General features: G+C 62.1%; 43 protein-coding genes and 6 pseudogenes (2 of these 49 cut by a window edge). 21 read left to right on the top strand and 28 right to left on the bottom strand.

Annotated elements, in window-relative coordinates:
* From JN403_RS16645 to JN403_RS16680, 8 genes are all read right to left on the bottom strand, one after another.
* Positions 1–1,121, bottom strand: the 5' portion of a protein-coding gene (locus JN403_RS16645; protein WP_205483300.1) for a zinc-dependent alcohol dehydrogenase. It extends 121 nt beyond the left edge of the window; the window shows 1,121 of its 1,242 coding nt (coding positions 1–1,121); it begins with the start codon at positions 1,119–1,121; its stop codon lies beyond the left edge, outside the window.
* A gap of 209 nt (positions 1,122–1,330) precedes the next feature.
* Positions 1,331–1,555 (bottom strand): DUF2188 domain-containing protein, encoded by a 225-nt coding sequence (locus tag JN403_RS16650; protein ID WP_172612280.1) that lies wholly within the window; start codon positions 1,553–1,555, stop codon positions 1,331–1,333.
* Positions 1,556–1,575: 20 nt separating this feature from the next.
* Positions 1,576–4,272 (bottom strand): DNA ligase D, encoded by a 2,697-nt coding sequence (ligD, locus tag JN403_RS16655; protein ID WP_205483301.1) that lies wholly within the window; start codon positions 4,270–4,272, stop codon positions 1,576–1,578.
* A 75-nt stretch (positions 4,273–4,347) separates the two neighbouring features.
* Positions 4,348–4,590 carry a hypothetical protein gene (locus JN403_RS16660; RefSeq protein ID WP_205483302.1) on the bottom strand — a complete coding sequence of 81 codons (243 nt, stop codon included), beginning with the start codon at positions 4,588–4,590 and terminating at the stop codon, positions 4,348–4,350.
* A gap of 143 nt (positions 4,591–4,733) precedes the next feature.
* Positions 4,734–5,249, bottom strand: coding sequence for a DUF4142 domain-containing protein (locus JN403_RS16665; protein ID WP_205483303.1), 516 nt, complete (start codon positions 5,247–5,249; stop codon positions 4,734–4,736).
* A 126-nt stretch (positions 5,250–5,375) separates the two neighbouring features.
* Positions 5,376–5,699: a hypothetical protein gene (locus tag JN403_RS16670; protein WP_205487430.1), complete on the bottom strand. Its 324-nt coding sequence runs from the start codon at positions 5,697–5,699 to the stop codon at positions 5,376–5,378.
* The gene (locus JN403_RS16675; protein ID WP_205483305.1) at positions 5,699–6,685 is read right to left on the bottom strand and encodes a class I SAM-dependent methyltransferase; all 987 of its coding nucleotides are present in this window, start codon (positions 6,683–6,685) and stop codon (positions 5,699–5,701) included. The genes JN403_RS16670 and JN403_RS16675 overlap by 1 nt, the downstream gene beginning before the upstream one ends.
* Positions 6,682–8,037 carry an iron-containing redox enzyme family protein gene (locus JN403_RS16680; protein WP_205483306.1) on the bottom strand — a complete coding sequence of 452 codons (1,356 nt, stop codon included), beginning with the start codon at positions 8,035–8,037 and terminating at the stop codon, positions 6,682–6,684. The genes JN403_RS16675 and JN403_RS16680 overlap by 4 nt, the downstream gene beginning before the upstream one ends.
* Positions 8,038–8,405: 368 nt before the next feature.
* Here JN403_RS16680 and JN403_RS16685 point away from each other — a divergent pair.
* From JN403_RS16685 to JN403_RS16715, 7 genes and pseudogenes are all read left to right on the top strand, one after another.
* Positions 8,406–10,333: pseudogene (locus tag JN403_RS16685) on the top strand (TIM barrel protein).
* A gap of 88 nt (positions 10,334–10,421) precedes the next feature.
* Positions 10,422–11,093, top strand: coding sequence for a TetR/AcrR family transcriptional regulator (locus JN403_RS16690; protein ID WP_205483307.1), 672 nt, complete (start codon positions 10,422–10,424; stop codon positions 11,091–11,093).
* A 49-nt stretch (positions 11,094–11,142) separates the two neighbouring features.
* Positions 11,143–12,537, top strand: a complete 1,395-nt coding sequence (locus tag JN403_RS16695) for a DHA2 family efflux MFS transporter permease subunit (protein WP_205483308.1) — start codon at positions 11,143–11,145, stop codon at positions 12,535–12,537.
* 139 nt (positions 12,538–12,676) lie between these two features.
* The gene (locus tag JN403_RS16700) at positions 12,677–13,444 is read left to right on the top strand and encodes a 3-hydroxyacyl-CoA dehydrogenase (protein ID WP_205483309.1); all 768 of its coding nucleotides are present in this window, start codon (positions 12,677–12,679) and stop codon (positions 13,442–13,444) included.
* 14 nt (positions 13,445–13,458) lie between these two features.
* Positions 13,459–14,669, top strand: a pseudogene (locus tag JN403_RS16705) (acetyl-CoA C-acyltransferase).
* A gap of 85 nt (positions 14,670–14,754) precedes the next feature.
* Positions 14,755–15,528 (top strand): enoyl-CoA hydratase, encoded by a 774-nt coding sequence (locus JN403_RS16710; protein WP_205483310.1) that lies wholly within the window; start codon positions 14,755–14,757, stop codon positions 15,526–15,528.
* Positions 15,529–15,720: 192 nt separating this feature from the next.
* The gene (locus JN403_RS16715; RefSeq protein WP_205483312.1) at positions 15,721–16,425 is read left to right on the top strand and encodes a YebC/PmpR family DNA-binding transcriptional regulator; all 705 of its coding nucleotides are present in this window, start codon (positions 15,721–15,723) and stop codon (positions 16,423–16,425) included.
* 176 nt (positions 16,426–16,601) lie between these two features.
* Here JN403_RS16715 and JN403_RS16720 read toward each other — a convergent pair whose 3' ends face one another.
* Positions 16,602–17,891 carry a leucine-rich repeat-containing protein kinase family protein gene (locus JN403_RS16720; protein WP_205483314.1) on the bottom strand — a complete coding sequence of 430 codons (1,290 nt, stop codon included), beginning with the start codon at positions 17,889–17,891 and terminating at the stop codon, positions 16,602–16,604.
* Between the two features lie 88 nt (positions 17,892–17,979).
* Positions 17,980–18,528: a TetR/AcrR family transcriptional regulator gene (locus tag JN403_RS16725; RefSeq protein ID WP_122624928.1), complete on the bottom strand. Its 549-nt coding sequence runs from the start codon at positions 18,526–18,528 to the stop codon at positions 17,980–17,982.
* Positions 18,529–18,633: 105 nt separating this feature from the next.
* Between JN403_RS16725 and JN403_RS16730 the strand changes: the two genes are divergently transcribed.
* The gene (locus JN403_RS16730; RefSeq protein WP_205483315.1) at positions 18,634–19,839 is read left to right on the top strand and encodes an MFS transporter; all 1,206 of its coding nucleotides are present in this window, start codon (positions 18,634–18,636) and stop codon (positions 19,837–19,839) included.
* A gap of 6 nt (positions 19,840–19,845) precedes the next feature.
* On the opposite strand, the gene JN403_RS16735 is transcribed toward JN403_RS16730, so the two are convergent.
* Both JN403_RS16735 and JN403_RS16740 read right to left on the bottom strand, forming a co-directional pair.
* A complete protein-coding gene (locus JN403_RS16735; protein ID WP_172612262.1) occupies positions 19,846–20,286 on the bottom strand; it encodes a TspO/MBR family protein in 441 nt (146 codons plus the stop codon).
* 110 nt (positions 20,287–20,396) lie between these two features.
* Positions 20,397–21,332: an aromatic alcohol reductase gene (locus JN403_RS16740; protein WP_205483317.1), complete on the bottom strand. Its 936-nt coding sequence runs from the start codon at positions 21,330–21,332 to the stop codon at positions 20,397–20,399.
* 47 nt (positions 21,333–21,379) lie between these two features.
* Here JN403_RS16740 and JN403_RS16745 point away from each other — a divergent pair.
* Positions 21,380–21,820: pseudogene (locus JN403_RS16745) on the top strand (helix-turn-helix domain-containing protein); the annotation flags it as partial.
* Positions 21,821–21,844: 24 nt separating this feature from the next.
* Here JN403_RS16745 and JN403_RS25565 read toward each other — a convergent pair.
* Both JN403_RS25565 and JN403_RS16750 read right to left on the bottom strand, forming a co-directional pair.
* On the bottom strand, positions 21,845–22,093 hold the full coding sequence (locus tag JN403_RS25565) for a hypothetical protein (RefSeq protein ID WP_122535199.1): 249 nt from the start codon (positions 22,091–22,093) through the stop codon (positions 21,845–21,847).
* A 209-nt stretch (positions 22,094–22,302) separates the two neighbouring features.
* Positions 22,303–23,367: an aldo/keto reductase gene (locus tag JN403_RS16750; protein ID WP_205483319.1), complete on the bottom strand. Its 1,065-nt coding sequence runs from the start codon at positions 23,365–23,367 to the stop codon at positions 22,303–22,305.
* A 156-nt stretch (positions 23,368–23,523) separates the two neighbouring features.
* On the opposite strand from JN403_RS16750, the gene JN403_RS16755 reads away from it, so the two are divergent.
* Together JN403_RS16755 and JN403_RS16760 are read left to right on the top strand one after the other, a co-directional pair.
* Positions 23,524–24,423, top strand: coding sequence for an AraC family transcriptional regulator (locus JN403_RS16755; protein WP_205483321.1), 900 nt, complete (start codon positions 23,524–23,526; stop codon positions 24,421–24,423).
* A 146-nt stretch (positions 24,424–24,569) separates the two neighbouring features.
* Entirely contained in the window at positions 24,570–26,165 is a 1,596-nt protein-coding gene (locus tag JN403_RS16760; protein WP_205483323.1) for a lactate dehydrogenase, read from the top strand.
* Positions 26,166–26,223: 58 nt separating this feature from the next.
* On the opposite strand, the gene JN403_RS16765 is transcribed toward JN403_RS16760, so the two are convergent.
* Both JN403_RS16765 and JN403_RS16770 read right to left on the bottom strand, forming a co-directional pair.
* Positions 26,224–26,970, bottom strand: a complete 747-nt coding sequence (locus JN403_RS16765) for an anti-sigma factor (protein ID WP_205483325.1) — start codon at positions 26,968–26,970, stop codon at positions 26,224–26,226.
* Positions 26,967–27,479: a sigma-70 family RNA polymerase sigma factor gene (locus tag JN403_RS16770; protein ID WP_122624937.1), complete on the bottom strand. Its 513-nt coding sequence runs from the start codon at positions 27,477–27,479 to the stop codon at positions 26,967–26,969. The genes JN403_RS16765 and JN403_RS16770 overlap by 4 nt, the downstream gene beginning before the upstream one ends.
* A 187-nt stretch (positions 27,480–27,666) precedes the next feature.
* Here JN403_RS16770 and JN403_RS16775 point away from each other — a divergent pair.
* Together JN403_RS16775 and JN403_RS16780 are read left to right on the top strand one after the other, a co-directional pair.
* Positions 27,667–28,751, top strand: a pseudogene (locus tag JN403_RS16775) (catalase family peroxidase).
* The gene (locus tag JN403_RS16780; protein ID WP_205483326.1) at positions 28,748–29,293 is read left to right on the top strand and encodes a cytochrome b; all 546 of its coding nucleotides are present in this window, start codon (positions 28,748–28,750) and stop codon (positions 29,291–29,293) included. The pseudogene JN403_RS16775 and the gene JN403_RS16780 overlap by 4 nt, the downstream one beginning before the upstream one ends.
* Before the next feature lie 92 nt (positions 29,294–29,385).
* Here JN403_RS16780 and JN403_RS16785 read toward each other — a convergent pair whose 3' ends face one another.
* The 3 genes from JN403_RS16785 to JN403_RS16795 form a co-directional block, all read right to left on the bottom strand.
* Positions 29,386–30,528, bottom strand: a complete 1,143-nt coding sequence (locus JN403_RS16785; RefSeq protein WP_275900163.1) for a M14-type cytosolic carboxypeptidase — start codon at positions 30,526–30,528, stop codon at positions 29,386–29,388.
* 167 nt (positions 30,529–30,695) lie between these two features.
* Complete coding sequence (locus JN403_RS16790) at positions 30,696–31,235, bottom strand: sigma factor-like helix-turn-helix DNA-binding protein (protein ID WP_205483327.1); 540 nt, start codon at positions 31,233–31,235, stop codon at positions 30,696–30,698.
* A gap of 432 nt (positions 31,236–31,667) precedes the next feature.
* Positions 31,668–32,135 (bottom strand): Lrp/AsnC family transcriptional regulator, encoded by a 468-nt coding sequence (locus tag JN403_RS16795; RefSeq protein WP_065990584.1) that lies wholly within the window; start codon positions 32,133–32,135, stop codon positions 31,668–31,670.
* Between the two features lie 211 nt (positions 32,136–32,346).
* Between JN403_RS16795 and JN403_RS16800 the strand changes: the two are divergent.
* Positions 32,347–35,831, top strand: a pseudogene (locus JN403_RS16800) (indolepyruvate ferredoxin oxidoreductase family protein).
* A gap of 292 nt (positions 35,832–36,123) precedes the next feature.
* Here JN403_RS16800 and JN403_RS16805 read toward each other — a convergent pair.
* The 7 genes from JN403_RS16805 to JN403_RS16835 form a co-directional block, all read right to left on the bottom strand.
* Positions 36,124–38,088: an acetyl/propionyl/methylcrotonyl-CoA carboxylase subunit alpha gene (locus tag JN403_RS16805; protein WP_275900164.1), complete on the bottom strand. Its 1,965-nt coding sequence runs from the start codon at positions 38,086–38,088 to the stop codon at positions 36,124–36,126.
* Positions 38,088–38,927 carry a gamma-carboxygeranoyl-CoA hydratase gene (locus tag JN403_RS16810; RefSeq protein WP_205483328.1) on the bottom strand — a complete coding sequence of 280 codons (840 nt, stop codon included), beginning with the start codon at positions 38,925–38,927 and terminating at the stop codon, positions 38,088–38,090. Before JN403_RS16810 ends, JN403_RS16805 begins: the two co-directional genes overlap by 1 nt.
* A gap of 17 nt (positions 38,928–38,944) precedes the next feature.
* The gene (locus JN403_RS16815) at positions 38,945–40,552 is read right to left on the bottom strand and encodes a carboxyl transferase domain-containing protein (protein WP_205483329.1); all 1,608 of its coding nucleotides are present in this window, start codon (positions 40,550–40,552) and stop codon (positions 38,945–38,947) included.
* A gap of 16 nt (positions 40,553–40,568) precedes the next feature.
* Entirely contained in the window at positions 40,569–41,732 is a 1,164-nt protein-coding gene (locus JN403_RS16820) for an isovaleryl-CoA dehydrogenase (protein ID WP_205483330.1), read from the bottom strand.
* A 686-nt stretch (positions 41,733–42,418) separates the two neighbouring features.
* Positions 42,419–43,318 carry a hydroxymethylglutaryl-CoA lyase gene (locus JN403_RS16825; RefSeq protein ID WP_205483331.1) on the bottom strand — a complete coding sequence of 300 codons (900 nt, stop codon included), beginning with the start codon at positions 43,316–43,318 and terminating at the stop codon, positions 42,419–42,421.
* 54 nt (positions 43,319–43,372) lie between these two features.
* Positions 43,373–43,753, bottom strand: a complete 381-nt coding sequence (locus JN403_RS16830) for a MerR family DNA-binding transcriptional regulator (RefSeq protein ID WP_205483333.1) — start codon at positions 43,751–43,753, stop codon at positions 43,373–43,375.
* A gap of 325 nt (positions 43,754–44,078) precedes the next feature.
* On the bottom strand, positions 44,079–45,026 hold the full coding sequence (locus tag JN403_RS16835) for a LysR family transcriptional regulator (protein WP_205483335.1): 948 nt from the start codon (positions 45,024–45,026) through the stop codon (positions 44,079–44,081).
* A 157-nt stretch (positions 45,027–45,183) separates the two neighbouring features.
* Between JN403_RS16835 and JN403_RS16840 the strand changes: the two genes are divergently transcribed.
* On the top strand, positions 45,184–46,416 hold the full coding sequence (locus tag JN403_RS16840; RefSeq protein ID WP_205483338.1) for an acyl-CoA dehydrogenase: 1,233 nt from the start codon (positions 45,184–45,186) through the stop codon (positions 46,414–46,416).
* Between the two features lie 62 nt (positions 46,417–46,478).
* On the opposite strand, the gene JN403_RS16845 is transcribed toward JN403_RS16840, so the two are convergent.
* Both JN403_RS16845 and xthA read right to left on the bottom strand, forming a co-directional pair.
* Positions 46,479–47,819, bottom strand: coding sequence for a phosphate ABC transporter substrate-binding/OmpA family protein (locus tag JN403_RS16845; protein WP_205483341.1), 1,341 nt, complete (start codon positions 47,817–47,819; stop codon positions 46,479–46,481).
* A 140-nt stretch (positions 47,820–47,959) separates the two neighbouring features.
* Positions 47,960–48,772 (bottom strand): exodeoxyribonuclease III, encoded by an 813-nt coding sequence (xthA, locus tag JN403_RS16850; RefSeq protein WP_205483344.1) that lies wholly within the window; start codon positions 48,770–48,772, stop codon positions 47,960–47,962.
* A gap of 221 nt (positions 48,773–48,993) precedes the next feature.
* On the opposite strand from xthA, the gene JN403_RS16855 reads away from it, so the two are divergent.
* From JN403_RS16855 to JN403_RS16880, 6 genes and pseudogenes are all read left to right on the top strand, one after another.
* A complete protein-coding gene (locus JN403_RS16855; RefSeq protein WP_205483346.1) occupies positions 48,994–49,644 on the top strand; it encodes a GNAT family N-acetyltransferase in 651 nt (216 codons plus the stop codon).
* Positions 49,645–49,710: 66 nt separating this feature from the next.
* Positions 49,711–51,441, top strand: coding sequence for an autotransporter assembly complex family protein (locus JN403_RS16860; RefSeq protein WP_205483347.1), 1,731 nt, complete (start codon positions 49,711–49,713; stop codon positions 51,439–51,441).
* Between the two features lie 35 nt (positions 51,442–51,476).
* Entirely contained in the window at positions 51,477–55,130 is a 3,654-nt protein-coding gene (locus JN403_RS16865) for a translocation/assembly module TamB domain-containing protein (protein WP_205487436.1), read from the top strand.
* Positions 55,131–55,233: 103 nt separating this feature from the next.
* Positions 55,234–55,734, top strand: coding sequence for a thiol peroxidase (tpx, locus tag JN403_RS16870; protein ID WP_122624952.1), 501 nt, complete (start codon positions 55,234–55,236; stop codon positions 55,732–55,734).
* Between the two features lie 197 nt (positions 55,735–55,931).
* Positions 55,932–57,272 carry an MdtA/MuxA family multidrug efflux RND transporter periplasmic adaptor subunit gene (locus JN403_RS16875; protein WP_205487444.1) on the top strand — a complete coding sequence of 447 codons (1,341 nt, stop codon included), beginning with the start codon at positions 55,932–55,934 and terminating at the stop codon, positions 57,270–57,272.
* A pseudogene (locus JN403_RS16880) lies at positions 57,269–57,671 on the top strand (MdtB/MuxB family multidrug efflux RND transporter permease subunit) (it continues 2,694 nt past the right edge of the window). The gene JN403_RS16875 and the pseudogene JN403_RS16880 overlap by 4 nt, the downstream one beginning before the upstream one ends.

The raw sequence follows: 57,671 nt of genomic DNA on the forward strand, positions 1-57,671 counted from the left end.
AAAATCTTGTAGCCCTCGGCGGCCTGCTCCAGCGACATTCGGTGGCTGATGATTGCCTCGGGGGCAAGGCGGCCAGCTTCGATGTGTTCGAGCAGTTCCGGCAGATACCGCTGGACATGGGTCTGGCCCATTTTGAAGGTCAGGCCTTTGTCGAACGCATCGCCGAACAGGAAGCCGTGAATGAAGCCGGCGTATACACCCGGCACGCTGACCACGCCGCCACGGCGAACTGCGGCGATGCACTGACGCAACGCCTTGCCGCTGCTGCCTTCCATCTTCAGGTTGGTCAGGATGGTTTCCGTGGTGCTGCCTTTGGCTTCGAAACCTACCGCATCCACCACGCCGTCGACGCCGCGCATGCCCTTGGTCTGACGAATGATGGTGTCGGCCGGATCGTCATCTTCATCGAAGTTGATCGGGATCACGCCATAGGTCGCCTGGGCGTATGCCAGGCGGTAGGCGTGGTGGTCGACCATGAAAATCTGATCGGCGCCCAGCATCCGGGCCACGGCCGCTGCCATCAAACCAACAGGTCCGGCGCCGTAGATGGCGATACTCGAACCCTGGCCGATGCCGGTATTGAGGACCGCCTGATAACCGGTGGGCAGGATGTCGGAGAGGAACAGCACTTTCTCGTCCGACAGCGTGCCGGGGACCTTGAATGGGCCGGTGTTGGCCTTGGGCACGCGCACGTACTCGGCCTGGCCGCCGGGAATGCCGCCGTAGAGGTGGCTGAAGCCAAACAGCGCAGCCCCTGGCGGTATGGCCTTCTTGTTCATGATCGCGCCGCGACCGGTGTTGGTGGTCTCGCAGGCGGCGTACAGGTCCATGTTGCAGAAGAAGCATTCGCCGCAGGCAATGACGAAGGGAATCACGACCCGGTCGCCGCGCTGCACGGCCGTCACGGAAGAACCGGTGTCTTCGACGATGCCCATGAATTCGTGACCAAAAATATCGCCGTGTTCAACGGTGGGGATCTTGCCGCGGTACAGGTGCAGGTCAGAGCCGCAGATCGCCGTGGCGGTCACGCGCAGGATGATGTCGTCAGGTTGCTCGATGACCGGGTCCGGAACCGTGTCGACTTTCACATCATGGGCGCCGTGGTAGGTAAGTGCTCTCATTGTGGTTTTCTCCGCGATTAGGAATGAACATCTAAATAGCGGAGCGGGCTACGAGGGGTTTAGTTCAGGTCATTGCAGAAGCGGGGGGATTAGCGGTAAGTAAATGCCCCGTCAGCCCTGCCACGGGCCTTTCCGGCCAAAGCCGGTCCTGCCGAATGGCGTGTCCGGAGGAACGACTTTGCCCGGGAAGAGGCGAGCTGGACGCGATCTCAGCCCTTGGTTTTGGTAGGGTCGGCGCTGCGTGGGTAGGTGCGCTCTTCCTGAATGGTGCCGTCCTCCTTGTGAATCTTCAGCGAGGCTGTCTTGCCGTCAAGGAATTCACTTGCCGCGCTGATGATTTCAGCCTTGGTGTCGGCGGTCTTCGACGCGCGGGCGGCGCCTTCCCGGGTCAGCGCCCAGCCATTCTCGGATTTTGTGATGTGATAGTTATCCATAGCATTCTCCAGTTGATGAATCATTTAAGGCCAACCCGCTTGCGCATGTCTGCCGTGATGGTCTGTCGGGTTTTGCCGAGGTCCGCCCAAGGGTCGCTGTCGAGTTCGGCGAGGCGTTCGTGGACGGTGTGGATGTCCCAGGCGTTGGCACCTTTGATTTCCAGCAATTCCTCGCGGTAGATCGGCACTGACACCGGCAGACCCTCCCGTGTGCGCACCGAGTACGCGCAAATGGTCGTAGCGCCGAGGCCGTTGCGCAGGTAATCGATGAAGATCTTGCCAATGCGGTTCTTCGGCCCCGACACCGCCGAAAACCGCTCAGGCAGCAGCCTGGCGATGTGCTTGACGATGGCGTGGCTGAAGTCCTTCACGGCGTCCCAGTCGGCCTTCGGCGTCAGCGGTACGACCACATGAATGCCCTTGCCGCCGCTGGTTTTCAGGAACGATTTGAGCCCCAGTTCATCCAGCACGGCGAGGGTCAGCTGCGTGGCTTCCACCATGGTTTTCCAGGGTAGCGCCGGATCAGGGTCGAGGTCGAGAATGAAACGGTCCGGCCGCTCAAGGTTCTTGGCGACCGCGTTCCAGGTGTGCAGCTCCATGGCGCTCATCTGCACGGCGCCGATCAGCGCCTCAATGTTATTGATCAGCATGACCGGGTGGCCGGTGTATTCCTTGCCCATGGTCTCGATGCCGGGGATGGCGAGGCGGTCGGCGTTTTTCTGGAAGAACAGTTCGCCGCCGATGCCCTCCGGCGCCCGCACCAGCGCGACGGGGCGTTGGGCCAGTTGCGGCAGGAGCCAGTCGGATATGCGGACGTAGTAATCGGCCAGGTCACGCTTGGTCGCGCCGCTGGTGGGGTCGATCACTCGCTCGGGGTGGGTCAGGCGGATCTTGCCGGTTCTGGTATCGGCGGCGTCGGATTCACGCGGACTCTCTTGCGCTTTGACAGGTTTGGATGCCTTCGCGCGCTTGCGTGGGGGCGCAGGTGTTGGCGTGTCGTCCAGCTGCTCTTCTGGCACGTCTGACGCCTGCGCGGGCTCCGACGATTGATCGTCAGAAGGCGCCGACGCCGGAAGCTCTTCGGTGATCGATTCCGCAGGTTTGTCGGTGCGCAGGCCATGGAACACCGCGTGGCGCACCGATCCCTCTTTGGTGATCTCGGCGAAGGCGACTTCCGCCAGCAACGCCGGTTTAAGCCAATGGACGCCTTTGGCCTCAAAACCGGTGGGCGGATTGACCACCGCGGCCTTCTTCGCGTGGAGCGGTATCAGCTGGTCGTAAATCGTGCCCAATGTCGCTTCATTGAAACCGGTGCCGACCTTGCCGGCGTACCGCAGCTCGCCACTGTCGGCGTCGTGCAAACCCAACAGCAACGCGCCGAATTTGCTGCGTGCGCCCTTCGGATCGGTGTAGCCCACGACAACGAATTCCTGGCGACGTTTGCACTTGAGCTTGATCCAGTCACCGCTGCGGCGCGACACATAAGGGCTGCCGGCGCGTTTGCCGATCAGGCCTTCCATCTTCATCTGGCAGGCGCTGTTGAGCAGGACTTCCGGCACTTCGGCGAAGTCTTCGGAGTACCTGAGCACCTCGTCGTCCGTTCGTTCGAGCACCTTGGACAGCGCGGCGCGGCGCTGTTCCACCGGCACTTCACGCAGGTCCATGCCGTTCAGAAAGGGCATGTCGAACAGGTAATAAATGATGTTGCCGCTGCGGCCGGCTTCGAAGGCGTTCTGCAGGGCCTGGAAGTCAGGCACGCCGTCATCGTTGGCGACGACCATCTCGCCGTCGAGCCAGGCCGACTCAAGACCCAGACCGGCGATGGCCTCGGCCTGGCGCGGCAGCTTGTGGGTCCAGTCATGGCCATTGCGGGTGAACAGCTGCACCTTGCCGTCGGCGACCCGAGCCATGACCCGGTAGCCGTCGAATTTGATCTCGTAGCGCCATTCGCCTTCAGGGGCAGATTCCACCAAAGTGGCCAGCTCCGGCTTGATGAGATCCGGCAGCTCGGCGGGCTCGGCGCCCACCAGCTGCGCCTTGGCGGATTTTTTCCGAGGGGCGGGGACTTTCTCCACGGGCTTTGGCTTCTCAGCCGTGGACTTCGCCGACTTGGCAGACGCTGGCTTTGCGCCGCGCTTTCTGGGAATCAAAGTGCGCTCGCTGAGCACGCTGTCGGGCAGCGCCTTGACCACATCGTAGTCAGCTTCCGGGCGGGCGAATTCGTCCTGATGCTTGATCAGAAACCACTGCTCCTGCTTGCCGGGGATATGGGTCTTGACCAAGTTCCACACGCCGCCAAGCTTCTCACCCTGCAATTCAAATTTGAGCTTGCCCTTGGCATAGGCGTCGGCAGGGTCGGAGAGGGGTGTCCACACACCGCGGTCCCAGACGATGACGTCGCCCGCACCGTAATGCCCCTCGGGAATGTTGCCCTCGAAGGTGGCGTACTCAACGGGGTGATCCTCGACGTGCACCGCCAGGCGTTTCGCCTTGGGGTCCAGCGACGGCCCCTTGGGCACGGCCCAGCTTTTCAGCGTGCCATCGATTTCGAGGCGGAAGTCGTAATGCAGGCGAGATGCGTCATGTTTCTGGATACAGAACTGCAGGGCGTGCGCGGCCTTCCTGGACGAGGCGCGTTTTTTCTTCGTGTTGCCTGACGGCTCAGATGTCGCGTTGAAATCGCGCTTGCGGTTGTATTCGTCCAGTCCGGCGCTCATGGAAATCCCTCACACTGCAGCATGTGTCTATTAAACGCAGAGTGCGGGGCACTCGCAGAGTTCCGGTCATGCCGCTCAGACAACTCCACGCTGCTCGGTCGCTTCCGCCAACATGGCCAAGGTCTGTTCCATATCCAGAATGGAGGCTTCCAGGGTCGCGAAACACTGGTTGATGCTCTGTTTATCGTCCACGGTCTGGTGCCCGGTTAATTCCGTGACTTCAGATAGCTCCAACCTGAACAATTCGTTCACGCTGCCTCGAAGTTCGTTTAATTGATTGAGGACAACAGCCATTTGATTGCGGGTGGCATTGCTCATGTCGGGCCTCACATTAGAGTGGCGCGTAGTAGGTCGGGCGTGTAGTGCAATGCCCCTATGACAGAAATGAAAAAGGCAGGGTCTCTGGACCCTGCCTTTCTCAACTAAAACATTCGAGTCGCCCGTGACAGGCGTGATCCGAATTACTTGGCAGCGTCACCACCGTGCGCCTTGGCCAGAGCTTTAGCATGGGTCAGATGCTCTTCCAGCTTCGGCAGGGTTGCAGTCGCAAACGCTTTCAGATCGGCATCTTTGCCTTCAGCCGCTTCTTTCTTGAACAGCGCGATGGTTTGTTCGTGAGCAACAACCTGGTTGTTCGCGTAAGCCTGATCAAACGACTTGGAGCTGCGCAGTTCGAGGATCATCGCCTTGGCTTTGTCCATCAGCATGGCGTTGTCGGACACTTCCAGCTTTTTGGTGTCAGCAATGCCTTTCAGTTTGGCATTCGCCGCAGTGTGATCTTTGACCATCATTTCTGCGAAGGTTTTAACGTCGGCGGAAGTGCCTTTTTCCAGCGCAAGCTTACCGGCTTCGACTTCTGCCACACCTTTGGCGGATGCATCTTCAACAAAGTCATCATTGTCCTGCGCCGCGAAAGCGCCTTGGCTGCCAACAGCCATCAACAATGCGAATGCAGAAGTCTTGAATAGATTTGTCATCGTGAAGTTCCTCTTCTTTTAAAGTGACGCGGGGTAAGTGCCCGTGTTGTTTCCGACTGGAAGCAACGGCCAATCGTTCAGAGAATTTTTAAAAAACACCGCGGATGGGCAAGTTGCAGCGTCCGGTCAGGCATCTTGCTCTTCCAGTCCCTCAAACCAGTCCCGGTAGGGCGTATTGACCGCCTTGTAACGGTTGAAGTCGGGTGTGCCATCCGACCACCAGACCGGACCGCGTTCACCCAATGCAATCTTCGCAGCGTTGACCGAACCCCGCGCCGCCTTGAGTGCAGCGTCGTCCTCCGCGCGTTTCGCGGCTTTGACAGCCTGCCGAGCCTTCATCAGGTCGTTAACCCGCGATTGGCGCGCTTCCTCGTCAAGTGCCGGATTGCTACAGCGCCACAGCTGGCCCTTGACGACAAAATAGCGACCGTCCGGCGTGGTCGGATAAATCACTGGATTCGCGTGACCGTCAGCACCACCGCAGCAATGCGGTCAGCCTCGTGATAGGTCTCGGTTTCCAGCTCCTCACCAAACACATCGGGGTCCATCTCGCGGTAAGACCAGGCGAGGTCAGCCCGGTCGATGAGCTTGCGCGCCTGTTCAAGGAAGAGGTCAACGCCATCCACCGAAGGCGCACCGGTGTACAGCAACACACTGCCGCCCGGCGCCAGTCGTTCGATGGCTTGCGCCAGAATACGAACGGACAGTTGCGAACCCAACTGATCGCCTCCGTGGCGATAGGCGCGCTCCTGACTGTCCTTCATGTACGGCGGATTGGCGACGATCAGGTCGAATTCGCCTGTGGTGCCCGACAGGATGTCGCTGTGATACGCGACCACATTATTCGCCTTGGCCAATGATGCGTTGACCGCGGTGAATCGCAGGGCCGTCGGATTAATGTCGACCGCGAGTACCTGAGCATCCCGCCGGGCACGCCCGATGAGGATCGCGCCGACGCCACTGCCGCAGCCGATATCAACGGCGGTGCGAATGGAATGCGTCGAGGTGCGCAAGTGCTCTTCAATGGCTTGGGCGAAGCGGTAGGTATCAGGCCCGAAAAACACTGAATCGTGAGCAACGGTAGGAAAGGCGGAGTGGACGAACAGTAAGTCGTCCAGGCTCGACCAGCGTACTTCGCTGGCCCACATCCCGGCGTGGGCCCGTAACACCCCGGCGGCCAGCAACGTTTCGAGTTCGGCTTCGTCCAGCAAGCCCGTTTCGAAAGGGCGGCTCCAGCCAAACACATCCCGCAGGCTACGAGCCTTGCGGTTGTGCTCACGCCCGTTGACCCGCTGATGGGTCAGCGGCGTAACGGTCATGAAACGATAATCCTCGGACTGGAGGCGTTGCCCCAACTGCAGCAGGGCGAGGTCGTGGTTTTCGTCTGTCGTTTCCAGTGTATCGAACGGGCTCTCAAGCGCAGTCTGCGTGCTCATCGTGTCAGGCTTCCTTGCGCCAGCTGGCGGGCGTAGATCCGGGTCGCCGCCAGACCTTCCGGCGTCGGGTGTGCGTCGGGCGCGATCAGTTCGACCAGTTTCTCCAACGGCAGTGAAGAGGTGTTAAGCGGCTGTGGGGCATCATTGCTCCCCACATGGCGACGACGGAAACGCGTGCGGAACGGGTTGCTTTGCTCCGACGCCTGCCAGTCGCCCGCGATCCAGTCCTTCAGCAGCTGCATTTCATAACCGCTGAACACACCGAACATCACCGCACCGGGTCCATCGATCAACTGCCAGAAACGGCTGTCCTGCGGGTCCTGGTTGCGCTTGATCCAGCCACGGTCCTCCAGCGCGCTCAACAGCTGACGACTCTGGCCTGGGGTGGCAAGCCAGTCATTGATCGTGCGGCCTTCGAGGCGGCAGTAGTCGGAATGCATGTGCTGGCCGAAGGTGCTCTTGGTCTCCAGCATCGAGACCACTTCTTCTTCCAGATCGAAGGCGCGGACGATGTCGGTCGAGCCAATCCCCAGATCGTTGAGCAAATAGCCGGCGCGCAGACGCTTGAGGAATTCATCCTTGCTGTCGTCATTCGGCAACAGATCCAGCACCGCCTGCACGGCCTTCTGGGCGTGGCCCGAGCTAGCGTTGTCGATGGTCACGTGAAGGGTGAAGTAATAGGGGTCGATACCCAACTCACTCAGCTCGAACGAGGTGATCAGCAAATGCAGCGGCAGTTGCTCGTAGCCAAGGTTGTAGCCGAGCACTTCCGGCAGTAACTCGTCGCTCAAATGGCCGAGGCCCAACTGGATGGCGCCTTGCAGATACAGGGCGTCGTCGAGGGGCGCGATGGGGGCACAGTCGTGCTCAGTCAGCAGGTTGCGATACAGGACCACATGGTTCAATGCAGGCTCGCCGTCACCCAGCTCTTCGAGGTAGGTGCGGATCAAGCCATGGTAGCGCCAATCGTCCGCATGCTTGACGGTGCCATACAGCCACGCGCCATCCACCAGCTTGCTTGGCGCAACGCTTTGCAGGAAATACAGCGCGTGAGCTTTGTTGGTGAAGAATTGTCGAGGCCCGCCGGCGCGGCGTTCCTCCAAATAGACGCGGTAACGCTCGGCCACCGCATGGCTGTTGCTGGCTACCCAGGTGGACAGGTCGTTCAAGTCAGCAGGCAGGTTCGAGGGCAGCGTTTTCGCGATTTCCAGCTGCTCCTGGAGAAAATCACGGACGTTATCCCGCTCTGCTGCCACCTGTCCGCGCAGCAAACGGGAGTACAGCGAGTAATGGGCACCGGTGGATAGGTGCGCCGTGGCAGAACGCTCGGAAAGTAGCTGTAAAGAGGTCATGGGTAGCCTGCTGACTTTTCTTGATATGTAGGTCAGAGAGAGGCAGTTCCCGAAAATTCCATCGAGTTGCAGCACAGTCGATGATCGACACTTGCGCCGGACGAAAGGCCTGGATTCTCGATTCGATCGACTACTGAATGCACACCGATCGTACAGGCCAGGCAACCAACATTTCTCCAGGTCTCGGTCTGGCACGTGGCGCCGATCAAGGCGGTGAACACGCAAAGTCCGACCAGGCGCAAAACTAACCGGACGGTTCATTTCATTTGATCTGCTGGCCAGCGGCGCGAATAATCCCCCGCACACTCGACACGCTCGGGCCCTCATCCAGGTGCCGGGCGCCCTGTATTTATCCGGAGTTCCCCCGCATGCAGCGCTCGATCGCCACCGTTTCCATGAGCGGCACCCTGCCGCAAAAGCTGCACGCTATCGCCGCGGCAGGTTTCGATGGCGTGGAGATCTTCGAAAACGATTTGCTCAATCACAACGGCGGCCCCCGCCAGATGCGGCAGCTTTGCGCTGATCTGGGGATCGCCATCACGCTTTTTCAGCCTTTCAGCGACTTTGAAGGCTGTCGCCGCGAGCATCTGCAGCGCAACCTCGACCGCGCCGAGCAAAAATTCGACCTGATGCACGAACTGGGCACCGACCTGATGCTGGTGTGCAGCAACACCGCCACGGATTCGCTGGGCGACCACGACCTACTGCGTGAGGACTTGGGGTTGCTGGCCGAGCGGGCGGGCGCGCGTCAACTGCGCGTGGGCTATGAAGGGCTGGCATGGGGACGTCACGTCAACACATGGCAGCAGGTCTGGGATCTGGTCCGGCAGGTCGACCATCCAGCCCTCGGCGTGCTGCTCGACAGTTTCCACACGCTGTCGCTCAACGGCGACCCGAGCGCCATCGCGCAGATCCCCGCTGACAAGATCTTCTTCGTGCAGATGGCCGATGCGCCACTGCTGAACATGGGCGTGTTGGAGTGGAGCCGGCATTTTCGTTGTTTTCCGGGGCAGGGCGCATTCGATTGTCCCGGTTTTCTCGCGGCGATTCTGCGCAGCGGATACACCGGCCCGCTGTCACTGGAGATTTTCAACGACGTGTTTCGCACTGCGCCCGCTCAGGCAACCGCCGCCGACGGCTTGCGTTCGTTGTTGTACCTGGAAGAGAAAACACGCGGGCTGCTGGAGCAGCAGCCTCAAGCCGTTGCGCCGTCATTATTGTTCCATCCGCCGGCGCCGAGCCCCTGCCACGGCGTGGAGTTTCTCGAGTTCGCCGTGGATGACGGCCACGGCGCACGGCTGAGCCAATGGCTGCACGGCCTGGGCTTCTGCACGTTGGGTCACCACCGGAGCAACGCCGCGACCTTGCTGGGGCAGGGCGATATCAGGATTGTGTTGACCGCCGGGCATGATTGCCTCGCCCAGTCGCCCTTCGCTCAACCGCCCTTTGCCCACTCTGACCTCGAAGTCCACGGCGCGTCGCTGCGCTCAATGGCGTTGCGGGTGGACGACAGCGCTGCCGGGATGGAGCGGGCGCGTCAGTTCAACGCCGAAATCTGTGGCGGTCCGCTCGGCCCTGATCAACCAGGATTTCCGGCCATGCGCGCGCCGGACGGCAGCCTGATTTATCTGGTCGAGCCCGCCGCACCGGGGCAATCGTTCTGGGACAGGGACTTCACGTTGAGGTCGCTACCTTCGGCGCACAACGGTTTGCATCGCGTCGATCACGTGACCATGGCGTTGCCGGCCGACGGCCTGGACAGTCAGGTCCTGTTCTTCAAGGGCGTGCTGGATTTCCAGGCCGATGCCGACGTGCTGCTGTCCGACCCTCGTGGCCTGGTGAGGAGTCGGGCGTTGCGCAGCCGCTGCGGCAGCGTGAGCCTGCCGCTGAACACGTCAGATCGTGGCAACACCGCGATCGCCCGCGCGTTGACGAGCTACGACCGCTCAGGTGTTCATCACATTGCTTTTGCCTGCGACGACATCTTCGTGCAAGCAGCCCGCGCCAAGGCGGCGGGCGTGCCGTGGCTGGCCATTCCGCTTAACTACTACGACGACCTGGCTGCGCGCTTCGGTTTTGACCAGGCGTTCCTCAGCAAGCTGGCTGCTCATAACGTGCTGTACGACCGCGACGCTGACGGTGGCGAGCTGTTCCACGCTTACACCCAGGCGTTCGAGCAGCGTTTCTTTTTGAAATCCTTCATCGCAGGAACGGCTACGCCGGCTATGGCGAGGCGAATGCATCGGTGCGCCTTGCAGCGATGGCCAGGGCTTGCGGCGATTCAGCCCCGCTCTGATGGTTCGCAGCGCGTTCATACGCGCCGCTTCCGTAACGCTCGGGTGCAGCTCATAATCCCGCGATTACCCCGTGGTTGTGAGCCCCGCATGAAAACCGTTGACGACAGCCTCGCCGACCTGCCCGTAGAGGCGCCCCGCAAGACCCGCAAGCACAATCCGGAAAAAACCCGCGACGACATCCTTCAGGCGGCCGTTGCCGAGTTCGTCTCCCAGGGGCTTTCCGGCGCACGAGTGGATGCCATTGCCGAGCGCACGCAAACCTCGAAGCGAATGATCTATTACTACTTCAACAGCAAAGAGCAGCTCTACACCGAGGTGCTCGAGAAACTGTACGGCGACATCCGCAACACCGAGAGCAGCCTCAAGCTGGAAGCCCTCGCGCCGGAAGAGGCGATCAGGCGGCTGGTGGAATTCACCTTCGATCACCATGACCGTAACGTCGATTTCGTGCGTATCGTGTGCATCGAGAACATCCACAACGGCGCCAACGTCAAACAGTCCTCGACCATCCGCGCGCTCAGCCACAACGTCCTGCAGGCGCTGGACGAGACGCTGCGCCGGGGCGAGCAGCAGGGTGATTTCCGCCCGGGCGTACAGGCAGTGGACCTGCACATGCTGATCAGCTCGTTCTGTTTCTATCGGGTCTCCAACCGTCACACCTTCTCGGAAATCTTCCAGATCGACCTCGAAGATGAGCAGATCAAGGCACGCCAGAAGGCCATGATCTGTGACTCGGTGGTGCGTTATCTGATCCCGTGACGAGGCGAGCACTGAATCGTAACGCCACGCCTGCCTGAGGACCCCACCGATGTCGCAACGTCAATCCACGCTGATCGCCTTGCTGGTGGCGGTCACTTTTTTCATGGAAAACCTCGACGCCACGGTGATTGCCACGGCGATGCCGGAAATGGCCCGGACGTTCGGCGTCGCGGCGGTGGACCTGAATATCGGCATGAGCGCCTACATGCTGGCAATCGCCGCGTTCATTCCCCTCAGCGGCTGGCTGGCGGACCGTCTCGGTTCACGGCGGGTGTTCGGCGGCGCCATCGTGTTGTTCACCCTGTCTTCGATGTTGTGCGGCCTCAGCGACAGTCTCGAAACCTTTGTCGCCGCCCGCGTCTTGCAAGGCATGAGCGGCGCGATGATGGTCCCGGTCGGGCGCCTGGCGGTCATGCGTGCCACCGAAAAGAAGGACTTGGTGCGGGCGATCTCGCTGATCACCTGGCCTGGCCTGGTGGCGCCGATACTTGGGCCGCCCTTGGGCGGGTTCATCGTCACCCACGCATCCTGGCCGTGGATTTTCTACCTCAACCTGCCCCTCGGCGTACTGGCTCTGATCGCCACGCTGGTGCTCATTCCCAAGCGCAATGAAGTCAGCAACCGGGCGTTCGACCTGAAAGGTTTTCTGCTGCTGGGCGTAGCCTGCACGGCGCTGTTGTTCGGGATGGAACGGCTGGGACAGGGCCATGGCAGTCAGTGGCCCGGCCTACTGATAACGGCGCTCGGGGTGATCAGTGGCGTGCTGGCCCGGCGACACATGCGCCGGCACCCGCAGCCGCTGATGAACGTCGCGGTGGTGCACATCCGCACCTTCAGCGTCAGCCTGCTGGGCGGTTCGGTGTTTCGGATCGCCATCAGTACGCTGCCGTTCCTGCTGCCGCTGATGTTCCAGCTCGGCTTTGGTCTGTCCGCATTCGACGCCGGGCTGCTGGTGCTGGGGGTGTTCGCGGGCAATCTGGCGATGAAGCCGTTTACCAGCAGCATCATACAGCGCTGGGGCTTTCGTCAGGTCCTGCTGGTCAATGGTTGCATCGGCGTGGCAGCGATTGCCGCCTGCGCGCTGCTCGATCAGGCCATGGGCTGGCCGCTGATCCTGCTGATTCTGTTCATTGGCGGGCTGTCGCGCTCGATGCAGTTCACCGCGTTCAACACGCTGGGTTTCGCCGACGTACCCAAGCCGCAGATGAGCGATGCTTCGACAATGTTCAGCATGTGCTTCCAGCTGAGCATGGGCCTGGGTGTCGCCACCGCCGCTTTACTGTTGCGTGGTGCGATGGTCCTGCATGGCAATGACGGGCACGCCGTGACGGCGGATTTCCAGCTGACCTTTATTGGCGTTGCGCTGATCGCTGCCCTGGCCCTGCTGGATAATCGACGGGTCTCGGCCCAGGCCGGCGCCGCACTGCTGCAACCCAAGGCCTGACCCGCCGGCAACCCGCTGACCCTGACGCGCCACTGGCCAAAACCACCAGACGTTCTGCGCGCTTTGACTATTGCCCATCGGCGCTGCAGAGCGGAGTATTTCGCCACTCCAACAATAAAAGTGTAAGGACGACACAATCATGCAGATCGAAGGCAAGGTGTTTCTGGTCAGTGGCGGCGCGTCCGGGCTGGGTGCGGCCACCGCACGGATGCTCGTCGACGCGGGGGCCAGCGTGATGCTGGTGGACGTCAACGCCGAAGCGCTCGCGGCACAGGTGGAAAAACTCGGCGGCAGCGCCCGCGCCAGTGTCAGCGACATCACCCAGGAGCGCGCGGTTCAGGCCGCAGTGGATGCGGCGCGCGGTGCGTTTGGCCAGATCAACGGCGTCATCAACTGCGCGGGCATCGTCGGCGCCGAAAAAATCCTCGGTAAAGAAGGCCCCCACGGTCTCGACAGTTTCAGTCGGGTGATCAACGTCAACCTCATCGGCAGCTTCAACCTGATGCGCCTGGCCGCCGTGGCCATCGCCGAAAGCACGGCGGATGCCGGCGGCGAGCGTGGCGTCATCATCAATACCGCCTCAGTGGCGGCCTATGACGGCCAGATCGGCCAGGCGGCGTACGCGGCCTCCAAGGGCGCCATTGTCAGCCTGACCCTGCCCGCCGCCCGTGAGCTGGCGCGCTACGGCATTCGCGTCATGACCATCGCTCCGGGCATCTTCGAAACCCCGATGATGGCGGGCATGACGCCCCAAGTACGCGAAAGCCTGTCCGCCGGCGTGCCATTCCCGCCGCGCCTGGGCCAGCCCGAAGAATACGCCGCACTGGCGCGACACATCATCGAAAACAGCATGCTCAACGGCGAGGTGATCCGTCTGGACGGCGCCTTGCGCATGGCCGCTCGCTAATCGAGGAAACCATTATGTCTTTGAACAAACGCCAGACGTTGAACGACGACCCCGTGGTGATCGTGAGCGCTGCGCGCACGCCCATGGGCGCCTTTCAGGGCGATCTCAAAAGCCTGACCGCGCCGCAACTGGGCGCCGCTGCGATTCGCGCTGCCGTCGAACGAGCCGGCATCGAGCGGGGGCAGGTCGACGAGGTGTTGTTCGGTTGTGTATTGCCCGCAGGGCTGGGACAGGCGCCGGCGCGCCAGGCGGCATTGGGTGCCGGGCTCAGCGACGCCACGACCTGCACGACCCTGAACAAGATGTGCGGGTCGGGGATGCAGGCCGCGATCCTCGGCCACGACATGTTGCTGGCGGGCAGCGCCGACGTGGTCATCGCCGGCGGCATGGAAAGCATGTCCAACGCACCCTATCTGCTGGAAAAAGCCCGCAGCGGTTACCGCATGGGCCACGGCCAGATCATCGACCACATGTTTCTCGACGGCCTGGAAGATGCTTACGACCGAGGCCGCTTGATGGGCACCTTCGCGGAGGAGTGCGCCGGACTTGAAAATTTCAGTCGCGAGGCCCAGGACGGATTCGCAGTCGCTTCGCTGACCCGGGCCCAGGAGGCCATGACCCGGGGCTGGTTCGACGCTGAAATCGTTCCGGTGGAAGTGACCGTTGGCAAGGAGCGCAAGACCATTCGCCAGGACGAGCAGCCGCCCAAGGCGAAGCTGGACAAGATCCCGCAGTTGAAACCGGCGTTTCGCGAGGGCGGCACCGTCACGGCGGCCAACTCCAGCTCAATCTCCGACGGCGCTGCGGCCTTGACCCTGATGCGTCAGTCCGAAGCGCAACGACGGGGATCAAGCCGCTGGCCGTCATCCATGGTCACGCCGCTTACGCCAATGAGCCGGGGCTGTTTCCCACCGCGCCGGTGGGGGCCATTGACAAGCTGATGAGCAAAACCGGTTGGTCCCTGGACGAGGTGGACCTGTTCGAGATCAACGAAGCATTCGCCGTCGTCGCGCTGGTCACCATGGCCCGCCTGGAACTGCCCCATCACAAGGTCAACGTGCACGGCGGCGCTTGCGCGCTGGGTCATCCTATTGGTGCATCGGGGGCGAGGATTCTGGTGACGTTGCTGTCGGCGTTGAAGCATCGTGAGCTGAAGCGAGGTGTCGCGGCCATCTGCATCGGCGGGGGCGAGGCAACGGCTATGGCGGTCGAGCTTGTCGTTTAATATCAATGGGTTGCGCCATGTTTCGCAGGTTATATCTGTGATAACGGCTGACTGGCGTTCTACATAATAAAAGGCCTATAAAACAATGAATTACACAACAATCCTCAAAGAAGTGAGAGGTCGCGTTGCACTCCTGACCCTCAATCGTCCAGAGGCGCTTAACGCCCTGAATGCGCAGCTTGTTAGCGAACTCAACCATGCCCTCGATGAGCTGGAACGCGATCATGGCATCGGCTGCATCGTCCTGACGGGCTCGGCGAAAGCGTTCGCCGCCGGGGCTGACATCAAGGAAATGGCCGAGCTCAAGTATCCGCAGATCTACCTGGACGACCTGTTCAGCGACAGCGATCGGGTGGCCAACCGCCGCAAGCCGATCATTGCTGCCGTCTCGGGATTTGCCTTGGGCGGCGGCTGCGAGCTGGCGCTGATGTGCGACTTCATCCTCGCCGCCGACAACGCGCGCTTCGGTCAGCCGGAAATCAAACTGGGCGTATTGCCGGGCATGGGCGGCACCCAGCGCCTGACCCGCGCGGTGGGCAAGGCCAAGGCCATGGAAATGTGCCTGACCGGGCGCCTGATCGACGCCGTCGAAGCGGAGCGTGCCGGGCTGGTGGCGCGCATCGTGCCGCAGGATCAGCTGCTGGATGAGGCGATGAACGTCGCGGCCGGTATTGCGGCGAAGTCGTTGCCAGCGGCCATGATGGTCAAGGAAAGCGTCAATCGCGCCTTTGAAGTCAGCCTGGCCGAGGGTATCCGTTTCGAACGCCGTGTGTTCCATGCAGCGTTTGCCAGCGAGGACCAGAAGGAAGGCATGGCGGCGTTCATCGAGAAGCGCGAGCCGGCGTTCAAGCACCGCTGAGTCAGGTCAGGGTGGTGGCGCGTTTCAGGGGTGTCTTCTGGCCTCAGCCTGTATAAAATGCGCCGGTCGCCGCGGCTCACCCCCGGCCTGTCATCATCGATCACCCTATTTTCAGCGTTTATCGTCATCGGCCCGGCGTGCAAGGCGCGTCGGATCCGAGCGATTTATCGCCACCGGCACAAGAGAACAGTCATGGGCGCACAGTGGAAGGTCAAACACAAAGAAGCGGCAGCCAACGCCAAGGGGCGTATTTTCGGCAAGCTGTCCAAGGAAATCATGATTGCCGCGCGCTCCGGCGCTGACCCCGACATGAACGCGCGCCTGCGTCTGGTGGTCGAGCAAGCCAAAAAGGCGTCGATGCCTCGCGAAACCCTGGAGCGCGCCATCAAGAAAGGCGCCGGATTGCTCGGCGAGCACGTGCACTTCGAAAAACTGACCTACGAAGGCTTTGCGCCCCACAAAGTGCCGGTCATCGTGGAATGCCTGACCGACAACATCAACCGGACTGTCTCCGAGATCCGTGTGCTGTTCCGCAAGGGCCAACTGGGCGCCGAAGGTTCGATTACCTGGGATTTCGACCATTTGGGCATGATCGATGCGGCTGCCGCATCACCCGAAGCCGACGCCGACGAGGCTGCCATCGAAGCCGGCGCTCAGGACGTTGAACAAGGCGAAGAGGGCGTTGCGACGTTTTACACCGACACCACCGACCTCGACGCCGTGTGCAAGGCGCTGCCTGAGTTCGGCTTCACCGTTGAGTCCGCCAAAATCGGCTACCGCCCGAAAAACCCGGTGGAAGGCCTGAGCGAAGAGCAGATGGCCGAGGTGGAAGCCTTCCTCGAAGCCATCGACAGCCATGATGACGTGCAAAACGTCTACGTCGGTCTGGCGGGGTAAGGCTGACCAGGCCAGCTGATTGAATCGGTCCCACTGGAGAATCCCGTGCTTTTAGTGGGACCGGCTTTAGCCGGGAAGGCGTCGGTGGGCACACTGCGAATTTGAGGGTGTCCACGCTGGCCTCTTCCCGGCTGAAGCCGGTCCCACAAGTTGCGCGGCGTCCTCAGGGCTGGGTCCTACTGACTAAACTGCCGCTCGATCTCCGCAAAACCAGGCCGCTGCATCACATCAGCCTGCACGCACCGCCGCTGCAACTCCCGCAGGCCGGCCGCTTCCCCATCGCTTGCCTCGCAGCAGTCCATCAATTCCCCCAGCAATATTCCGAACGCCCGCACTTCGATGCGCTCCAGCCTCGTGCCCGTTTCTCCATCCGGGTAGAACGCCGCCGCGCCGAAATCCCCCAGCAGACTGTCGCCGGACTCGTTCCAGAGAATGTTGTGGGCATACAGGTCGCCGTGGTTGATGCCGTGGCCGTGTAAATGGGCGCAGGCCGCTGCGATCCCGGCGGCCATGCGCTTCACGGTCGAAACGCTCAGCCCTGTGCCCGCGTAAGTGTCGCGGGTACAGGATTCCAGGGTCGGCGGGCGGGCGAGGGTGACGAAAGAAGGAGAAATCAGCGCCATCACCAGGCCGCGAGCGCCCTGCGGGTGGTCCTGAATCTGCCCGAGCACAGGAATCAGATGGTCATGACGCCCGGCCGCAATGCACGCCTGCATCTCGTTCAACGGCGAGCCGTCGCTGGTGACGTCGCCCTTGTACAGCTTCACCGCGACGTCCAGCGCGGCGGCCTCTTCATCAGCACGCCATTGCGCCTGCTGGATTACACCGGACGCACCTTCGCCCAGCACCTGTAGCAGCGCCAGTTGCGGCCACGGAATCTGCCGGATCGGCGCTTCGGTGTGGATGTCGTTCAGCGGGTTGCCGGCAAACGCCAGCCAGGCCAGCGCGGGCATTTCCAGCAGCCAGCGCGGCAGTTCATGGAAATCGTTGACCGCGATCCGTACCAGTTCCAGGCGCTGGCAGCGTGCCAGTGATTCGGGTAATTGCCGCAGCCGGTTGCCCGCGAGCATCAGCTTCTGCAGGTGCGCACAGTCGCCGATGGCTTCAGGCAGGGTCTCGATGCGGTTGTCGGTCAGCACCAGCGAACGCAATGAGGGTGGTAGCGCTTTAGCGGGCACATTGACGATCTTGCAGGCCTTGAACCCGACGAAGAACAGCTGCTCGCACTGGCCCAGGCATTCCGGCAGGCGGGTAAACGGATTATTGGAGCAGAACAGGATTTTCAGGCGCTTGAGGCGGTGCAGGTCGGCAGGCAGTTCGGTCAGCCGATTACCGCTGAGGTCCAGCACCTCCAGGGAATCGGCGAGGCTGAAGATTTCCTCAGGGAATTCGCTGAGGTCGGCACTGAGAGTGAGCCGCGTGATGCCTGCCAGTTTGCCGGCACGCAGGTCTGCAAGGGTGTGCATGGGGGAAGGGCGCCAGTGATCAATGAGCGGCCATGATACCCAGTCGTCGGGGCCAGTGCTCGTTGGTCGCGGCGCGACGGGAGACGAGTCAGCTCAGGCAGCGGTCCAGCAATTGATGCATCCGCTCAAGGGACGGTGCCGACTCGGCGTACAAAATGCGGTAAACCATGGGCGCCACAACAGCGTCGACCAGTTCATCGGCCGAGGGACTCTGTTCCCCGCGTTCCCGGGCCCGGTCGATGATGATCTGCAGTTGATCGCGAACCATGTTCAGGCACTTGCCGGAGCACAGGGTCGCGCTGCTGGCGACCACATCGCGCATCATTTCGCGGCCTGGCGCGGAGTTCGTTTCCTCAAGATAGACCTCGACCCACGTGCGCAAGTCGTCACGCAAGTTGCCGCAGTCCACGGGTTCGTCGGGACGCAGTCGCTCGACAGCGGCGTCGGCGAGCAGCGAAGTCAGGTCACCCCAGCGCCGGTAAATAGTGGACGGCGTGACACCGGCGCGGGCCGCAATCATGGGCACGCTGAGGGCCGAACGCTCTTGCTCCTGAAGCAGATCGCGAACCGCCGCGTGAATCGATGTCTGCACCCGGGCACTGCGGCCGCCGGTGCGAATGCCTTCTTTGATAGCCATGCTGCGGACCCTAACACAAAGTATTTGCTTTAAGCAGACGCTGCTCGCACACTGTTAACGCTAATTCATAGCTTTTGTGGCGTGCTTTTTCGGGAGAGTGTACTCGTGTCTGATTCTTTGCAGAACCCGCAAGTCGATGGTCGGGGAACGAGCCACTTGGGATTTCTGGCGTTCGTGCTGCTGTGTTTCTTCGCGGCGTCCAGCGCGCCTACGCCGCTTTACCACCTCTATCAACAGGCGTGGGGCTTCTCTTCGGTGCTGTTGACGGTGATTTTTGCGGTCTACGCCCTGAGCCTTCTGGCAACGCTGCTGGTCTTCGGCTCGCTGTCGGATTATCTCGGACGTCGCCCGGTCATCTGGATCGGACTGCTGCTGGAGATCGTCTCGATGCTGCTGTTCATCGCCGCCACCGACGTCACCTGGCTGATCGCCGCCCGGGTGCTGCAGGGCGTAGCGACCGGCATTGCCACCAGCGCGTTGGGCGCCGCGATGCTCGACAGCGACGCGCAGCAAGGACCGCTGCTCAATAGCATCACGCCGATGTTCGGTATGGCGCTGGGTGCACTGGGCACCAGTTCGCTGGTGGAATACGCGCCGCTGCCCATGGGCCTGGCCTATGGTCTGCTCCTCGCAGCGTTCGTGGGCCAGGCGTTTTACCTGCTGCGGGTGGCTGAAACCGTGACGCCGCAACCAGGCGTGCTGAAAACCCTGCGCCCGCGGCTTGCCGTGCCGGCGCAGGCGAGGGGAACGTTGTTACTGGTGTTGCCGGCCGACATCGCGGCCTGGGCGCTGGGCGGATTTTTCCTGTCACTGGCGCCGTCGCTGCTGACGGCCGCGACCGGTTCGACCTCGGTACTCAACGGCGGCTTTGCCGTGGCAGCGCTGACCCTCAGTGGCGCGATTTCTATCCATACCCTGCGCCTGCGCGCGCCCCGGTTGGCGTTGCTCGTGGGCTGCAGTTTTCTGGCGATCGGGGTTTCGGTGATCCTGGCGGCGGTGAACCTGGGCTGGTTGTGGCTGTTCTTCACCGGTGCCGTGGTGGCGGGGGTCGGCTTCGGGGCAAGTTTCCTCGGCGCCCTGCGGATGTTGCTGCCGCTGGCCCACGCCCACGAGCGGGGTGCGCTGATGGCGGCGTTTCTGGCCCTGAGTTATCTGGCGTTCTGCATTCCGGCGCTGCTGGCCGGCGTGTCGATCAAAACGGCGGGGCTGGTGACCACCACCAATGTCTACGGTGGCGTGGTGGTCTTGCTGGCGGTGTCGGCGCTGGCCGGTCTGCTGATTCAGCAGGCCGGCCGGGCCAGGGCTGCCTGATCCGCGTTAGCGGTTATGACGCAGAATCGAAAAATTCAGCGCCGAGGCTACGGTGAGCCACACCAGATAGGGGAACAGGATCAACCCGGTGATGAGGTCCAGCTGAATCCCCAGCACGACCATGGCCGCGACCACCAGCCACAGCAGCGAAATGATGATCATGCCCGCCAGGATGCGGTGGGCGCCAAAGAACACCGGTGTCCACAGCGTGTTCAAGGCAATCTGCGCCGCCCACAACGCCAGCACGGTTTCGCTGCCGGGAATCAGGGTCAGGCGATAACCGGCCCAGGCCAGCAGCAGATAGATCGTCGTCCAGGCCACCGGAAACAACCAGTTTGGCGGGGTGAATCGTGGCTTTTGCAGCGATTCATACCAGCTGCCCGGCTTGAAAATGATGCCGGTGCTGGCCGCTGCGGCGCAGGCGATGAGGAAGATATAGAACGTCATGTGGGGTCCTTTGCTGAAACCATTCGAAGTGCAGGCCGTGGGGCCGTCTCGGCATTGGATACATCTGCGCAGGAAAAATCCTGTGGGTACTCAGAGAGATTGACCGCGAGTCAGCCGCGAGCCAGGTTAGACCGTGCCCAACCCTCGGCATCGGTCACTGCAATACCGTGCCGCCCATTGAACGTCTGCGCCACATCCCATGCCACGCCTTGGCCCAGCGCGAACACGGCCCGATACTTGCGCAGATTGTCGTCGGGCATTTCCTCAAGGGCAGCCAGTAACTGCTGCACGCTGGAGGCTTGGCGGCTGAATGTCCGTCCGGTGACGCGCTCAAGTACATCCGCCAGATCATCGTAGGTCAGGGTGTCGCCAGCGGTGTACACCACCTGATTGATCAAGCGAGGGCTGTGCAGGACGATCGCGGCGGTGAGGGTGCCGATGTCTTCCGGCGTGGTTACCGTCACCGCCGTGTCCAGACTACCCAGGGCATTAACCCGCCCAGCCTGCAGATCCACCACCCCGAATGCCGGATCGAACAGAAAGCTGGTGAACATGCCGGTTGAGATGATCAGCCATTCCGTGCGGGACTGGGCGCGCAACAGGTCGCGCACCTCCAGTTGCTCGTCGAAGAGGTCTTGCGGGCTGCCGCGTCCGATCACGTCGTAGTCGACACCGAATTGCCAGGGCACGTAGCGCTTGACGCCCGAGACGAGGGCAGCTTCTGTGAGCTTGCGCTGGGTGCCCCGACCGGCACCGAAACCCACGCAACTGATCACCGTGTCGAAGCGGCCGAGCACCACCGCGAGTTCCGCCACCGAGGCGTCGGCGATGTCGGCCACCTCAATGGCTACGCCGAGAGACCTGATCGCGGCGATTTCCTTTTGCTTTTCCAGAGACGGACTCTCCACGCGGGTCTGGCGCAGGAGCACGCTGATACTCCCTGATTCAGTCCCGCGCGCGGTCAGTCCTCGCAGTACGGCAAGCCCCAGTTCGCCGGCGCCGAGGACCAGAATGTGTTGTTTGACGTTTGAAATACCAGCCTGCATGGTGAGCCCCTGTTTGACGCAATTAACGTGAGGCTGGGGATCTTGTCATGGACATCGGCGGGCAAAAAGTAGGCACAGCGGTGATACCGAGCGGCCTGGATGCTCAGGAAATCGTCCGGCGTTCGCAGGACGCCTGTCGTGCGCTCAGCGACGATGAGGACGGGCTCAAGCGCGATATCCTCGGCCACTCCGGCAACCGGTGGTCACTGGGCGTGGTGCATGCGCTCGGTGTAAGCAGCCCGTTGCGTTACGCCGAGTTGCGGCGCCAGCTGCATGGCGTCACCCAACGCATGCTGACCCACACGCTGCGGCAGTTGGAGCGCGACGGGCTGATCAGTCGTCATGACTTCGGCGAGAAACCCTTGCGCGTCGAGTACGGGCTGACCGAACTGGGCATGGGCTTGCTGGTGCAGATGATCCCGCTGTGGACGTGGGTCATCGAACAGGCGGAGGGCTTTACGGCTGCGCGCGAACGCTACGACGCGCAGGTGAGGGGGTTGCGGCCAATCCGGTCAGGACCGATCCGCCAGTTGGCTGAGTCGTTCCTGCACGGCGTCGTCAAAGATCATGTACAGCGTTTCTACATCGGCCGGGCGCAGGCGTTTGCTGGTCTCAAGGCTGAGGATGAAGCTGATTTCCATGGCGGCCTCGCGTTCGAGTTCTTCCTTGGTGGTGGCGGCGTTCAACGCGCGCACCAGATCATCGATCGCACCTTGAATGGGTTTGGGAAGCCGAAGTGCAGCGATTCGCTCTTGAGGCATTGTTGAGTCCTGGGGTGTCGGGTTTTGCGGCGAACCGAAAGGCGTAAAGCCCTGGAGCCTGGGATCGGCGCGTATTGTGGCCGAGTTAGGGCGCAGATCCCACCAGCGGAAACAAAATAATGAAGTGACCCCCTTGCGGCCATCGCTTTCGGCGTTTTATTGCGATCAAGAGGGTCATCGAGTGCCCCCAGGTGAGGGGGCGCTCCGGTTTATTTGCGCACGGGCGCGCCGCCGAATATCAACTGCTGAACCATCGGCTGGTTGACGAATCGGGCCGGGAATATCGGCTCCGGCGCGCTGGCCTCGTTCAGGCGCGCGACGTGTTCGGGGTTCAGGCTCAACGCCAGAGTTCCAAGGTTGTCGTGGGCCTGGGCAAGGGTTCTTGCGCCCATGACCGGCGCGACCACCGCCGGGTTCAGCAGCGTCCAGGCCAGAGCCACCTGGGAGGGTGTGGCGCCGATGTCATGAGCGACGTCGACCACGGCGCTGGCGATCTGCAGGGAGCGCTCGTTCATATGGCCCGACGAGCTGATCACGCCTTTGCGGGTCGCGGATACGCCGGCTTCGCTCGCTTGCTGCAAATCTTCTCGGGTGTATTTGCCGGTCAGAATGCCGCCGCCCAACGGCGACCACGGCAACACGCCAAGGCCCATCGCCTGGGCCATGGGCATCAGCTCATGCTCGACACTGCGCTCGACCAGGCTGTATTCGATTTGCAGGGCCACGAGCGGCGCCCAGCCCCTGAGCGTTGCGAGTGTCTGCAGCTCGGCGACTTTCCACGCCGGGGTGTTACAGATGCCGAGGTATAGCACCTTGCCGGCGCGAACGAGGTCATCCAGTGCACGCATGACCTCATCGGCAGACGTGGTGAAATCCCACGCATGCAGGTAGAGCAGTTCGATGCGGTCAGTGTCCAGTTGCTTGAGGCTGGTCTCAACCGAACGGGTGAGATTCATCCGGTGATTCCCGCCGGAGTTGGGGTCGCCCGGGTCGCGAGCCATGGTGTACTTGGTGGCGACCACCAGACGATCCCGTTTGTGCTTGAGAAACTGGCCGAGGATTCGCTCGGACGCGCCGTTGGTGTAGTTGACGGCGGTGTCGATGAAGTTGCCGCCGTGGTCGACGTAGGTGTCGAAAATCTGCCGGGCCTCGGCTTCATCGGAACCCCAGCCCCAGTCGGAGCCGAACGTCATGGTGCCAAGGGAAAGGGGTGAAACGCGCATCCCCGATCGTCCGAGCAGGCGGTAGTGGTCGAGTGCATTGAGAGTGGGCATGATGGCTTCCTTGAGTGATGGAGTGGAATGCTTCAGGGCCTCAGTCTGCCGAACACTGCGAATCACGCCGTAGGCGGATCGTCCCGCGCTCTTGCACGATTATCCGATCGGTGGCTTCTTTGCCGGCCTCTGCTTTATCCGTACAACGGAGCAACCATGACCGCGTTGTCCACACTGGTTGACCTCATCAGCCGCCATGCTGCAGAGGATGGCCTGCATTCAACGGCCATTCCGGGCGTAAGCCTGGCGCGGGCCGCTGCACCTACCGTGGCGATGCCAGTGGTCTACGAACCGACGCTGTGCCTCATCGCCCAGGGTCGCAAGCGCGTGATCGCCGGCGGCCGGTCTTTTGTCTACGACGCCGCCAGTTACCTGGTGGCCTCCATCGACGTTCCGGTCATGGGTTCGGTGATTGAGGCCAGCGAGCGCGAGCCTTACCTGTGCCTGGTGCTTGACCTGGACATGACGGCCCTGAGCGATCTGGCGTTGCGACACCCGGCGCCCGCTGACAGGAGCGCCGTGCCGGCGGCCGGTATCGAACTCAACGACACCAGTCCCGAGCTGTTCGAGGCGGCAGTGCGGCTTGCCCGCCTGTTGGACACGCCCCAACACATCGACGAGCTCGCACCCCTGGCCGTGCGCGAGATTCTCTACCGGTTGCTGACCGGCAGCGGCCACGGCGTACTCCGCCAATTGGCCAACGCCGACAGCCGTCTGCGCCAGATTGCCAAGGCCATCGCCCGGCTGCGCGGGCATTACACGGAGGGCTGTCGGATCGAGGACATGGCCGAGGTGGCGGGCATGAGCCGCTCGACCTTTCACACGCATTTCAAAGCAGTAACGTCCATGAGCCCGCTGGCGTTTCGCAGTCAATTGCGACTGCAGGAAGCGCAACGGCTAATGGTGGCAGAGGCTGTTGATGCGGCGGCCGCTGGCTACCGCGTCGGGTATGAAAGCCCGTCGCAGTTCAGTCGGGATTACCGGCGCCTGTTCGGTGTGCCACCGGCAGAGGATGCGCGACGCCTGCGTCAAGAGGCGCCAGTGGCCCTGTCCTGAGTTGACTCCGGTTTCAATCTCGAGAGGCCCACTGCACGACGCTCACCTTCTGCCGGTGTGGTTCGGGTTTGTACCGCTCAAGTTACAAAAGTGTCCGCCGACACCCTGTTCAGGAAGTCTATTACTCACTTGAACAGGGAAGTGCCATGTCAGCGATTTCTTCGGTCATATCAACCGCCCAGTTGATGCCGGTGGTCAAGCCCGCGGCCACCGTCGCGCTCAATGACAACGCCGCTGCTGCCACCACCAGTGCCACGCCGTCGTCCGTTGTCATGCTCGGCCAGGACAACCAGGTCAGCGCCCCGTTGGTCTACAACGTCCGAGGCCTGATGCCCGACGCCAGCGTCCCGCCGGCCTGGGAGTACACCCGGCAGGACAACGTCTCGCTGGCCATGACCGGCAATTTCAGCACCTCCGCCACCGCGGGTCGCTTCCAGGGCCTGGGTGCAACGCTGCTCAGTCAGTTGGCCCAGAACGGCCAGAATATTTCCCAATCGGTGCTGCGTTCCTCCACCGGTAAAGCGCTGGAACCTGCAGAGCTCGCTGCTGCCCAGGACCGCCTGCACAGTAATCCGGCCAACAGCATCAGCCTGACCCTGAAAACCGCCAGCGGCAAAACCATCGAGCTGAGCCTTTCCAGTCAGGACGACGGTCTGGCGGTGCAGGCCCAGGTGAGCGGCGGCGACCTCAGCGACGACGAGATGAGCGCACTGAACGCCATGGCGGACGGTTTTCAGTCGGCCATCGACGGCCTGACCTCGAAACCGCCGACCTTGAAGCTGGACGCTCTGACCCATTTCGATGCCAAGGCTTTCGCCTCCGTCGATTTGAAAACCAGCCTCAAGCTTGAAGACGGCAGCGCCCAGACCCTTGAACTGCACGCCGATGCCGACCAGCGTTCGGTGCGCATGAATGGCGCGCTGGGCAATCTCGATCTTTCGGTGGACCTGAAAAACGCGGCCATTCGTGGTGACAGCGGCCAGCAGGCCAAGGCGCTGGAGGGCTATGTCAGCCAGATCGAAGCGGCGCGCAAACGCGGTGACGGCGACGCGCAGCTGCTGTCCATGTTCGAGGACGCGTTCAAAACGCTGCACTCCAGTTACCCCGAAACCCGCGTTTCAGCAGCGCCGCAGACGGTGAGTTCCATCGAGCTGACCGACACGGACCACGGCCTGTTGACCGGGCTTGGCGACTTCAGCGCGTCGGTCAGCGAAAAGAGTGTCGAAGGCAACCCGGGTCGGCCCGGCGAGCTCGATTCCTTTGCCTACACCTTGTCCCAGGCGACCCAGTCCAAAGGCCGCGACCAATTGAATCGCACCATTGTCCAGGACCAGCAATCCCAGCTCACGGCGAGTTTTCACAAGCCACTGCCAGGCGGGCAAAAGCTGGACCTGAGCACCGACCCGAAAACGCAGAATTACCTGTATTACCAGATCAGCGACCAGGCCAGCAGCAAGACCAGCATCGGCTATAAGAAAGGCGAGCTGGTGGACGCGACGGTGAGTCAGTCGGCCAGCCAGTCGACGCGTATTTCCAAGTATGTGCTGGGCCGCCTGGAAAAAGAGACGCACACGCCGATCTCGACCTCCAAGACCCAGAACTTCCTCAGCGTGCTGCAGCAGGCGTTGCAACAGGACAAAGAAGCCAGACAGGGCCGCGGGACCTCGACCCTGAAAGACACCCTGGCCGGGATTCATGCCAGGGTGCTGCTGCAGAGCGAGCCGTCGAGGCTCAATGGCTGACAGCGCTACAGCCTCGGTTGTACAGCGCGCTGCCCGACACCTTCCCGGCCAACGTCGCTCAAAAAGCCCGGCGCGCCGCCTGCGCCGCCGGGTCGTCGGCGGGTCCGACCACTGCATAGTTATAGCCGCCGCCTGACCAGTAATCCGCTTGCAGGTCGCCGTCGCGACGGGAGCCGCGGGGGAGCAGCCTGTTCAATTCGCCGGGCGGGCGGATGTAAAAACTCAAGGCACGACCCTGTTCGTCCCGGTACACCACCATGGCCGCCGGGCCCTGTTCGGTGGTGGTGAGGCGTCCGCTGACCGGTTTAAAGCCTGCCGAGGCCAGATCCGGCAGCCGATTGGCCCGGGCGAAGTGGGTGTCGAGCCAGCCCTGTACGTCGCGGGTTTTCGTGGCGCTCCAATCGCTTGCCATCTCCGCGTTGCCCGCGAACAACCGGTAAGCCTGCACGGCATCGGCCATCGGCGGATTGGCGTGGCCTATGGATATATTCCTCGCTTGCCAGCCGCCGGCGCCGCCGACGCTCACCGCAACCAACAGCACCGCCGCTGTTGCAATCCGACGCGTACGTTGCTGCGCGATCCGCCGGCGAGTTGCGCTCGGGTCCAGCTGCGGATTGGGCATCCGATGCAGCTCGCCGCTCAATCCGGCGCGCAGGCTGTGGGCGTCCTGCTGCCAGCCTTGAAGCCGTTGCAACAACGCCGGGTTTGCGGCGAGGTAGGTGTCCATCGTCGCCCGGTCGGCCTCATTGAGCTGGCCATCGACGTAAGCATGAAGATCGCGTTCGCTAGGGGGCAGTGTGATCATTTGAGTATTCGCAGGGCAGGGGTGGTGATCTCGCCTTCGCTGAGCAGGCGCAACGCCTGACGCGCGCGGGACAAACGAGACATGACGGTGCCAATGGGCACATCGAGCATCAGCGCCACTTCCTTGTAGCTCAAGCCTTCGACCGAAACCGCCAGCAGCAGCGCGCGCTGTTCGGCGCTCAGGCTCTCGAACGCCTGCAACGTGGTCTGAGCCACGATCGTGCGCTCCGCCGACGGCGTGTGCGGGTCGTGCGAATTCCCGGTAAACAACTCCAACATCCGGCTATATCGGCGCGAGCGCCGATGGGCGTCTAGAAATTGCCTATAAAGAATGGAGAACAGCCAGGCACGCAGGTCACCCTCGGGCCGTTTGCCGCTCCAGGATGACAGGGCTTTTTCGAGACTCGACTGGACCAGATCATCGGCACTGCTGGGGTCACGGGTCAGTGAAACCGCGAAACGGCGCAGGCGTGGCAGCAACTCGCGTAATGGGTCATCGACGTCGTGCATGGGCGTTTCCTGAGCGATCGACAGGATCGGTAGGCCGTAGTAGCGACCTGGCAAAGTAGAAAGACGCACAACGCTGCAAGATATTCCCTTGTTGCAGAAATAAAGTTCGGTGCCTGGAATAACGACGTGCTCAGTGCGTCCCACATCACCCTGCAGTTCAAGAGGCTAGAAGCCCGGAGTGTTATCGATGATTGACCGTGAACCACCATCCCCCCGTAAACCGCCGTTGAGCACATCGGCAAAACTGGCGCGCCTGGGCGGCATTGGCCTGATCGTACTGGTGGCTGCAGGCGCGTTCGCCTACGTCAATGGCAGCCTCGACCCCCAGCGGCTGACGCCGGCGCGCGTCGTTGACGTGTTCGAACGCAACAATGGTGTCCACCCCGGTTACCGTCGCAACCACCCGAAAGGCATCTGTGTTGCCGGGTACTTCGAGAGCAACGGCGCCGCTGCCAGCCTGTCCAAAGCCGAAGTCTTCGCCAGCGGGCGCACGCCAGTGATTGGTCGTCTGGCGGTGCCCACCGGCAATCCGTATTCCCCGACAGCGGCGCGCCCCTGCGCAGTTTTGCCGTGCAGTTCACCCAGCCCAACGGTCAGCAATGGCGCACCGGCATGAACAGCATGCCGGTGTTTCCGGTCGGCACGCCCGAGGCGTTTGTCGATCTGCAGATTGCCACCGGGCCTGACCCGAAGACCGGCAAGCCCGACCCGGCGAAACCCCCGGCGTTCTTTGCCGCGCACCCGGAAGCCCAGCCGTTTCTGGCCTGGGTCAAGACGGCCAAGCCTTCGGCCAGTTTCGCCACCGAAACTTACAACAGCATCAACGCCTTCGTGCTGGTGGACGCCAGCGGCAAGCGCCAGCCTGTGCGCTGGAGTCTGGTGCCGGAAGCCACCGATACGGCGCCTGCGCCCGACGCGAAGGATTATCTGGACAAGGACCTCAGCGACAGACTGGCCAGCGGCCCACAACGCTGGAAGCTGATGCTGACGCTGGCCAACCCCCAGGACCCGACCAACGACGCGTCCAAAGCCTGGACCGGCGAGCACAAGACCGTGGATGCCGGGACCCTGGTGGTCAATTCCGACAGCCCGCAACTGGATGGCGACTGCCGCGACATCAATTACGATCCGCTGATCTTGCCCAGCGGCATCGAAGGCTCCGATGACCCGCTGCTCGCTGCGCGTTCGGCAGCCTACGCCGCGTCTTACATGCGTCGCACCGGTGAAGTCGATCAGCTGAAAGCCGAACCTGCCCAGGAGAAACAGCCATGAGTACGCCCGTCAAGCATTTCGCCCCACTGGCGCGGCTGTTGCACTGGCTGATGGCGCTGATGGTCATCGCCATGCTGTTCATCGGCGCCGGCATGGTCGCCTCGGTGTCCGAGCGGCACGAGTGGCTGTTGAACCTGCACAAGCCCTTGGGCATCGCGATTCTGCTGCTGGTCATCGTCAGGATCATCGTCCGTGTGACCACTCAGACGCCGCCGCTCCCGGCTGACTTGCCGGCCGTGCAGGCACTGGCGGCCAAGCTGTCCCATTACGTGCTGTACGCGCTGATGCTGGCGATGCCGCTGATTGGCTGGGCGATGATTTCCGCCGCCGGGGATCCGGTCATGCTAGGCAGTTCGGTGCGCCTGCCGTCCATCGTCTCGGCCAACCCGGACACCTTCGCGCTGCTGCGCAAGGCCCACGCCTATTTGGCGTACCTGTTTTTCCTGACAATTCTGGCGCATCTGGCCGCCGCGCTGTTTCACGGCTGGGTGAGGAGGGATGAGGTGCTGGACAGCATGCTGCGGGGTAAACCGCGGGATTGATGCGTGTCGTCACTGCGATTGACGCCATCGCCAGCGGGCACACCCTGCTGGCGATGGTGTTTCTGGAAGGCTGAAAACTGTCAGCTCACGCCTCAGCGCAGCACCGACACCATCTGCCCCAGCGTGGTCAGCACATCGCGGGCCAGCTGTTTCGAGCGCTGGCCTGACCAGCCGGTGACGACATCCGGCGCGTCATCGTTGTCCTTGAACGGCATTTCCAGCGTCAGCGACAGGCACTTGTAGCGCTCGCCGACGCTGTTGCACGCCAGGTTCATGTTGGCCTGGCCCGGCGCCGATTTCGGATAGCCATATTTGCTTTGGAAGTCCCGGGTCAGGCCGCTCAACCGCGCGCGGAAATCCGCTTCCAGTTGCGCCTGCTTGTCGGTGTACCCCGGATTGCCTTCGCAGGCAGCGGTGAAGACGTAGGGGATTTCCTCATCGCCGTGGACGTCGAGGAACATGTCCACGCCATATTTTTCCATCTGCTCTTTGACAAAGAACACTTCTGGGCTGAGCTCGGGGGTCGTGTCCTGCCAGGCGCGATTGAGGTCCTTGCCGTGGGCGTTGGTGCGCAGATGCCCGTGGAACGAACCGTCCGGGTTCATGTGCGGCACAAGATACAGGTCCGCCGAGGCCAGCAGGGCCTGCAACTCAGGGTCGCTTTCCTGTAGCCGTTCGATGATGCCTTCCATGAACCACTCGGCCATGTGCTCGCCGGGGTGCTGCTGCGCAATGATCCAGAGGTTGCGTTTGCCCGCAGCCCCGTCGCCCTTGCGCAGCAGCGGAATGTCCCGGCCTTCGACGCTCTTGCCGGTGGCCAGCAGCTCGGTGCCGGCCTTGTTCAGCGCCTCTTCCACCAGCCAGTCATGGCGCTCGCGGGTGTAGGGTTCGAAGTAGGCGAACCACACTTGGGATTCGCTGGGCGTCAGCTCGAAGTTCAACGCCTTGCCGTCGAACTGGCTTGGTACGCGGAACCAGGTTTTCTGGTCGTAGGAGGCCACTGCGTTGTAGCCGGTCCAGGCGCCGTTGTAGCTGGACTCGCCGGCGTTGGTCAGGCTGAAGCCGTGGGGCTCGCCGATGTGCAGGCCTTCAACCTTGAAATGGAACCACTGGAAGTGCGCGCTCTTGGTGTCAGGGCGAATCGCCAGTTGCACCGCTTTCGGGTTGCTGGCGTCGAGCATGACGATGTTACCGCTGTCGAAATCGGCGGAGATGGTAAGGGCGGTTTGAGTCACGGGAGCGTCCTGAGTACGTGGTTATCATTGCGAGGCCGTCGCAACGCCATCGGGAGGCAACCGACGCAGGGCCTGATTGTCTCGCTGGGCTGTTATGACGGTTACTTTACACGGATCCAGGTTGAAGGACGGCGACAGAATATTTCGCGAAAGAGTCAGGGTTTGCCTCAGCTATAGGCCTCGGCGGTGACCAGCAGACCACACAGCAGCACCGTGACCAGCAACCAGCCGACGTAGGCGCGCGGTTTGCGCCGATGCCAACCACTGGCACCCAGAATCGCGGCGGGTGCATGGAGCGTGCGCCAGAACTGCTCGCTGTGCTGAAACGCCGCCAGGTGCCGGGGGTCGGCGTCGAGCCAGTGGCGAAACTCGATGCGCTGACTGGCCGTGGCCTGGGGACTTTGCAGGTGCACGTACCAGCGCAAGGCTTGCAGCAGAATCGCACGGGACGGGTCATGTCCGGCGGGCTCGCTGATGCAGTGCTCAAGGGCCGCCGACATGCAGCGTTCGACGGTGCTGGCGTCCACGTCAAGCAGGCGGGCGATATCGGTGTAAGAAAGGCCGTCGAGGCGGCTCAGCAGAAAGACCTGCTGAACCCTGCGCGGCAGACGCTGCAGACGGCGTCGGTACAGGTCGGTTTCGGCGCTCGTGCCCAAGGCGGGCGACACGGGAGAGTTGGTTATCAACGAGTCGAGGAGCTGAGTCATGGCGTCTTGCTCACTGTTTGAATAGCGGCGGTCGCGGAAAACAACGTCGTGAATTCGGAAGTTCTTACTGAATGTGTCAATTTTTGACAGCAGCAACGGCCCATCGCTCGATCCATTTGCTATGATGCGCGCCATCGAAAAGACAGATCACTGTCGAACCCTCTTCATTAGCCTGAAGACGCAACACCCGACCGAACCCAGACCCGAAAAGGGCAAAAAAGACCCGGCTATTAAGCCGGGTCAAAAACCGTGATTAGCCTGATGAGGAGATAATCCGGAAGCCGACCTAAGGCTTCTGGGTTACCAACCAGTCTCGCGACCGGTTGCGCTCAATAATAATTATTCCCATTTGAGAGTCAATGCTTTTCTCGCGCCCCAGTGAAAAGAGTTTTCCCGTGGCGGTTTTTGCCTCCGCCTCAGTCCATCGGCAGCCTAGTCGATCGGCAATTCTGTCGTGCGCTTCACCACACTCATCGCGATATTCGAATGCGCTTCCTGCACATGGGGGCTCTGCAGCAGGTGATCGCGCAGGAATCGTTCGTAGCTGGCGATGTCCTGCACGACGACCTTGAGCAGGAAGTCCATGTCGCCGGCCATGGTGTAGCACTCCAGCACTTCGCGAAATCCGGTGATCGCCTCTTCAAATTCGGTCAGGTATTTGCGCCCGTGGCCGGACAGCTTGACGTCGACGAACACGGTCATGGTCAGCCCCAGCTTGGCCGGGTTGAGCAGGGCGACCTTGCGTTCGATGATGCCTTCTTCTTCCAGACGATTGATGCGCCGCCAGCAGGGGGATTGGGAGAGTTCGACGCGCTCGGCGATCTCGGCGGCGGAGAGATTGGCGTCGTGCTGCAACAGACGGAGGATCTTGCGATCGATGGGGCTGAGCTTAACCTGCATGAATTGACCCTTTTTTATTCTTGAACGGGAACGGGCATGCACGATATGAGCAGATTCGCATCGATTTAGGAAGAAAAAGCCTCCGTCGGGCAGGCAGTATTTTGTCTGTGACCGTTGGGCTGAACCGTCCTGACGGCGAGGCGCTGGCAAGGCTGCAAACGCCGCTGGCGCCGCATTCAAAACGCACTAATAAAAATAAAGGAGTGCCTGAATGTCCCTGGCTGATATTCGTCTGGACGATAAGTACCGACTCGCAACCGGAAATTTGTACCTGACCGGAACCCAGGCGTTGACCCGCCTGCCGATGCTGCAGAAGCAGCGCGACGAAGCCCGCGGGCTCAACACCGCCGGCTTTATCTCAGGCTATCGCGGCTCGCCGTTGGGCAACCTCGACAAGAGCCTCTGGGACGCCAAGGATTATCTCCAGCAGAACGCCATTCATTTCCAGCCCGGCGTCAACGAAGAGCTCGCCGCGACGGCGGTCTGGGGCAGTCAGCAAGTCAATCTATTCCCACACGGCAAATACGACGGCGTCTTCGCCCTGTGGTACGGCAAGGGTCCGGGCGTTGACCGTTGCGGCGACGTGTTCAAGCACGGTAACTCGGCCGGCGTCGCCGAAAAGGGCGGGGTGCTGATCCTTGCCGGGGACGACCACGGCTGTAAATCCTCGACCATTGCGCACCAGAGCGAGCACGCCTTCATCGCCTCGATGATCCCGGTGCTCAACCCCAGCAACGTCCAGGAAATCCTCGATTACGGCATCATCGGCTGGGAGCTTTCGCGCTACAGCGGCTGCTGGGTGGCCATGAAGACCATCGCCGAAAACGTCGATTCCTCGGCCGTCGTTGAGGTCGATCCGCTGCGCATCCATACACAGATACCCGAAGACTTCCAGATTCCCGAAGGCGGCCTGCACATTCGCTGGCCCGATCCGCCCTCGCCCAGGAGGCGCGCCTCAATACCTATAAAATCTACGCCGCTCGCGCGTTCGCCCGGGCCAACAACCTCAATAAGGTGGTGATTGATTCGCCGCAGCCGCGTCTGGGCATCATCACCACCGGCAAGTCGTATCTGGATGTACGTCAGGCCCTCGAGGAGCTTGGCATCGACGAAGACCTCTGCGCGTCGGTGGGCATTCGTGTGCTCAAGGTCGGCATGAGCTGGCCCCTGGAGCCGGTGTCGGTGCACGGCTTCGCGGAAGGCCTGGACGAGATCCTCGTGGTCGAGGAAAAGCGCAGCGTCATTGAGGATCAGCTCACCGGCCAGTTGTACAACTGGCCGGTGGATCAGCGTCCCCGTGTGGTCGGTGAGTTTGATGAAGAAGGCCGTTCACTGTTGCCGAACCTGGCCGAACTGACGCCGGCGATGATCGCCCGCGTCATCGCCAAACGCCTTGCGCCGATCTACAGCAGCCCGAAAATCGACGCACGCCTGCAGTTTCTCGCCGACAAGGAGAAAGCCCTGGCCGCGCCGCTGTTCAAGACCCAGCGCACGCCGCACTTCTGTTCAGGCTGCCCGCACAACACCTCGACCCGCGTACCGGAGGGCAGTCGCGGCCTGGCCGGTATCGGCTGTCATTACATGACGATCTGGATGGACCGGGAAACCGAGACGTTCACCCAGATGGGCGGCGAGGGCGTGACCTGGATCGGCCAGGCGCCGTTCACCGAAACGCCCCATGTGTTTCAGAATCTGGGCGACGGCACCTACTTTCACTCCGGGCACCTGGCGTTGCGGGCGGCGGTCGCGTCCAAGGTCAACATCACCTACAAGATTCTTTACAACGACGCTGTCGCCATGACCGGCGGCCAGCCCATCGACGGTGTGCTGCGCGTCGATCAGCTCAGCCGGCAGGTGTTCAACGAGGGCGTGCAGCGCATTGCCCTGGTCTCGGACGAGCCGGAGAAATACCCAAGCCGCGAACAGTTTGCGCCGATCACCACTTTCCACCATCGCAGCGACCTGGACGCGGTGCAGCGCGAGTTGCGTGAGTTCAAAGGCGTGTCGGTGATCATCTACGACCAGACCTGCGCCACGGAAAAACGCCGTCGCCGCAAGCGCGGCACGATGGTTGATCTGGACAAGCGCGCCATCATCAATCCGGCCGTGTGCGAAGGCTGTGGCGACTGCGGCGTCAAATCGGGCTGTCTGTCGGTGCTGCCGAAGGAAACCCCGGAAGGGCGCAAACGTGAAATCGACCAGAGCGCGTGCAACAAGGACTTCAGCTGCGTGGAGGGCTTCTGCCCGAGCTTCGTCACGGTGCATGGCGGCAAGCTGCGCAAGCCGCAGTTGCCGAAACAGGCCCAGGCGTTCGCCGAACTGCCGCAGCCGACGCTGCCGAGCCTCGCCCAGCCGTACAACATTCTGCTGCCGGGTGTGGGCGGCACGGGCGTGACCACCGTCGGTGCAATGCTCGGTTACGCCGCCAATCTGGAGGGCAAGGGCTGCAGCGTGCTCGACCAGGCCGGTCTGGCACAGAAGTTTGGCCCGGTGGTCAGCCACATTCGTATCGCCGCGCGCCAGGAAGATCTGTTCGCCGTGCGCATCGCGGCTGGTGAAGCGCATCTGCTGCTGGGTTGTGACCTGTTGGTGGCCTCAGGCCCTGATGCCATCGCCAAGCTCAACAGCGCGAAAACCCATGCGGTGATCAACAGCCAGCAGACGCCGACCGCTGAGTTCACCCGAAATCCCGATGCGGAGTTCCCGGCCGAAGCGATGATGCAGACCATCCGCGAAGCCGTCGGCGCCGAGAAAACGCACTTTGTGCAGGCGACGGATCTGGCGACCAAGCTGATGGGCGACAGCATTGCCAGCAACCTTTTCATGCTGGGTTATGCCTTCCAGCTGGGGCTGATTCCTTTGACCTCTGCGGCCATCGAGAAGGCCATTGAGCTTAACGGCGTGGCGGTCAATCTGAACCAGCAAGCGTTCCTGTGGGGGCGCCGTGCAGCGTTCGACTTGCCAGCGGTACAAGCAGCCGCCAACCCGCAGAGCCAGCCAACGCCGGACCCTGAGCATCTGACGCTGGAGGAGCGCGTCACCCGCAACGTCCACGCCTTGATCGCCTATCAGAACGGCGCGCTGAGCGAGCGTTACCTGACGCTGGTTAACCGTGTGCGGGATGCCGAAGCGCGGCTGTTCCCGGGGCAGCCACCTGCGTTGACCGAGGCGGTGGCGTTCAACTACTTCAAGTTGCTGGCCTATAAGGACGAGTACGAAGTGGCGCGGCTGTACAGCAACGGCGACTTCACCCGTCAGCTGGAAGCGCAGTTTGAGGGCGATTACCGCATCGAGTTTCATCTGGCACCGTCCTGGCTGGCCAAGCGCGACCCGAACAACGGTGCCCCGCGCAAACGCAGCTTCGGGCCGTGGATGCTGAAGGCGTTCGATGTGCTGGCGCGTTTCAAATTCCTGCGCGGCACGGTGCTCGATCCGTTCGGCCGCAGCGTCGAGCGTCGCCAGGAGCGCGAGCTGATTGATGCGTACGTGGACGACATCGAACTGATCCTCGGCAACCTCAGTGCCAGCAATCGGCACACCGCGCTGAACCTGGCGCGCCTGCCGGAGCGCATTCGCGGCTATGGTCACGTCAAGGAAAGCGCCATGAAGGCAGCGGCACTGCAGGCGGCGCGGATGCGCCAGAGTTTGGTCAGTGGCGAGGTTGAAGTGCTGAAGTTGTATGAAGTAGCGGCGTAAAAACAAGGAGGAGGTCGTTCAGGCCTCCTCTCATCGAACTGGATGCATCGCTTAGTAGGACCGGCTTTAGCCGGGAAGAGGCCGGTATTGCCACGCTCGATTTCGCGGCGTGACGACCGAGGCTTTCCCGGCTGAAGCCGGTCCTACATTCGTGTTCGCGCCGAATCAATCTCACTGAATTCCTGCGATCCCAAACTGTAGGAGCCGGCTTGCTGGCGAATGCGGTGGGTCATGTATGCAACTGGCAGCTGACGAAACGCGTTCGCCAGCAAGCCGGCTCCTACAGATCCGGTCAATGAGCGTCTAGCGCCACCAATACCATCCCTTCCTTGACCATTTCGCCTTCGGCGCAATGCAGCGCTGCAACGGTACCCGCTGCGTTCGCGCGGATACTGTGTTCCATTTTCATTGCTTCCAGCACCACCAGCGGCGTGCCGATCTGCACCTGTTCGCCCACGCTGACCAATACCCTAACAATGCTGCCATTCATGGGTGCGGTGAGGCCGCCTTGATGACCTTGGCTCACATCCACCTCGGCAATCGGGTCAACCGAGCGGATCGCATGCACATCGCCCTGCCATTGCAGGTAAAGCGTGTCGGCCCGACGGATCGCGATGGTCTGGCGACGCACGCCATCCCGCTCGATCAGCAAGTGCTCGCCGTTCAAACGAACGCCTTGCTGCGAATCACTCCGCATCACCATGCTTCGGGACTCTGCACCACACGCCAGGTGCAACGTCACTTCGCTTGGGCCGCCAAGTCGCAGACCGCGGGTGGTCGACCACGGCGAATGGGCGTCGTCGGATCTGATGGTCACCGCCGCAGTGCTCAGGTACGCCTGCGCTGCCAGCTGCCAGAACTCCTCCGTCAAGCCCTCGGCCGCTGGCAGCAGATCTTCCTGGTAACGAGGGATAAATCCGGTGTCCAGCTCGGCTTGGGCGAAGGCCGGGTGCGCGATAATGCGGCGCAGAAACGCAAGATTGGTCCTCAGGCCGCCGATGGCGAATTCGTCGAGCATTGCCAGCAGCCGCAAGCGCGCTTGTTCACGGGTCTCGCCCCAGGCGATCAGTTTGCCGAGCATTGGGTCGTAGAAGGGCGAGACCTCGTCACCTTCCGCCACACCGCTGTCGACGCGACGTCCCGGGCCCTGGGAGGATTCCCGGTACAGCGCCAGCGTCCCGGTGGCGGGCAGAAAGTCGTTCACTGGATCTTCCGCATACAACCGCACTTCAATCGCGTGCCCGTTCAGCGGCACTTCGGCCTGGGTGATCGGCAGCGGCTGGCCCTGGGCCACGCGAATCTGCCAGGCCACCAGGTCCAGCCCGGTAATCGCCTCGGTCACTGGGTGCTCGACCTGCAACCGCGTGTTCATTTCCATGAAGAAGAAATCGCCCCGGGCGTCCAGCAGAAACTCCACCGTGCCGGCGCCAACGTAGCCGATGGCCTGTGCCGCGCGCACCGCCGCTTCGCCCATGGCTTGACGCATCTGTGGTGTCAGGCCTGGCGCCGGGGCTTCTTCGACGACCTTTTGGTGACGGCGCTGAATCGAGCAGTCGCGCTCGTTGAGGTACAGGCAGTGGCCGTGCTGGTCAGCGAATACCTGAATCTCCACGTGGCGCGGCTTGAGCACGTACTTTTCGACGAGCATGCGCGAATCGCCGAACGACGACTGCGCCTCACGTTGCGCCGAGGCCAGCGCTTCGGCCAGATCCTCATCGCGCTCGACCACTTTCATGCCCTTGCCGCCACCTCCAGCCGTGGCCTTGAGCAGCACCGGATAACCGATGCGGGCGGACGCTTCGCGGAAGGTTGCGGCGTCTTGCGCATCGCCGTGGTAGCCGGGCACCAGCGGCACGCCAGCGGTTTCCATCAGCGACTTGGCCGCCGACTTGCTGCCCATGGCGTCAATGGCCGCGGCGGGCGGGCCGAGGAAAATCAGTCCAGCCTGTTCCACTGCCCGGGCGAAGCCTGCGTTTTCCGAGAGAAACCCATAACCCGGGTGGATGGCCTGGGCGCCACTGGCCTTGGCGGCTGCAATCAGCTTGTCGATCTGCAGATAGCTCTCGCTGGCCTTGCTGCCGCCGAGGTTCACCGCGATGTCGGCCTCACGGACGTGCCGCGCGTGGCTGTCCGTGGCGCTGTGCACGGCGATGGTGCTGAGGCCCATGGCCTTGGCGGTGCGCATGACCCGGCAGGCGATTTCGCCGCGGTTAGCGATCAGCACCGAATTCAATGGTTGCATGTGCGGGACGCTCATCAGTGCGACTCTCCTTGTGGGGTGCGCGTGGCTTTTGGAGTCTCCGGATCGCCGCGCCAGGCGGGCTCGCGCTTTTGTAGGAACGCCCGCAGACCTTCCTGGCCTTCGGCGCTGACGCGAATCCGTGCGATGGCGTTTTCGCAATAGCGGCGCAGGGCAGGGGTCAGCTCACCGTCGGCGACTTCGCGCAGCAGGTCTTTGCTGACCCGCATGGCCTGGGGGCTGTTGAGCAGCAGGTTGGCGATCCAGTGTTCCAGGTGCTGTTCCAGCTCGGCGGCCGGGTAACACTCGGCCAACAGCCCGATCTCCCGCGCCCGGGCACCGTCGAAACGTTCGGCAGTCAACGCATAGCGTCGCGCGTGACGTTCGCCGATGGCTTGCACCACGAATGGGCTGATCACTGCCGGGGCGAGGCCGATCTTCACTTCCGAGAGGCAGAGCTGCGCATCTTCAGCGCCGATGGCCATGTCGCAGCAACTGATCAGGCCCAGTGCGCCGCCATAGGCCGCGCCTTGCACCACAGCGAGGGTCGGCGCCTTGAACTTGGCCAGGTTGTACATCAACTCGCCGAGTTCGCGGGCGTCGCCCAGGTTGGTGTTGTAGTCGAGGTTTGCCGACTCCTGCATCCAGGCCAGGTCGGCACCGGCGCTGAAGTGTCGGCCGCGTCCGCGCAACAGCAAAAAACGCAGGCTGTCGTCCTTCTGCAGCTGATCCAGAGCAATGATCAGCTCGCGAATCATCTGCGCGTTGAAGGCGTTGTTTTTCTCCGGCCGGTTGAGCCAGAGCGTGGCGAACCCTCGTGGGTCGAGGGCGATGTCGAGGGTGGCGAAATCGTTCATGGGGCGATTCTCTCGGGTCACATCCGGAACACGCCGAAGCGGGTCGGTTCGATGGCGGCGTTGAGCGAGGCGCTGATGGCCAGGCCGAGAATGTCGCGGGTCTGGACGGGGTCGATGACACCGTCGTCCCATAGCCGGGCGCTGGAATACCAGGGATGACCCTGATGCTCGTATTGATCAAGGATCGGCTGGCGCAGCGCGGCTTCTTCCTCAGCGCTGAAGGTCTGGCCGCTGCGTTCGGCCTGTTCACGCTTGACCTGCACCAGCACCCCGGCCGCCTGTTCGCCGCCCATGACGCCAATGCGCGCGTTGGGCCACATCCACAGAAAGCGCGGGTCATAGGCGCGGCCGCACATACCGTAGTTACCTGCGCCGAAGCTGCCGCCGATGATCACTGTGAACTTGGGGACTTTCGCACAGGCCACGGCGGTGACCAGCTTGGCGCCGTGCTTGGCGATACCGCCGGCCTCGTACTTCTGACCAACCATGAAGCCGGTAATGTTCTGCAGAAAGAGCAGCGGAATGCCGCGCTGGCAGGCCAGTTCGATGAAGTGCGCGCCTTTCTGCGCCGCTTCGGCGAAGAGGATGCCGTTGTTGGCGAGGATGGCGATCGGGTAGCCGTGCAGGTGGGCGAAGCCGCAGACCAGCGTGGTGCCGAACAGCGCCTTGAATTCATCGAACACCGAACCGTCCACCAGCCGCGCGATGACTTCGCGCACGTCGAACGGCTGCTTGGCGTCTGCCGGGATCACGCCGTACAGCTCGTCATCGGCATACAGCGGTGCCTGGAGCGGGCGGGTCTGCAACTGGCCAAGCTTGCGCCAGTTCAGGTTGGCCACGCAGCGTCGTGCCAGGGCCAAGGCGTGATCATCGCTGTCGGCGTAGTGATCGGCGACGCCGGAAACCCTGCAATGCACATCGGCCCCGCCAAGGTCTTCGGCGCTGACCACTTCGCCTGTGGCGGCTTTCACCAACGGCGGCCCGGCAAGGAAGATGGTCGCTTGCTCGCGGACCATGATGGTTTCGTCGGCCATGGCCGGCACATAGGCGCCGCCAGCGGTGCAGGAGCCCATGACCACGGCGATCTGGGCGATACCCTCGGCGCTCAAGTTGGCCTGATTGAAGAAGATCCTGCCGAAGTGTTCGCGGTCCGGGAACACTTCGTCCTGGCGGGGCAAATTGGCGCCACCGGAGTCCACCAGGTAAATGCACGGCAAGCGGTTCTGCTGGGCGATCGTCTGGGCGCGCAAGTGTTTTTTCACCGTCAGCGGGTAATACGTGCCGCCTTTTACCGTCGCGTCGTTGGCGATGATCATGCATTCGACGCCTTCAACCCGGCCTATGCCGGCGATCAGCCCGGCGGCCGGGACGTCTTCGCCATACACGTCATGGGCGGCGAGCTGGCTGAGCTCGAGGAAGGGCGAGCCGATGTCGAGCAGACGGTTGATTCGTTCCCGGGGCAGCAGCTTGCCCCGGGAGGTATGGCGTTCCTGCGCTTTCGCACCGCCACCGCGCTGGACGTGGTCGAGCAGACTGTGCAGCGCATCGAGTTGCGTGCGCATGGCCGCGCTGTTGGCCGCGAATTCCGGCGAACGCGGGTTGATCCGGGTGTGCAGAATGGTCATGGAGCCTCCGGCGCGGTCAGCGGGTTTCGTTGAACAGCTCGCGGCCGATCAGCATGCGGCGGATCTCGCTGGTGCCGGCGCCGATCTCGTAGAGCTTGGCGTCACGCAGCAGTCGTCCGGCCGGGAATTCGTTGATGTAGCCGTTGCCGCCGAGAATCTGGATGGTGTCCAGGCCGAACTGGGTCGCCCGTTCGGCGGTGTAGAGGATCACCCCGGCGGCGTCCTTGCGCGTGGTCTCGCCGCGCTCGCAGGCCTGGGCTACGGCGTACAGGTAGGCGCGGCTGGCGTTGAGCTGGGTGTACATGTCGGCGACCTTGCCCTGGATCAGCTGGAACTCGCCGATGCTCTGGCCGAACTGTTTGCGGTCGTGAATGTACGGGAGCACCACATCCATGCACGCCTGCATGATCCCGACCGGCCCGCCCGAGAGCACGACGCGTTCGTAATCCAGGCCGCTCATCAGCACCTTCACGCCACCGTTGAGCGCACCGAGCAGGTTTTCTTCCGGCACTTCGACGTCATCGAAGAACAGCTCGCAGGTATTGGAGCCGCGCATGCCGAGCTTGTCGAACTTGTTGCCGCGAGAGAAGCCGTGCCAGTCGCGCTCAACGATGAACGCGCTGATGCCGTGGGCGCCTTTTTCCAGGTCGGTCTTGGCGTAGATCACGTAGGTATTGGCGTCAGGGCCGTTGGTGATCCAGGTCTTGCTGCCGTTGAGGACGAAGCGGTCGCCGCGCCGGTCGGCGCGCAGCTTCATCGAGACCACGTCGGAGCCGGCGTTGGGTTCGCTCATAGCCAGGGCGCCCACGTGCTCGCCGCTGATCAGTTTGGGCAGGTAGCGGGCTTTCTGTTCGAGGGTGCCGTTGCGGTTGATCTGGTTGACGCAAAGATTTGAATGGGCGCCGTAGGACAGCGCCGCAGAAGCAGAGCCCCGGCTGATTTCTTCCATGGCGATGACATGGGCCAGATAGCCAAGGCCCGCGCCGCCGTACTGCTCATCGACGGTAATACCCAGGAGGCCCATGTCGCCGAACTTGCGCCACATGTCGGCGGGAAAGAGGTTGTCCTTGTCGATCTGTGCAGCGCGCGGAGCCAGCTCGGCAGCAACGAAGGCGCGCACCTGGTCGCGCAGCATGTCGAGGGTTTCGCCGAGGCCGAAATTAAGCGTGGGGTAATTCATGGACTGCATCCCGTGTTGTTATTGGAGGGCTGTCAGGGGGGAGGATGATGTGCACCTTTACGTTAACGTAAACCTGCGCTCACGTTGATGTCAACGGGGGCGAGGTGCTGGCCGCTGGAATAGGTAGAAGGGGAGGTTTACGAATGCCGGATAGCACGAAGGGGAGCCTGGGCTCCCCTTCAATTTCAACTGCATGCTCTTTTTATTATTAGGTGGCCTGTTGTTGTTTTTGGCAGCCAGCCTTTTTTGCTTTTTTTGAGCGACCCCATAAGGGGCCAAGAGCAAACGTATTTTTTTGAGCGCTGATCCGCTTCGATCTTTCGATCCGACTCGTCTGGTAGCTGCCTGAACGCAGTTTTATTGTTCTCAGTACGGTCGTGAGGCCAAGGCCTCAAGTAGAGCGATCCACTCCAAAAAAATCAGTTAGCTGCGTCTCTGTCCGTGTTGTTCTTGTTATGTCAGAGCCGATACGTCTTGTTTTTATTGGGTCATTGCATTTGTTATTTTTGTTGTACGTAAGACATAGCAGAAGCCATGCCAACTTTGCTGAGGTCCCGGTTCTCGGGGCTTTCCGGGATTCACCGACGTGGATTCAAGGCTGAATCTGTCGCCAGGTGTTTCCGTGTTACCCGTTTCCCTGAACGCGATGGCGGGCAGGGTAACACTGTGTGACAACTTGTCGCACATCAGGCCGACAAACGTGCCTTTGCCACCCGCGAGCCGTTTGCTCGACCGAGGATGTCGCTGATGCGTTGACCGGCGGTAATGAGCTTGTCCAGATCGATGCCGGTTTCGATGCCAAGGCCGTGCAGGAGGTAGACCACGTCCTCACTGGCCACGTTGCCGGTCGCGCCTTTGGCGTAGGGGCACCCGCCGAGCCCGGCCACCGAACTGTCGAACACGTGAATGCCTTCCAGCAGGCTGGCGTAGATATTGGCCAGCGCCTGGCCATAGGTGTCGTGGAAGTGCCCGGCCAGCTTGCCGCGCGGAATCTGCCCGGCCACCACGTCGAACAGCGTGCGGGTGGCGCCCGGCGTGCCGGTGCCGATGGTGTCGCCGAGGGATACCTCGTAGCAGCCCATGGCGAACAGCTCGTTGGCGACTGCCGCCACTTGCTTCGGCGCGATGTCACCTTCATAGGGGCAACCGAGCACGCAGGACACGTAGCCGCGAACGCTGATGCCGTGCAATCGCGCGGCTTCCATGATCGGCAGAAACCGGTCCAGGCTTTCGCTGATCGAGCAGTTGATATTGCGCTGGGAGAACGATTCCGATGCGGCAGCGAACACGGCGACTTCTTTCACGCCAGCGGCGAGGGCGTCCTCGAACCCGCGCAGGTTAGGCGCCAGTGCAGCGTAGGTCACGCCGTCCCTGGGCCGGATGTCGGCGAACAGTTCGGCGGACCCGGCCATCTGCGGCACCCATTTCGGCGAAACGAAACTGCCCGCTTCGATGTAGCTCACGCCCGCGTCGGTCAAATCCTGCACCAATTGAAGTTTGTCGCTGACGCTGACTGGGTGGGATTCGTTCTGAAGGCCATCCCGAGGGCCGACTTCAACCAGACGCACACGTTGAGGGAGAGACATAGCGGCATCGTTCCTGAGAGGTTTGACTTTAGGTTCTTGTGCTAGCGGGTTGAATCAACGGGATGTCTCCAGTGCGGCCTTGCAGCGTTCCTCTGCAGTGTCGAGCTCCAGCTGCATCTGCTGAATGTCCAGAAGTTGCTGATCCAACTGCGCGCGACGCTCGGCGATTTTCTCCAGCATGGTGCTCAGTTGTCTGTGATTCCCGCCGGCGGGGTCGTACAGGCCAATGAGGTCGCGGCATTCCGCCAGGGAAAAGCCGATGCGCTTGCCCCGCAGAATCAGCTTGAGGGTGACCTTGTCGCGGCCCGAATAAACCCGCTCCAGCCCACGGCGTTCGGGGCTGAGCATGCCTTGTTCTTCGTAGAAGCGAATGGTGCGGGTGGTGATGTCCAGCTCGCGGGCGAGGTCGGAAATACTGTAGGTGGTAGCGGTCATGGCAGTGCTCGATACAGAAGGCATGGGCGTAAAGTAAGTTGGGCTTTACGTTAACGTCAAGGGGCGTTATCAAACACTGCACAGCTTCTGCCAATCGTAGGACCGCGCTTTAAATGCAGGACCGGCTTCAGCCGGGAAAGGGCCAGCAGCCACACCGCACTATTGATGGTGTCCACAGCGGCCTCTTCCCGGCTGAAGCCGGTCCTACAAAGGCCGCGTCGGCGGCAGCACCTCAAAATTGATGGTGCTCATACGGGCGTCTTCCCGGCTAAAGCCGGTCCTGCAGTGGCCCAGTGGCCCAGTGGCCGCATGCGCCGCTGAACGCCTACTTCACCGCTGCTTCAAGTGTCTTGCCCAACTTGCGTTCCTGCGCCGTCACCAACTGGCAGAGCTCGATGATCTGCTCGCGCATCCAGCGGTTCGCCGGGTCCTGGTCGGTGCTTTCGTGCCAGTACAGGTGCGTCTCCACGGTCGGCACGTCGTTCACCGGCAAATACACGAAATGCAGGTCATTGCGTCGGGCGAAGCGCTCGGGAACGGTCATCACCATGTCGGTCTGCTGCAACACTTGCGAAGCCATCAGGTAGTGCTGCGAACGCAACGCGACCTTGCGCTGAATGCCCATTTTTCCCAACGCCAGGTCCACATAACCCAGGCCGCTGCGTCGACTGGAAATATGAATGTGCGCGACACCGAGGTAGTCGTCCAGGCTGATGGCGTCCTTGTTTGCCAGCGGATGGCCCCGGCGCATGGCACACACATAGTGGTCTTCCATCAGCTTGACGTGGCGCACCTGCGGGTCGGTGTTCAGCGGCGCATCCACCGCAAAATCCAGCCGGCCCGCCGCGAGTTCCTTGGTCGTCTCCCGGCGCTTGGACAGAAAGCTTTCGATGGTCACGGTGGGCGCCAGACGCCGCAGCCGCTGGAACAGCGCCGGCAGAATCACCGCTTCGGTGAGGTCGGTCATGCTGATGCGGTAATTCTTGTTGGCCTGCAGCGGATTGAAAATCCGGCTTTCCTGCACCGAGACCCGCAGCAGCGACAGGGCATTGCGTACCGGGCCAATGATGTTCTGCGCCATCGGCGTCGGCACCATGCCCTGGGCCGTGCGCACAAACAGCGGATCGTTGAAGGTTTCGCGCAGGCGGGACAGGGCGTTGGACACGGCAGGCTGGGTGATGCCGACGATCTGGCCGGCGCGGGTCAGATTGGCTTCAGTGTAGATGGCGTCAAACACAATAAAGAGATTGAGATCGACCTTGCTCAGGTTCATTGCTGTGCGCCTCGTGCGTTTCTTGTTGTTTGGAATGCGCCGAATCATATATCGGTTATGAATGTTAATACACGCCGAGAATAGGTTAGATAAATGGGGGTCGCTGTTCTAGCATCGGATCACGACCTGACAACACCTCACAGAAGGCAGCTCCCCCATGGATTTCGCTTACTCCCCCAAGGTTCAGGCACTGCGCGAGCGCGTGACCGCCTTCATGGACGCCTACGTGTATCCCGCCGAGCCGGTGTTCGAGCGTCAAGTGGCCGAAGGCGACCGCTGGCAGCCAACCGCCATCATGGAGGAATTGAAAGCCAAGGCAAAAGCCGAGGGGTTGTGGAACCTGTTCCTGCCCGAATCCGAGCTCGGGGCAGGGCTGTCGAACCTCGAATACGCGCCGCTGGCAGAGATCATGGGCCGCTCGCTGCTGGGGCCGGAGCCCTTTAACTGTTCCGCGCCGGACACCGGCAACATGGAAGTGCTGGTGCGCTACGCCAATGACGCGCAGAAGCAAGAGTGGCTGGAACCCTTGCTGCGCGGCGAGATTCGCTCGGCGTTTGCGATGACCGAACCCGACGTGGCGTCCTCGGATGCCACCAACATGGCCGCTACGGCGGTGCGCGATGGCGATGAGTGGGTCATCAACGGCCGTAAATGGTGGACCTCCGGGGCCTGCGACCCGCGCTGCAAGATCATGGTGTTCATGGGGCTGAGCAACCCGGACGGCCCGCGTCACCAGCAGCATTCAATGATTCTGGTGCCGACTGACGCGGCCGGCGTGAAAATCGTGCGACCGCTGCCAGTGTTCGGCTACGACGATGCGCCCCACGGTCACGCCGAAGTACTGTTCGAAAACGTGCGCGTGCCGTACGAAAACGTTCTGTTGGGTGAAGGACGTGGCTTCGAAATCGCCCAGGGTCGCCTTGGCCCGGGGAGGATTCACCACTGCATGCGCTCGGTCGGCATGGCGGAACGCGCGCTGGAATTGATGTGCAAACGCTCGGTTCAGCGCACCGCGTTTGGACGGCCATTGGCGCGACTGGGGGGCAACATCGACAAGATCGCCGACTCGCGCATGGAAATCGACATGGCGCGCCTGCTGACCCTGAAGGCCGCCTACATGATGGACACCGTGGGCAACAAGGTGGCAAAAAGCGAGATCGCGCAAATCAAGGTGGTTGCACCGAACGTTGCGTTGCGGGTAATCGACCGGGCGATCCAGATGCACGGCGGTGCGGGGGTGTCCGGCGATTTCCCGTTGGCCTATATGTACGCCATGCAGCGCACCCTGCGCCTGGCCGATGGTCCGGACGAAGTGCATCGCGCGGCGATTGGGAAGTTTGAGATCGGCAGATATGTGCCGAAGGAGATGATGCGCAGCGAGCATCGGTGATCGACCACGGCGTCACCAGCAACCCGTAGGTTGCTGGCACGGATGCAGGCGGCTGAACCGCCTCACTCCACCCACACCTCGACCCGGCGGTTCTTGATCCGGCCTTCATCGCCATCGTTGGCAGCCACCGGCATTTCGTCGCCGAACCCACGCACGTCGCGCAGCACCACCTGATGTTTCAGCAGTTCCCGGCGGACCGCCATCGCCCGCAGTTTTGACAGCAATTGCGCCCGCGCCGGGTCGCTCTTGGCGTCGCCAAAACCCGCCAGCGTAACCTTCTGATCCAACTTGTCATGGGCCTTCAGGTACTCGACCACGCGCTTGAGATCGAGCGTTGCCTTGGTGTCCAGCGTCGCGCTGCCCTGGGCAAAACGGAAATTCACCGACAGCCGCTCGGCCTCACGGGCAAGGTTCTGATATTCCAGCGGCATCAGTGCTGTCGCCCGCACTTTCACCGCTTGAACCGTCTGCGCCACAAACCCGTTATGCGCGACGATGGACTGTCCCTGTGGACTCTGGGCGAACCGCACCAGCGCCTTGGCCCAGCGCTGCCTCGAGTCGGGCGGCAAGTAGAAATACAGGCGGCGAGACAGTGGGTAATCTTCGGTGGCAATCAGGCTGGCCGTGGGCAGCATCGGTTTCGACTCACCGTCGATGATCGCCACGGCTTTGGCCTGGCGGATGTAGGGGAGGCCGATGAAGCCAATGCCCTGACGGTCCTGACTGACCTGATCGGACAGTTCCTCGCTGGACTCGAAGCGCCTGGCCTCCTTCGACAACGTCTTGCCTGACCTGGCCAGCACCAGCTCATTGAAGGTGTCGTACGTGCCGGACTGCTGATCCCGTGCGTATAAATGGATAGCCCCGGCCGGCCCACCCAATTGCTCCCAGTCGCGAATCTCCCCGGAAAATATTTTCGCCAGTTGCGCCGTGCTCAGCTCGCGCAGCGGGTTGCCGGGGTGAAGGATCACTGCAACGCCGTCGATGGCGATCACCTGTTCGGCGTCATGATTGCGCAGATCGCCCAGGGCCGCCAAGTCGATGGCCTCGTTGTTCTTGATGGGGCGTGAAGACGCGGCCACATCGGCAAGCCCGTCCTTCAGCGCCACGAACCCGGTGCTCGATCCGTGGGCAGCGATGTCGATGCTGACGTCCTGGCCCGAGGGCAAACGGGCGATGAGACGCATCTCGTTGGGGTTCGGGCCGGGTTGTTCCTGAACTGCCTGCGCGCCTTGCTGAGCCAGCAAGCCTTTGACCAGCGCCGGCCCCAGCTGCGCACCAATCGTGTTCGAGCCCTGAATGCGCAAGGCGGGTGAGCCGTCAGTGGGCGCGGGCAGGGCAGCCGCGTGCGTGTCTATCGCGAAAAGCGAAGCGAGCAGAACCAATACACGAGTGCGCAGCATGTGCGGAATCTTTATGGGAAAGGAAGTGGTCGGAGAATAAGACAGGCGAATGACGGCCAGATGACAACTCGCGGCTTGTTGCGCATTTGACGAGCGAGCCGCAGGCACGGCGCCGCGCGGCTCATCGTTTAAAGGTCCGGTTACTCCAGCTCAAGCCAGATCGGCGCGTGGTCGGACGGTTTGTCCATCGACCGCAGGTGATAATCCACGCCGGCGGCCTTGATGCGCGGTTGCAGCCCGTGGGACGCAAGGATCAGGTCGATGCGCAGGCCGCGCTTGGGCTCGTCTTCAAAACCGCGGCTGCGGTAATCGAACCAGCTGTATTGATCGACCACTTCCGGGTACAGGTGGCGGAAGCTGTCCACCAAGCCCCAACTCTTGAGTTTGCCGAGCCACTCGCGCTCTTCCGGCAGGAAGCTGCACTTGCCGGTTTTCAACCAGCGCTTGGCATTGTCGGCGCCGATGCCGATGTCGCTGTCCTCAGGGGAAATGTTGACGTCGCCCATCACCACCAGCGGCTGGTCATTGCTGAAACGCGTCTCCAGCAGGTTCTGCAAATCCGCATAGAAACGCAGCTTGGCCGGGAATTTAGTCGGGTGATCACGGCTTTCGCCCTGTGGGAAATAGCCATTCATGACCGTCACCGGATTGCCGTTGCGATCGGCGAACGTGCCCCAGATGAAACGGCGCTGGGCCTCCTCATCGTCGTTGTCGAAGCCCTTGTGAATCGACAGTGGCGCCTGACGCGAAAGGAGGGCGACGCCGTAATGACCTTTCTGACCGTGGAAATGCACGTGGTAACCCAGCGCTTCGATATCGGCCTGGGGAAATTGCTCATCGGAAACCTTGGTTTCCTGCAAGCCAATGACGTCGGGTTGATGCTTCTCGATCAACGCCGCCAGTTGATGCGGTCGGGCGCGGAGGCCGTTGATATTAAAAGACACAATTTTCATGGGCGGCGCTCCTGGCAGCTCCTTACAAATACAAACGGCGATGCTAGCCGACCTGCCGGGCGACGGCCAGCGCCCGGTTCACTCGACAGGATCGCAAATGGCGGGTGGGCATTTCTGAACGATGGCCACGTCGCGGGAACTGCGCTTGCAGGCGGCGACTCGAAGCCTTGAAGACCACCACCCGAGCGGCCGCCCCGGGGCTCATCAAAAGGACGAACACCATGCCAGAACTGCCTAGCGAAACGGCGGAGATCCGTCAGCTCGACAGCGGCTACTCCCGCGAAACCCGCTCGCTGCTGTACCTCGCCTACCGCCAGGAGCCAAGCTTCGCCCACCTCTTCGAATCTGGCCGATCCGGTTACGAGCACCGGGTCAGGTCGACCATCCGCCAACTGGTCAAGCAGCACTTTCTTCAGGAAATGCCCGCGTTGGGCCTGTTCGTCGCAGACCGGCTGGTAGGCGCTGTGCTGATTGCCCCGCCGCAACGGCGGCTGGGCATCACCGAAAGCTGGGCCTGGCGCATTCGCATGTTGATGAGCACCGGCCTGCGCGGGACCCAGCGCTATCTGGAGTATTACCACGATGTGCTGGCCTGCGCGCCGTCCGAAGCGGTGCACGTGCTGCCGTTGTTCGGAGTCCACCCTGATTTCCAGGGCCAGCGCTACGGCGAGCAGTTGTTGCATGCGCTGCATGACTGGTGTGCCGAGGACAAGAACTCGGAAGGGATCGTCCTCGACACCGGTAATGGCCACTATCTGGAGTTCTATCAACGACAGGGTTATGAGGAAATCGGCGAGGTCGCAGTAGGACCTGTCCGAGAACGCATATTTTTCCACCCAAACCCCCAGGTTTCATTGGGTTCTGTGGCTTGAGCTACGCAAGCTCCTCAATTTCAGCGGGTTCCAGCAGCCCGCGTTGCTCGTGTAGCATTCGCGCCTATGAAGTTTCCCCGTCGATACACCAGTGGCTTTGTCTTGATGTTGTCCAGCTGCGCGGCATTCGCCGATGCGCAGCTAGAGGTCCGGATCAAGCCGTCCAATGCCGCGCTCAAATCCAACATCGAAGGTTATGTGGGCAGTCTCGGCGAGCGCGACGAGCCGGCCCTCGAACGCTTCAGCGTGGGGGCCGTCGAGCAGGCGCAAAAGGCTGCTCAGGCCCTTGGCTATTACCAGGCGCAGATTGACAGCGAAGTCCGCCACGTCGACAACAACCTTCAACTGCTGCTGAAGGTCGAGGCCGGCGAGCCTGTCCACCTGCGCAACGTGTCCATCCGCGTAACCGGGCAGGCCACCCAGCTCAAGAGCTTCCGCGTGCCTAAAGGCGACGCCCTGAAACCCGGCGCAGTACTCAACCACGGTGTCTACGAGGACGCCAAACACCTGATCGAAACCCAGGCCGCGCGCTATGGCTTTTTCAATGGCCGGTTTGTGACTCAGCGCCTGTCCGTTGACCCCCGTGCCGGTGTCGCAGACATCGAGCTGGTTTACGACAGCGGGCCACGTTTCTCGCTGGGTAAAGTGACCTTCAGCGGCGACGCGCCGTTCGATGAAGACCTGCTGCAGCGAATGGTGCCTTTCAAGCAGGACACGCCCTACGACTCCGAACTCATCGCCGAACTCAACCAGGCCATGCAGGCAAGCGGCTATTTTGAAGGCGTGCGAGTCAATGCAGCGCCCACAGACGCCCAGGCCCAGGTCATTCCGGTGGACGTCCAGCTGCAGACCCGCAAGCCGCGGACCATGGGGCTGGGCGTCGGCTATTCAACCGACGTCGGCCCCCGGGTAAAAGCCAACTGGACGCGCCACTGGGTCAATCCCCAAGGCCACAGTTACGGCGCCGAAGCCGAAATCTCTGCGCCACGGCAGAACGTTGGCCTGTTCTACGACATCCCGCTGGACCCGCCCTTGACCGACAAACTGCGTTTCGCCGGCGGCTACCAGTATGAAGAAATCGCCGACACCGACAGCCTGAGCAAACTGCTGACCGTCGGCCCGGAATGGCACAGCAAACTGCCCAGCGGCTGGGAGCGTGTGATCTCGCTGAAGTGGCAGCGCGAAGAGTACCGACTGGGCAATGACGAAGGCCTGAGCACCTTGCTCATGCCCGGTGTCAGCTATTCATACCTGCGCAGCGATAACCGGATCGACCCGCACAATGGCTACCGGCTGCAGTTCGACACCCAGGTCGCCAAGGAAGGGCTGGGCTCGGACGCCAACCTCTTGCACGGCACGGTCATGCTCAAAGGGCTGACCACCGTGGCGCAGAATCACCGCTTCCTCGGCCGGGTGCAAGTCGGCGGCAGTGCCACCAATGGCTACAAATCGATCCCGCCTTCGCTGCGTTTCTTTGCCGGTGGCGACCAGAGCGTGCGCGGTTATGACTACCAATCGCTGTCCCCGGAAAACTCCGATGGCGACAAGATCGGCGGCCGCTACATGATTGCCGGCAGCGCCGAGTACCAATACTCCATCGCCGAAAAATGGCGCGTGGCCGCGTTCGTCGATCAGGGCAACTCGTTCAATTCCCTGGACCTGCCGAGCCTGAAGACGGGCGTCGGCATTGGTGTGCGCTGGGTGTCTCCGGTCGGGCCGCTGCGCCTGGACCTCGCCCACGCACTGGATGAAGACGGCGGTATTCGTCTGCACTTCTCGATGGGACCTGAACTGTGACGAATAGGGATTTGCTGAAACGCACCGCTGCGATAATGGCGATTACGCTGCTGTCGTTGGTCATCCTGGTGATGCTGACATTGACGCTCGTTCTCGGTACCCAAAGTGGCAGCCGTTGGGCCATCGGTCTTGTACCGGGTCTTTCGGTCGAAGGGTTTTCCGGTCGCCTGGGCGGCGCATGGCAGGCGGATCACTTGGTCTGGCAGCAAGGCCAGAGCAAGGTCGAAGTGGATGCACCGGTGTTTGACTGGACCCCGGCGTGCCTGGCGCGCATGACGCTGTGCATCGACACCCTGCAGACGGGCGACATCAGGCTGCAATTCCCGCCCTCCAGGAATGAGGCGAGCAGCGGCCCGATCACGCTGCCGAATCTCAAGCTGCCGCTGGCCTTGCAGCTGGGTCGCGTGCAGATCGGCAGCCTGCACCTGGACGGCACCGAGCAGGTTCGCGACGTGCAACTGGCGGCCCACTGGACCGCCGAAGGGTTGAAGATTGATTCGCTGCACGCCGGTCGTGATGACATCGTCCTCGACCTGTCTGGCCTGCTCAAACCCGAGGGTGACTGGCCGCTGACCGCCGAGGGGCAGTTGAAGCTGCCGGACGTCAGTGGTCAGCCGCTGTCCATGGCGCTGAACATTCAAGGGGACCTGCTCAAGACATTGAAGCTGAACGCGCAGAGCAAGGGCTACCTCGACGCGAGCCTCGTGGGGCAGTTGCAACCGCTGGTGGAGAACCTGCCGGCAGACATCGCCATCACCAGCGACAACTTCAAGCCGAGCGCTGATCTGCCGGACACGCTGCAGCTCAATCAGCTGATTCTCAACGCGAAGGGCGATCTCGCCCAAGGCTACGCCATCACCGGCAGCGCCAGCCTCCCCGCTGAAAAAGGCCCGGTGGCGCTGGCATTACAAGGCCGGGTGGATGCCAAGGGCGCGGACATTGCGGCCCTGGACCTGACGGCGAGTGACAACCAGCGCCTCAAGGCAAGTGGCAAGCTGGACTGGCAGCAGGGCCTGCGCGCCGACGCGAAGATTGACTGGCTCGATTTCCCCTGGCATCGCTTGTACCCCTTGATCGACGAGCCGCAGGTCAGCGTGCATACGTTCACCGGGGAGGTGTCCTACACCGACGGCAAGTACCTCGGCCATTTCGCCGGCGACTTCAAAGGCCCGGCCGGCCCGTTCACTCTTCAAAGCCCGTTCAGCGGTGATCTGCAGGAGCTCTTCCTGCCTCAACTTGAGCTGGCAGCCGGGCAGGGCAAGGCAAGCGGTCACCTCAACCTGCAATTTGCCGATGGCATCGCCTGGGACACGGCACTGGATCTCAGCGCCATCGATCCCGCTTACTGGGTCGCGGAATTGCCGGGCTCCCTGGCCGGTCCGCTGCGCAGCAAGGGCTCGATGCGCAATGAACAACTGACGCTGAACGCCGATCTGGATCTGAAGGGGCGCCTGCGCGGCCAGCCTGCGGTGTTGCAGGCCAAGGCCGATGGCGCCGACAACAAATGGAGTCTCAACGCTCTGGACATTCGTCTGGGCGACAACCGGATTCAAGGCACCGGCAGCCTCCAGCAGAAAATCGCCGGACAACTGGACATCAATCTTGCTCGACTGGGTCAACTGTGGCCCGGTTTGCAAGGCCAGATGAAAGGACGCGTCGACGTTGCCGGCACGGTCCAGGCGCCCCAAGGCCAACTGGCCTTGACGGGAACCCAACTGGCTTTTCAGGCAAACACGCTGCAAACCCTCTCCCTGGCGGCGAAACTCGACAACGCCCAGCGCGCGACGGTTGACCTGAAGACCACGGGCATTCGAGCCGGCGACACCGCACTGGGCGCGCTGAGCGTCAACGGCCAGGGCGACATCAAACGCCAGCAGGTGAAACTCGACCTACAGGGGCCGCTGCTGAAACTGGCCCTTGCGCTGGACGGCAACCTGGACAAAGGCAACTGGCGGGGGCGTCTGGCCAGCGGTGACATCCAGAGCGGCGGGCAGGACTGGAAGTTGCAGCAGCCGGCCAAACTGGAGCGCCTTGCAGACGGTAAGGTCAACTTCGGTGCCCATTGCTGGGTGTCGGGGCCTGCGAGTTTGTGCGGCGAAGATCAGCGTCTGATGCCGGAACCGCGCCTGCGTTACCACCTCAAGCGCTTCCCGCTGGAAAGTCTGGCGCAATGGCTGCCCAAGGATTTCGCCTGGAAGGGTGCATTGAATGCGGATATTCAGCTGGACGTGCCGGCTGCCGGCCCCAATGGTCAGGTGGTCATCGACGCCAGTGGCGGAACACTGCGGGTCAAGGACAAGCGCCAGTGGCTGGACTTCCCCTACGACACGCTTAAGTTGACCAGCAGCCTGACGCCGAAGAAAGTCGACACCAGCCTGAATTTTCGTGGGGGCAAGCTCGGCGAGTTGTTGGCCCGATTGAGCATCGACCCGATCGCCAAAAACAAGCCCGTCACCGGGGACTTCACCCTGAGCGGCCTGGACGTGTCGGTTGTTCGGCCGTTTGTGCCGATGGTGGAAAAACTCAATGGCAAGCTCAACGGCAGTGGTCGGGTTTCGGGCAGCCTGCTGGCGCCGCAGATCAACGGCAATGTGGCGCTCACCGACGGCGAAGTCTCCGGGCCGGAGGTACCCGTGAGCTTTGAAAAGCTCAACGTCCAAGCCCTGATTGCCGGCGAGCGCGTCGATTTGACCGGCAAATGGAACAGCGGCCCGACAGGTCAGGGCAGCATTGGCGGGCACGTGGCCTGGGCCGACGCACTGGATGTCGACGTAGCATTGAAAGGTACGCGCCTGCCGATAACGGTCGAACCCCACGCCAAGCTGGAGGCGGCCCCGGACCTGAAGATCACCCTGCAGGGCGACCGGCTCGCGGTGTCGGGCAAAGTCCTCATCCCGAAAGGCGAAATCACTGTGCGGCAGCTGCCGCCGTCGACCGTGAAAGTCTCCGATGACACGGTGATCGTCGGCCAGCAGACCAAGCAGGGCAAAACCCCGCTGGCCATCGCCATGGACGTCAACGTCGAAGTGGGACAGGAGACCTTGAGCTTCACAGGCTTCGGCCTGACCGCCAATCTCGCCGGCCACGTGCACATCGGCGACAACATGGACACGCGGGGCGAGTTGAACCTCAACGACGGCCGCTACCGCGCGTACGGTCAGCGCCTGACCATCCGCAAGGCCCGCCTGTTGTTTGCAGGACCGGTTGATCAGCCGTATCTGGACATCGAAGCCATCCGTCAGACCGACGACGTGATTGCCGGCATCCGCCTGAGCGGCAGCGCCGAACAGCCGACCACCACGGTGTTTTCCGAACCGGCCATGAGCCAGGAGCAGGCATTGTCCTATCTGGTGCTGGGCCGTCCGCTGAGCACAAATGGTGAGGACAGCAACATGGTCGCTCAGGCGGCGCTGGCACTGGGCCTGGCCGGCGGTTCGTCGACGGCGGGCAAGCTGGCGTCCGGGTTGGGCATTCGGGATTTCGATCTGGACACCTCAGGCAGCGGCGACAAGACAGCGGTAGTCGCCAGCGGCAAGATCACCGACAAGCTCAGCCTGCGCTATGGCGTGGGGGTATTCGAACCGGCCAACACCCTGACCTTGCGTTACCTGTTGAGCAAGAAGGTGTATCTGGAGGTCGCGGGCGGCGTGGCGAGCTCTCTGGATATTTTTTACAAGCGTGATTTTTAACAGCCGCGGCACTGTCAGAATATTCATTCCTGGCGGTAGGTGACCCTGTGTTTTCAAGGTTAACTTCCGCCCTTGCATGCCACCTCAAACAAGGAATCAGCTCATGCCACAAGTGACTCGTAAAGGCTCCCCGGTACAGATCAGCGGCGAACTGCCGAACGTTGGAAGCAAGGCGCCCGCCTTCACGCTGGTGGCGGGCGATCTGTCCGACGCCACCCTGGAAACCTTCGCCGGCAAGCGCAAGGTGTTGAACATTTTCCCGAGCGTCGACACGCCGACCTGCGCCACCTCCGTGCGCAAATTCAACGCCCAGGCCAACGAGCTCAACAACGCCGTTGTGCTGTGCATCTCCGCTGACCTGCCGTTCGCCCAGGCACGTTTCTGTGGTGCGGAAGGTCTGGAAAATGTGAAGAACCTGTCCACCATGCGCGGCGCGCAGTTCATGCAGGATTACGGCGTTGCCATTGCCGACGGCTCCATGAAGGGCCTGACCACCCGTGCCGTGGTGGTACTGGACGAAAACGATATTGTCCTGCATAGCGAACTGGTACCGGAGATCGGCCAGGAGCCGAACTACGACGCAGCGCTGGCCGTATTGAAGTAAGCTCCCTCACGGCGTATTGCCATCATCGGATGGCAGTTCCCGGCAACCTCAAGGCGGCCTGACTCCCTCAGGCCGTTTTTTATTGGTACGTCAGCACCTTATCCAAAGTAAGCACTAGGTAAATTGCCGGTAAAGGCCCTTTGCCTCGCTGATTTCTGTGCTTATTGTTCAGCTTCCCGAAGACGCTCACGCGCACACTGGTTGATTTATTCATGCAATCGTCTGGCCCCCGCAATTCCCGTCGCTGGCTGATAAGCCTGTTGGTTCTGTTGATCGTCGCTGGCCTGTGCTGGCGCTTCTGGCCAGGCTCTGCGTCGAAGCCGGACACTGCCGCGCAGAAAACCGATCAAGCCCAGGCCAGCGCGAGCCGCAGCAGCGGGAACGGCAAAGCGGCGGCCAAGCGTCCCGGTTTCGGCGGCTCGACCGTTCCGGTGCCGGTGCGGGTGGCGGCTGCTACCACCGGTGATTTCCCCATCTACTACAAAGCCCTCGGCACCGTGACCGCGCTGAACACGATCAACGTGCGCAGCCGTGTAGCGGGGGAATTGATGAAGATCAATTTCCAGGAAGGCCAGCAGGTCAAGGCCGGCGATCTGCTGGCGGTGATCGACCCGCGCAGCTACCAGATCGCGCTGCAGCAGGCCGAGGGCACGCTGATGCAGAACCAGGCGCTGCTCAAGAATGCTCAACTCGACGTACAGCGTTATCGGGGCCTGTACAAAGAAGACAGCATTGCCAAGCAAACCCTGGACACGGCCGAGTCCCTCGTCGGTCAGTACCAGGGAACCATCAAGACCAATCAGGCGGCCGTGGGCGACGCGAAGCTCAATCTGGAGTTCTCGCAGATTCGGGCGCCGATTTCGGGTCGCATCGGTCTGCGCCAGCTGGACGTCGGCAATCTGGTGGCGGCCAATGACACCAACCCGTTGGTCGTGATCACTCAAATCAAGCCAATCACCGTCAACTTCACACTGCCGGAAAAAGACCTGGCCGAGGTGCTCAGTCGCTACCGCAGCGGTGACAAACTGCCGGTCGAAGCGTGGGATCGCGGTGACCTCAAGCTTCAGGCCACCGGCGTGCTCGCCAGCATCGACAATCAGATCGACATCACCACCGGCACGTTGAAGTTCAAGGCGCGTTTCGATAACGACAACGAAGCGCTGTTCCCCAATCAGTTCGTTAACGCGCGCCTGCTCGCCAATACCCTGAAAAACGTGGTGCTGGTGCCGTCGGCCGCCGTGCAGTTTGGCGTCAACGGCACCTTTGTGTACGTGATGGACGGCGACAAGACCGTGCGCATTCGCCCGCTCAAGACCGGGCCGAGCGACGAGAACTCCACGGTGATCACCGAAGGTCTGGTGGCCGGGGACCGCGTGGTGCTCGAAGGAACCGACCGCCTTAAAGACGGCAGTGCGGTAGACGTGGTCAACGACAGCAAGGACGTTCCGGCCACGCCGGGCCAGCAGTTGCAGGGCAAGCCGTCGAAGGAGCCCGGTGAGTCGGCCAATGCCGGGACGGCGAAGAAAGGCAACGTATGAACCTGTCACGGCTGTTCATCCTCAGGCCGGTCGCCACCACGCTGAGCATGCTTGCCATCGTGCTCGCGGGTCTGATCGCGTACACGCTGCTGCCGGTGTCGGCATTGCCCCAAGTGGATTACCCGACCATTCGGGTGATGACGCTGTACCCGGGCGCCAGTCCACAAGTGATGACCAGTGCCGTGACCGCGCCCCTCGAGCGCCAGTTCGGGCAGATGCCGGGCCTGACCCAGATGGCCTCGACCAGCTCTGGCGGCGCCTCGGTCATCACCCTGCGTTTCAGCCTCGACATCAACATGGACGTGGCCGAACAGGAAGTGCAGGCGGCGATCAACGGCGCGACCAACCTGCTGCCAAGCGACCTGCCGGCGCCGCCGACGTACAACAAGGTCAACCCTG

It is taken from the genome of Pseudomonas sp. 15A4 (genome assembly GCF_016925575.1).
Classification (GTDB): Bacteria; Pseudomonadota; Gammaproteobacteria; order Pseudomonadales; family Pseudomonadaceae; genus Aquipseudomonas.

Bases quoted from the DNA above. Each gene is read 5' to 3' on its own strand.
- xthA (WP_205483344.1), bottom strand. From the start codon at position 48,772: ATGAAAATTGTGTCTTTTAATATCAACGGCCTCCGCGCCCGACCGCAT.
- JN403_RS16690 (WP_205483307.1), top strand. From the start codon at position 10,422: ATGAAAACCGTTGACGACAGCCTCGCCGACCTGCCCGTAGAGGCGCCC.
- JN403_RS16765 (WP_205483325.1), bottom strand. From the start codon at position 26,970: ATGATCACACTGCCCCCTAGCGAACGCGATCTTCATGCTTACGTCGAT.
- JN403_RS16675 (WP_205483305.1), bottom strand. From the start codon at position 6,685: ATGAGCACGCAGACTGCGCTTGAGAGCCCGTTCGATACACTGGAAACG.
- JN403_RS16795 (WP_065990584.1), bottom strand. From the start codon at position 32,135: ATGCAGGTTAAGCTCAGCCCCATCGATCGCAAGATCCTCCGTCTGTTG.
- JN403_RS16755 (WP_205483321.1), top strand. From the start codon at position 23,524: ATGACCGCGTTGTCCACACTGGTTGACCTCATCAGCCGCCATGCTGCA.
- JN403_RS16790 (WP_205483327.1), bottom strand. From the start codon at position 31,235: ATGACTCAGCTCCTCGACTCGTTGATAACCAACTCTCCCGTGTCGCCC.
- JN403_RS16720 (WP_205483314.1), bottom strand. From the start codon at position 17,891: ATGCACACCCTTGCAGACCTGCGTGCCGGCAAACTGGCAGGCATCACG.
- JN403_RS16680 (WP_205483306.1), bottom strand. From the start codon at position 8,037: ATGACCTCTTTACAGCTACTTTCCGAGCGTTCTGCCACGGCGCACCTA.
- JN403_RS16740 (WP_205483317.1), bottom strand. From the start codon at position 21,332: ATGCAGGCTGGTATTTCAAACGTCAAACAACACATTCTGGTCCTCGGC.
- tpx (WP_122624952.1), top strand. From the start codon at position 55,234: ATGCCACAAGTGACTCGTAAAGGCTCCCCGGTACAGATCAGCGGCGAA.
- JN403_RS16780 (WP_205483326.1), top strand. From the start codon at position 28,748: ATGAGTACGCCCGTCAAGCATTTCGCCCCACTGGCGCGGCTGTTGCAC.
- JN403_RS16650 (WP_172612280.1), bottom strand. From the start codon at position 1,555: ATGGATAACTATCACATCACAAAATCCGAGAATGGCTGGGCGCTGACC.
- JN403_RS16840 (WP_205483338.1), top strand. From the start codon at position 45,184: ATGGATTTCGCTTACTCCCCCAAGGTTCAGGCACTGCGCGAGCGCGTG.
- JN403_RS16750 (WP_205483319.1), bottom strand. From the start codon at position 23,367: ATGCCCACTCTCAATGCACTCGACCACTACCGCCTGCTCGGACGATCG.
- JN403_RS16695 (WP_205483308.1), top strand. From the start codon at position 11,143: ATGTCGCAACGTCAATCCACGCTGATCGCCTTGCTGGTGGCGGTCACT.
- JN403_RS16820 (WP_205483330.1), bottom strand. From the start codon at position 41,732: ATGAATTACCCCACGCTTAATTTCGGCCTCGGCGAAACCCTCGACATG.
- JN403_RS16855 (WP_205483346.1), top strand. From the start codon at position 48,994: ATGCCAGAACTGCCTAGCGAAACGGCGGAGATCCGTCAGCTCGACAGC.
- ligD (WP_205483301.1), bottom strand. From the start codon at position 4,272: ATGAGCGCCGGACTGGACGAATACAACCGCAAGCGCGATTTCAACGCG.
- JN403_RS16825 (WP_205483331.1), bottom strand. From the start codon at position 43,318: ATGTCTCTCCCTCAACGTGTGCGTCTGGTTGAAGTCGGCCCTCGGGAT.
- JN403_RS16845 (WP_205483341.1), bottom strand. From the start codon at position 47,819: ATGCTGCGCACTCGTGTATTGGTTCTGCTCGCTTCGCTTTTCGCGATA.
- JN403_RS16815 (WP_205483329.1), bottom strand. From the start codon at position 40,552: ATGACCATTCTGCACACCCGGATCAACCCGCGTTCGCCGGAATTCGCG.
- JN403_RS16865 (WP_205487436.1), top strand. From the start codon at position 51,477: ATGGCGATTACGCTGCTGTCGTTGGTCATCCTGGTGATGCTGACATTG.
- JN403_RS16860 (WP_205483347.1), top strand. From the start codon at position 49,711: ATGAAGTTTCCCCGTCGATACACCAGTGGCTTTGTCTTGATGTTGTCC.
- JN403_RS16810 (WP_205483328.1), bottom strand. From the start codon at position 38,927: ATGAACGATTTCGCCACCCTCGACATCGCCCTCGACCCACGAGGGTTC.
- JN403_RS25565 (WP_122535199.1), bottom strand. From the start codon at position 22,093: ATGCCTCAAGAGCGAATCGCTGCACTTCGGCTTCCCAAACCCATTCAA.
- JN403_RS16835 (WP_205483335.1), bottom strand. From the start codon at position 45,026: ATGAACCTGAGCAAGGTCGATCTCAATCTCTTTATTGTGTTTGACGCC.
- JN403_RS16760 (WP_205483323.1), top strand. From the start codon at position 24,570: ATGTCAGCGATTTCTTCGGTCATATCAACCGCCCAGTTGATGCCGGTG.
- JN403_RS16770 (WP_122624937.1), bottom strand. From the start codon at position 27,479: ATGCACGACGTCGATGACCCATTACGCGAGTTGCTGCCACGCCTGCGC.
- JN403_RS16660 (WP_205483302.1), bottom strand. From the start codon at position 4,590: ATGAGCAATGCCACCCGCAATCAAATGGCTGTTGTCCTCAATCAATTA.
- JN403_RS16735 (WP_172612262.1), bottom strand. From the start codon at position 20,286: ATGACGTTCTATATCTTCCTCATCGCCTGCGCCGCAGCGGCCAGCACC.
- JN403_RS16725 (WP_122624928.1), bottom strand. From the start codon at position 18,528: ATGGCTATCAAAGAAGGCATTCGCACCGGCGGCCGCAGTGCCCGGGTG.
- JN403_RS16830 (WP_205483333.1), bottom strand. From the start codon at position 43,753: ATGACCGCTACCACCTACAGTATTTCCGACCTCGCCCGCGAGCTGGAC.
- JN403_RS16710 (WP_205483310.1), top strand. From the start codon at position 14,755: ATGAATTACACAACAATCCTCAAAGAAGTGAGAGGTCGCGTTGCACTC.
- JN403_RS16665 (WP_205483303.1), bottom strand. From the start codon at position 5,249: ATGACAAATCTATTCAAGACTTCTGCATTCGCATTGTTGATGGCTGTT.
- JN403_RS16700 (WP_205483309.1), top strand. From the start codon at position 12,677: ATGCAGATCGAAGGCAAGGTGTTTCTGGTCAGTGGCGGCGCGTCCGGG.
- JN403_RS16805 (WP_275900164.1), bottom strand. From the start codon at position 38,088: ATGAGCGTCCCGCACATGCAACCATTGAATTCGGTGCTGATCGCTAAC.
- JN403_RS16715 (WP_205483312.1), top strand. From the start codon at position 15,721: ATGGGCGCACAGTGGAAGGTCAAACACAAAGAAGCGGCAGCCAACGCC.